56 protein-coding genes (3 of these 56 running past the window's edge) are annotated in these 56,339 nt (G+C 61.8%); 37 read left to right on the forward strand and 19 right to left on the reverse strand.

Annotated elements, in window-relative coordinates; all coding sequences use genetic code 11:
- Positions 1-8, reverse strand: the beginning of a protein-coding gene (locus ACWNZ3_RS18425) for a hypothetical protein (protein ID WP_496902162.1). The gene continues 349 nt to the left of window position 1, outside the view; 8 of the gene's 357 nt are visible here — the first part of the coding sequence; its start codon is at positions 6-8; its stop codon lies off the left edge, out of view.
- Positions 1-267 carry the 5' portion of a ribbon-helix-helix domain-containing protein gene (locus ACWNZ3_RS18430; RefSeq protein ID WP_496902163.1) on the reverse strand. It extends 9 nt beyond the left edge of the window, so only the first 267 of its 276 coding nucleotides appear in the window; the start codon lies at positions 265-267; the stop codon falls past the left edge of the window. Before ACWNZ3_RS18430 ends, ACWNZ3_RS18425 begins: the two co-directional genes overlap by 17 nt.
- A gap of 51 nt (positions 268-318) precedes the next feature.
- On the opposite strand from ACWNZ3_RS18430, the gene ugpA reads away from it, so the two are divergent.
- From ugpA to ACWNZ3_RS18465, 7 genes are all read left to right on the forward strand, one after another.
- Positions 319-1,200: a sn-glycerol-3-phosphate ABC transporter permease UgpA gene (ugpA, locus tag ACWNZ3_RS18435; protein ID WP_269360910.1), complete on the forward strand. Its 882-nt coding sequence runs from the start codon at positions 319-321 to the stop codon at positions 1,198-1,200.
- A gap of 8 nt (positions 1,201-1,208) precedes the next feature.
- Positions 1,209-2,045: a sn-glycerol-3-phosphate ABC transporter permease UgpE gene (ugpE, locus tag ACWNZ3_RS18440; RefSeq protein ID WP_114277507.1), complete on the forward strand. Its 837-nt coding sequence runs from the start codon at positions 1,209-1,211 to the stop codon at positions 2,043-2,045.
- 3 nt (positions 2,046-2,048) lie between these two features.
- Complete coding sequence (ugpC, locus tag ACWNZ3_RS18445) at positions 2,049-3,050, forward strand: sn-glycerol-3-phosphate ABC transporter ATP-binding protein UgpC (protein WP_274575795.1); 1,002 nt, start codon at positions 2,049-2,051, stop codon at positions 3,048-3,050.
- 110 nt (positions 3,051-3,160) lie between these two features.
- Positions 3,161-4,213, forward strand: a complete 1,053-nt coding sequence (locus ACWNZ3_RS18450) for an extracellular solute-binding protein (protein WP_496902164.1) — start codon at positions 3,161-3,163, stop codon at positions 4,211-4,213.
- Between the two features lie 65 nt (positions 4,214-4,278).
- Positions 4,279-5,373: an ABC transporter ATP-binding protein gene (locus tag ACWNZ3_RS18455; RefSeq protein WP_496902165.1), complete on the forward strand. Its 1,095-nt coding sequence runs from the start codon at positions 4,279-4,281 to the stop codon at positions 5,371-5,373.
- Entirely contained in the window at positions 5,366-6,229 is an 864-nt protein-coding gene (locus ACWNZ3_RS18460; RefSeq protein ID WP_443069504.1) for an ABC transporter permease, read from the forward strand. The genes ACWNZ3_RS18455 and ACWNZ3_RS18460 overlap by 8 nt, the downstream gene beginning before the upstream one ends.
- On the forward strand, positions 6,226-7,080 hold the full coding sequence (locus tag ACWNZ3_RS18465; protein WP_496902166.1) for an ABC transporter permease: 855 nt from the start codon (positions 6,226-6,228) through the stop codon (positions 7,078-7,080). The genes ACWNZ3_RS18460 and ACWNZ3_RS18465 overlap by 4 nt, the downstream gene beginning before the upstream one ends.
- Positions 7,081-7,111: 31 nt before the next feature.
- On the opposite strand, the gene hemE is transcribed toward ACWNZ3_RS18465, so the two are convergent.
- The gene (gene hemE, locus ACWNZ3_RS18470; protein ID WP_496902167.1) at positions 7,112-8,152 is read right to left on the reverse strand and encodes a uroporphyrinogen decarboxylase; all 1,041 of its coding nucleotides are present in this window, start codon (positions 8,150-8,152) and stop codon (positions 7,112-7,114) included.
- 96 nt (positions 8,153-8,248) lie between these two features.
- On the opposite strand from hemE, the gene hemC reads away from it, so the two are divergent.
- The 5 genes from hemC (at position 8,249) to adh (ending at position 14,478) form a co-directional block, all read left to right on the forward strand.
- Complete coding sequence (gene hemC, locus ACWNZ3_RS18475; protein WP_496902168.1) at positions 8,249-9,196, forward strand: hydroxymethylbilane synthase; 948 nt, start codon at positions 8,249-8,251, stop codon at positions 9,194-9,196.
- Between the two features lie 302 nt (positions 9,197-9,498).
- On the forward strand, positions 9,499-9,969 hold the full coding sequence (locus ACWNZ3_RS18480) for a hypothetical protein (RefSeq protein ID WP_496902169.1): 471 nt from the start codon (positions 9,499-9,501) through the stop codon (positions 9,967-9,969).
- A gap of 3 nt (positions 9,970-9,972) precedes the next feature.
- Positions 9,973-11,508, forward strand: coding sequence for a glycosyltransferase family 2 protein (locus tag ACWNZ3_RS18485; RefSeq protein WP_496902170.1), 1,536 nt, complete (start codon positions 9,973-9,975; stop codon positions 11,506-11,508).
- 360 nt (positions 11,509-11,868) lie between these two features.
- Complete coding sequence (locus ACWNZ3_RS18490; RefSeq protein ID WP_496902171.1) at positions 11,869-12,825, forward strand: GAF domain-containing protein; 957 nt, start codon at positions 11,869-11,871, stop codon at positions 12,823-12,825.
- Between the two features lie 129 nt (positions 12,826-12,954).
- Positions 12,955-14,478 carry an aldehyde dehydrogenase gene (gene adh, locus ACWNZ3_RS18495; RefSeq protein WP_496902172.1) on the forward strand — a complete coding sequence of 508 codons (1,524 nt, stop codon included), beginning with the start codon at positions 12,955-12,957 and terminating at the stop codon, positions 14,476-14,478.
- A gap of 259 nt (positions 14,479-14,737) precedes the next feature.
- Here adh and ACWNZ3_RS18500 read toward each other — a convergent pair whose 3' ends face one another.
- The 4 genes from ACWNZ3_RS18500 to ACWNZ3_RS18515 form a co-directional block, all read right to left on the reverse strand.
- Positions 14,738-15,064: a transposase gene (locus tag ACWNZ3_RS18500; RefSeq protein ID WP_496902308.1), complete on the reverse strand. Its 327-nt coding sequence runs from the start codon at positions 15,062-15,064 to the stop codon at positions 14,738-14,740.
- 316 nt (positions 15,065-15,380) lie between these two features.
- A complete protein-coding gene (gene cls / locus ACWNZ3_RS18505) occupies positions 15,381-16,814 on the reverse strand; it encodes a cardiolipin synthase (protein WP_496902173.1) in 1,434 nt (477 codons plus the stop codon).
- Complete coding sequence (locus ACWNZ3_RS18510; RefSeq protein WP_274575805.1) at positions 16,811-17,494, reverse strand: endonuclease/exonuclease/phosphatase family protein; 684 nt, start codon at positions 17,492-17,494, stop codon at positions 16,811-16,813. Before ACWNZ3_RS18510 ends, cls begins: the two co-directional genes overlap by 4 nt.
- Before the next feature lie 291 nt (positions 17,495-17,785).
- Positions 17,786-18,370 (reverse strand): TetR/AcrR family transcriptional regulator, encoded by a 585-nt coding sequence (locus tag ACWNZ3_RS18515; RefSeq protein ID WP_496902174.1) that lies wholly within the window; start codon positions 18,368-18,370, stop codon positions 17,786-17,788.
- Between the two features lie 76 nt (positions 18,371-18,446).
- Between ACWNZ3_RS18515 and bdcA the strand changes: the two genes are divergently transcribed.
- On the forward strand, positions 18,447-19,154 hold the full coding sequence (gene bdcA / locus ACWNZ3_RS18520) for an SDR family oxidoreductase (RefSeq protein WP_496902175.1): 708 nt from the start codon (positions 18,447-18,449) through the stop codon (positions 19,152-19,154).
- A 144-nt stretch (positions 19,155-19,298) separates the two neighbouring features.
- Here the strand turns inward: bdcA and ACWNZ3_RS18525 are convergent, their stop codons facing one another.
- Positions 19,299-19,856, reverse strand: a complete 558-nt coding sequence (locus ACWNZ3_RS18525; RefSeq protein ID WP_269360883.1) for a TetR/AcrR family transcriptional regulator — start codon at positions 19,854-19,856, stop codon at positions 19,299-19,301.
- Between the two features lie 101 nt (positions 19,857-19,957).
- Between ACWNZ3_RS18525 and ACWNZ3_RS18530 the strand changes: the two genes are divergently transcribed.
- Complete coding sequence (locus tag ACWNZ3_RS18530) at positions 19,958-20,623, forward strand: glutathione S-transferase (protein ID WP_496902309.1); 666 nt, start codon at positions 19,958-19,960, stop codon at positions 20,621-20,623.
- 8 nt (positions 20,624-20,631) lie between these two features.
- Here ACWNZ3_RS18530 and ACWNZ3_RS18535 read toward each other — a convergent pair whose 3' ends face one another.
- Positions 20,632-21,531 carry a LysR family transcriptional regulator gene (locus tag ACWNZ3_RS18535; protein WP_496902176.1) on the reverse strand — a complete coding sequence of 300 codons (900 nt, stop codon included), beginning with the start codon at positions 21,529-21,531 and terminating at the stop codon, positions 20,632-20,634.
- Positions 21,532-21,631: 100 nt separating this feature from the next.
- On the opposite strand from ACWNZ3_RS18535, the gene ACWNZ3_RS18540 reads away from it, so the two are divergent.
- From ACWNZ3_RS18540 to ACWNZ3_RS18560, 5 genes are all read left to right on the forward strand, one after another.
- Entirely contained in the window at positions 21,632-22,039 is a 408-nt protein-coding gene (locus ACWNZ3_RS18540; protein ID WP_496902177.1) for a RidA family protein, read from the forward strand.
- Between the two features lie 155 nt (positions 22,040-22,194).
- Positions 22,195-22,332, forward strand: a complete 138-nt coding sequence (locus ACWNZ3_RS18545) for an ATP-binding cassette domain-containing protein (protein WP_496902310.1) — start codon at positions 22,195-22,197, stop codon at positions 22,330-22,332.
- Positions 22,329-22,895 carry an ABC transporter ATP-binding protein gene (locus ACWNZ3_RS18550; protein WP_496902178.1) on the forward strand — a complete coding sequence of 189 codons (567 nt, stop codon included), beginning with the start codon at positions 22,329-22,331 and terminating at the stop codon, positions 22,893-22,895. The genes ACWNZ3_RS18545 and ACWNZ3_RS18550 overlap by 4 nt, the downstream gene beginning before the upstream one ends.
- Positions 22,896-22,898: 3 nt before the next feature.
- Positions 22,899-23,111, forward strand: coding sequence for a hypothetical protein (locus ACWNZ3_RS18555; protein ID WP_496902179.1), 213 nt, complete (start codon positions 22,899-22,901; stop codon positions 23,109-23,111).
- Positions 23,041-23,790: a metallophosphoesterase family protein gene (locus tag ACWNZ3_RS18560; RefSeq protein ID WP_496902180.1), complete on the forward strand. Its 750-nt coding sequence runs from the start codon at positions 23,041-23,043 to the stop codon at positions 23,788-23,790. Before ACWNZ3_RS18555 ends, ACWNZ3_RS18560 begins: the two co-directional genes overlap by 71 nt.
- Before the next feature lie 79 nt (positions 23,791-23,869).
- Here ACWNZ3_RS18560 and ACWNZ3_RS18565 read toward each other — a convergent pair whose 3' ends face one another.
- Complete coding sequence (locus ACWNZ3_RS18565) at positions 23,870-24,841, reverse strand: threonine ammonia-lyase (protein WP_496902181.1); 972 nt, start codon at positions 24,839-24,841, stop codon at positions 23,870-23,872.
- Positions 24,842-25,260: 419 nt separating this feature from the next.
- Between ACWNZ3_RS18565 and ACWNZ3_RS18570 the strand changes: the two genes are divergently transcribed.
- The 5 genes from ACWNZ3_RS18570 to ACWNZ3_RS18590 all read left to right on the forward strand — a co-directional run bounded on the left by ACWNZ3_RS18570 (position 25,261) and on the right by ACWNZ3_RS18590 (position 31,852).
- Entirely contained in the window at positions 25,261-26,217 is a 957-nt protein-coding gene (locus tag ACWNZ3_RS18570; RefSeq protein WP_496902182.1) for a TAXI family TRAP transporter solute-binding subunit, read from the forward strand.
- 82 nt (positions 26,218-26,299) lie between these two features.
- Entirely contained in the window at positions 26,300-28,372 is a 2,073-nt protein-coding gene (locus ACWNZ3_RS18575; RefSeq protein ID WP_496902183.1) for a TRAP transporter permease, read from the forward strand.
- The gene (locus tag ACWNZ3_RS18580; RefSeq protein ID WP_496902184.1) at positions 28,369-28,761 is read left to right on the forward strand and encodes a DUF1850 domain-containing protein; all 393 of its coding nucleotides are present in this window, start codon (positions 28,369-28,371) and stop codon (positions 28,759-28,761) included. Before ACWNZ3_RS18575 ends, ACWNZ3_RS18580 begins: the two co-directional genes overlap by 4 nt.
- Positions 28,762-28,766: 5 nt before the next feature.
- On the forward strand, positions 28,767-30,560 hold the full coding sequence (locus tag ACWNZ3_RS18585; protein ID WP_496902185.1) for a sensor histidine kinase: 1,794 nt from the start codon (positions 28,767-28,769) through the stop codon (positions 30,558-30,560).
- Positions 30,557-31,852, forward strand: coding sequence for a sigma-54-dependent transcriptional regulator (locus ACWNZ3_RS18590; protein ID WP_496902186.1), 1,296 nt, complete (start codon positions 30,557-30,559; stop codon positions 31,850-31,852). Before ACWNZ3_RS18585 ends, ACWNZ3_RS18590 begins: the two co-directional genes overlap by 4 nt.
- Before the next feature lie 27 nt (positions 31,853-31,879).
- On the opposite strand, the gene phnE (ACWNZ3_RS18595) is transcribed toward ACWNZ3_RS18590, so the two are convergent.
- From phnE (ACWNZ3_RS18595) to phnD, 4 genes are all read right to left on the reverse strand, one after another.
- The gene (gene phnE, locus ACWNZ3_RS18595; RefSeq protein WP_496902187.1) at positions 31,880-32,680 is read right to left on the reverse strand and encodes a phosphonate ABC transporter, permease protein PhnE; all 801 of its coding nucleotides are present in this window, start codon (positions 32,678-32,680) and stop codon (positions 31,880-31,882) included.
- The gene (gene phnE / locus ACWNZ3_RS18600; protein ID WP_496902188.1) at positions 32,677-33,471 is read right to left on the reverse strand and encodes a phosphonate ABC transporter, permease protein PhnE; all 795 of its coding nucleotides are present in this window, start codon (positions 33,469-33,471) and stop codon (positions 32,677-32,679) included. Before phnE (ACWNZ3_RS18600) ends, phnE (ACWNZ3_RS18595) begins: the two co-directional genes overlap by 4 nt.
- Entirely contained in the window at positions 33,468-34,241 is a 774-nt protein-coding gene (gene phnC / locus ACWNZ3_RS18605) for a phosphonate ABC transporter ATP-binding protein (protein ID WP_496902189.1), read from the reverse strand. Before phnC ends, phnE (ACWNZ3_RS18600) begins: the two co-directional genes overlap by 4 nt.
- An 80-nt stretch (positions 34,242-34,321) precedes the next feature.
- Complete coding sequence (phnD, locus tag ACWNZ3_RS18610; RefSeq protein WP_496902190.1) at positions 34,322-35,302, reverse strand: phosphate/phosphite/phosphonate ABC transporter substrate-binding protein; 981 nt, start codon at positions 35,300-35,302, stop codon at positions 34,322-34,324.
- A gap of 255 nt (positions 35,303-35,557) precedes the next feature.
- Between phnD and ACWNZ3_RS18615 the strand changes: the two genes are divergently transcribed.
- Positions 35,558-36,283, forward strand: a complete 726-nt coding sequence (locus ACWNZ3_RS18615; RefSeq protein WP_496902191.1) for a response regulator — start codon at positions 35,558-35,560, stop codon at positions 36,281-36,283.
- The gene (locus ACWNZ3_RS18620; RefSeq protein WP_496902192.1) at positions 36,280-38,763 is read left to right on the forward strand and encodes an ATP-binding protein; all 2,484 of its coding nucleotides are present in this window, start codon (positions 36,280-36,282) and stop codon (positions 38,761-38,763) included. Before ACWNZ3_RS18615 ends, ACWNZ3_RS18620 begins: the two co-directional genes overlap by 4 nt.
- A 21-nt stretch (positions 38,764-38,784) precedes the next feature.
- Here the strand turns inward: ACWNZ3_RS18620 and ACWNZ3_RS18625 are convergent, their stop codons facing one another.
- Positions 38,785-39,723: a nucleoside hydrolase gene (locus tag ACWNZ3_RS18625; RefSeq protein ID WP_496902193.1), complete on the reverse strand. Its 939-nt coding sequence runs from the start codon at positions 39,721-39,723 to the stop codon at positions 38,785-38,787.
- Positions 39,724-39,876: 153 nt separating this feature from the next.
- Here ACWNZ3_RS18625 and ACWNZ3_RS18630 point away from each other — a divergent pair, with 153 nt between their 5' ends.
- From ACWNZ3_RS18630 to ACWNZ3_RS18660, 7 genes are read left to right on the forward strand one after another with little or no spacing between them, the layout of a single operon-like run.
- Positions 39,877-40,851, forward strand: a complete 975-nt coding sequence (locus ACWNZ3_RS18630; protein ID WP_496902194.1) for an isopenicillin N synthase family dioxygenase — start codon at positions 39,877-39,879, stop codon at positions 40,849-40,851.
- A gap of 46 nt (positions 40,852-40,897) precedes the next feature.
- Entirely contained in the window at positions 40,898-41,944 is a 1,047-nt protein-coding gene (locus ACWNZ3_RS18635; RefSeq protein WP_496902195.1) for an extracellular solute-binding protein, read from the forward strand.
- A 58-nt stretch (positions 41,945-42,002) separates the two neighbouring features.
- A complete protein-coding gene (locus ACWNZ3_RS18640) occupies positions 42,003-43,079 on the forward strand; it encodes an ABC transporter ATP-binding protein (RefSeq protein ID WP_496902196.1) in 1,077 nt (358 codons plus the stop codon).
- On the forward strand, positions 43,076-43,915 hold the full coding sequence (locus ACWNZ3_RS18645) for an ABC transporter permease (RefSeq protein WP_496902197.1): 840 nt from the start codon (positions 43,076-43,078) through the stop codon (positions 43,913-43,915). Before ACWNZ3_RS18640 ends, ACWNZ3_RS18645 begins: the two co-directional genes overlap by 4 nt.
- Positions 43,916-43,918: 3 nt before the next feature.
- Positions 43,919-44,695, forward strand: coding sequence for an ABC transporter permease (locus ACWNZ3_RS18650; RefSeq protein ID WP_269360839.1), 777 nt, complete (start codon positions 43,919-43,921; stop codon positions 44,693-44,695).
- 5 nt (positions 44,696-44,700) lie between these two features.
- Entirely contained in the window at positions 44,701-45,393 is a 693-nt protein-coding gene (locus tag ACWNZ3_RS18655) for a GntR family transcriptional regulator (RefSeq protein WP_496902198.1), read from the forward strand.
- Positions 45,390-46,313, forward strand: a complete 924-nt coding sequence (locus ACWNZ3_RS18660) for an NAD(P)-dependent oxidoreductase (protein WP_274575829.1) — start codon at positions 45,390-45,392, stop codon at positions 46,311-46,313. The genes ACWNZ3_RS18655 and ACWNZ3_RS18660 overlap by 4 nt, the downstream gene beginning before the upstream one ends.
- Positions 46,314-46,377: 64 nt before the next feature.
- On the opposite strand, the gene ACWNZ3_RS18665 is transcribed toward ACWNZ3_RS18660, so the two are convergent.
- Together ACWNZ3_RS18665 and ACWNZ3_RS18670 are read right to left on the reverse strand one after the other, a co-directional pair.
- Positions 46,378-47,091, reverse strand: a complete 714-nt coding sequence (locus tag ACWNZ3_RS18665) for an SDR family NAD(P)-dependent oxidoreductase (RefSeq protein WP_496902199.1) — start codon at positions 47,089-47,091, stop codon at positions 46,378-46,380.
- A gap of 15 nt (positions 47,092-47,106) precedes the next feature.
- Complete coding sequence (locus ACWNZ3_RS18670; RefSeq protein ID WP_496902200.1) at positions 47,107-48,033, reverse strand: MBL fold metallo-hydrolase; 927 nt, start codon at positions 48,031-48,033, stop codon at positions 47,107-47,109.
- A 413-nt stretch (positions 48,034-48,446) separates the two neighbouring features.
- Here ACWNZ3_RS18670 and ACWNZ3_RS18675 point away from each other — a divergent pair, with 413 nt between their 5' ends.
- A complete protein-coding gene (locus ACWNZ3_RS18675; RefSeq protein ID WP_269360833.1) occupies positions 48,447-49,142 on the forward strand; it encodes a GntR family transcriptional regulator in 696 nt (231 codons plus the stop codon).
- Positions 49,143-49,179: 37 nt separating this feature from the next.
- Here the strand turns inward: ACWNZ3_RS18675 and ACWNZ3_RS18680 are convergent, their stop codons facing one another.
- Both ACWNZ3_RS18680 and ACWNZ3_RS18685 read right to left on the reverse strand, forming a co-directional pair.
- Entirely contained in the window at positions 49,180-50,424 is a 1,245-nt protein-coding gene (locus ACWNZ3_RS18680) for an iron-containing alcohol dehydrogenase (RefSeq protein WP_496902201.1), read from the reverse strand.
- Positions 50,424-51,908 (reverse strand): NAD-dependent succinate-semialdehyde dehydrogenase, encoded by a 1,485-nt coding sequence (locus ACWNZ3_RS18685; RefSeq protein WP_496902202.1) that lies wholly within the window; start codon positions 51,906-51,908, stop codon positions 50,424-50,426. Before ACWNZ3_RS18685 ends, ACWNZ3_RS18680 begins: the two co-directional genes overlap by 1 nt.
- A gap of 408 nt (positions 51,909-52,316) precedes the next feature.
- Between ACWNZ3_RS18685 and ACWNZ3_RS18690 the strand changes: the two genes are divergently transcribed.
- The 3 genes from ACWNZ3_RS18690 to ACWNZ3_RS18700 form a co-directional block, all read left to right on the forward strand.
- The gene (locus tag ACWNZ3_RS18690; protein ID WP_496902203.1) at positions 52,317-53,921 is read left to right on the forward strand and encodes a flavin-containing monooxygenase; all 1,605 of its coding nucleotides are present in this window, start codon (positions 52,317-52,319) and stop codon (positions 53,919-53,921) included.
- A 226-nt stretch (positions 53,922-54,147) separates the two neighbouring features.
- The gene (locus ACWNZ3_RS18695; protein ID WP_496902204.1) at positions 54,148-55,536 is read left to right on the forward strand and encodes an amidohydrolase family protein; all 1,389 of its coding nucleotides are present in this window, start codon (positions 54,148-54,150) and stop codon (positions 55,534-55,536) included.
- A 3-nt stretch (positions 55,537-55,539) separates the two neighbouring features.
- Positions 55,540-56,339 carry the 5' portion of a CobW family GTP-binding protein gene (locus tag ACWNZ3_RS18700; protein ID WP_496902205.1) on the forward strand. 196 nt of this gene lie beyond the right edge of the window, so the window shows 800 of its 996 coding nt (coding positions 1-800); it begins with the start codon at positions 55,540-55,542; its stop codon lies beyond the right edge, outside the window.

Genomic DNA, 56,339 nt, shown 5'->3' on the forward strand with positions numbered 1-56,339 from the left:
CAGGCCAAGACGCTGCCTTTCTTCCTTCAGCATCTCGTCGACCTTTTGGCGAAACTTGTCGAGCGGGATGTGCGGCTGCTTCGCTCTGGCATTCAGCATTTCGAAGAACCCGGCGCTCCAGGCCTCATATTCCTCGTCCTCCTTGCGCTTGGCCTCAAGCGCCTGCTGGATTACCGCGGAAGTCGATGAAAACCGGCCCTCGGCCACCTGTTTGCGGGCATATTCGGCCTGTTGATCCGAGATGGAGACGGAAATCTTGACGGTCATGGCTGAACTCCTTTCCGATAAAGTGCTACTCAGTCGCACTGGAGTCAAGTGATGGAAAAGCGCGTCACCTTTAGGGGCATCTGGCTGCCCCTTCTGCTGGTTCTGCCGCAGCTGATCGTCACGGCGGTCTTTTTCTTCTATCCGGCGGGGCAGGCGATCTGGCAATCGCTGTTCATTCCGGACCCTTTTGGCCTGTCGATGCAATACGTGGGGCTGGGCAATTTCGAATATCTGCTGGGCAATGCCTATTACCGGGCAAGTTTTGTCACCACTGCGATCTTTTCCATCGCGGTGACCGTAGTGTCGATGGGCGTGGCGCTCTACCTCGCGGTTCTGGCGGACCGGCTGATCAAGGGATCGGGCGTTTACCGCACGCTGCTGATCTGGCCCTATGCGGTGGCCCCTGCAGTGGCCGGTGTGCTGTGGCTGTTCATGTTCAACACGCGGGTCGGCGTGGTGACATGGTACCTGGGCATGCTGGGATATGACTGGAATCATGTCCTGAACGGGGAAGAGGCGATGGGCCTTGTCGTGGTCGCCTCCGCCTGGGGGCGGATCAGCTATAACTTCCTGTTCTTCCTGGCGGGTTTGCAGGCCATCCCGCGCAGCGTGATCGAGGCGGCGGCGATTGACGGTGCGCGGTTCTGGACCCGGTTCCGTACCATCGTCTGGCCGCTGCTGTCGCCAACAACCTTTTTCCTGCTGGTGGTCAACATCGTCTATGCCTTTTTCGAGACCTTCGGCGTGATCCACACCATCACCAGCGGCGGGCCGCAGCAATCGACGACGATCCTTGTCTACAAGGTCTACAAGGATGGCTTTGTGGGGCAGGACCTTGGCTCTTCCGCGGCGCAATCGGTGATCCTGCTGCTGATCGTGGGGGCGCTGACCATCGTGCAGTTCAAGTTCATCGAGCGCAGGGTGCATTACTGATGGCAGGCATGGTCGAAAAACGCGGTCTTGGGCACTGGATGACCCATCTGGGGCTGATCGTCGGGTTGCTGTTTGTCTTTTTCCCGATCTGGCTGGCCTTTGTTGCCTCGACCGTGTCGCAGCCGGAAATCGTCAAGCCGCCGATGCCGCTTCTGCCGGGCGACCAGTTCCTTGAAAACTACCGCAAGGCGCTGGTGTCGGGCATCAATGCGCCGGTGGCGCTGATGATGCTGAATTCACTGGTGATGGCGCTGGGGATCACCATCGGCAAGATCGTGATCTCGCTGCTGTCGGCCTTTGCCATCGTCTATTTCAGGTTTCCGGGGCGGCGGCTGTTCTTCTGGCTGATCTTCCTGACGCTGATGTTGCCGGTGGAGGTGCGCATCGTGCCGACCTATGAGGTTGTCGCGAATTTCGGGATGCTCAACAGCTATTCGGGCCTGATCTTTCCGCTGATCGCCAGTGCCACGGCGACCTTTCTGTTCCGCCAGTTCTTCATGACCGTGCCGGACGAACTGGCCGAGGCGGCGCGTGTGGACGGGGCAAGGCCGATGCGGTTCTTCTGGGACATCCTGTTGCCGATGAGCCGGACCAACATCGCGGCGCTTTTCGTGATCCTGTTCATCTATGGCTGGAACCAGTACCTCTGGCCGCTGCTGATCACGACCGACCCGTCGATGAACACCATCGTCATGGGCATCAAGCAGATGTTCCCCAGCGGCGACGATATCGCCGACTGGCCGGTGATCATGGCAACTTCCATCCTGGCGATGATCCCGCCGGTGATCGTGGTGATCAGCATGCAAAAGCTGTTCATCCGCGGTTTGGTAGACAGCGAGAAATAACACATGGCGACAGTCAGCCTGAAGGGCATCAAGAAGACATTCGGCAAGACCGAGGTGATCCACGGGATCGACATGGAGATCGAGGACGGCGAGTTCATCGTGATCGTCGGGCCATCCGGCTGTGGCAAGTCCACACTGCTGCGCATGGTGGCCGGGCTGGAAACCGTGACCGGTGGAGAGGTGCAGATCGGCGGCGCGCGCGTGAACGAACGTGAACCGATGGAGCGGGACATTGCAATGGTGTTCCAGAACTACGCGCTTTATCCGCATATGTCGGTCTTCGACAACATGGCTTACGGCCTGAAGATCGCAGGCACTCCCAGGGCCGAGATTGCCGAACGGGTGAACGAGGCGGCGGCGCTGCTGCAGCTTGGCGATTACCTTGAACGGCGGCCGCGCGAACTGTCGGGCGGGCAGCGCCAGCGTGTGGCCATGGGTCGGGCCATCGTGCGCAAGCCTTCGGTGTTTCTGTTTGACGAGCCGCTGTCCAACCTGGATGCAAAGCTGCGGGTGCAGATGCGGCTGGAGATCAAGCAGTTGCAGCGCCGTCTGGGGGTCACGTCGCTTTATGTGACGCATGACCAGGTGGAGGCGATGACCCTGGCCGACCGGATGATCGTGATGAACGCGGGCCGCGCCGACCAGATCGGCGCGCCGCTGGAGGTCTATGCCAACCCGGCGACCGAATTCGTCGCCGGTTTCATCGGCTCGCCGCCGATGAACTTCCTGCCTGCCGGTCTGGCGACGGACGCACCGGAAGGGGCAAAGACGCTGGGCATCCGGCCCGAGAACCTGGCGCTGGCCGGGCAGGGGACCCGGGCCACCGCGATCTATAACGAGGCATTGGGGGCGGAAACACTGGTGCATGTGGATCTGGCGGATGGCACCCGCGCCACCGTGCGGCAAGACGCTTCTGTTCCGATGCCTCCGGAAGGTGCCGCGGTGAACCTCGAATGGCAGGACGCGGATCGGATATTCTTTGACACGGGTGGCAGACGGTGCTGATCATGGCGCCATTGAGAACCCTTCGGGTGTCACACCGCTGTCATATGTGAACACTACGACCCAGGAAGCCCGGCGCGGCCTGACCGCACCGGCACAATTTGGAGAAAATCATGAAAACCATCCTGACAACCGTTGCCGTCCTGGCGCTCTGCTCTGCCGCGCAGGCGGACACGCTGCGCCTTTTGACCTGGGGCGGCTATGCGCCCGAGAACGTGATCGAGATGTTCGAGGCCGAGACCGGCCATACCGTCGAAGTGACCAAGTCGAACAACGAGGAAATGATCGCCAAACTGCGCGCGACCAATGGTGGCGGTTTTGACCTTGCCCAGCCCAGCCAGGACCGCATCGCGGGCCCGCAGGCCGAATTCGGCATCTACAAGCCGCTGGACATGTCGAAGATCGACGCCAGCCTGTTCATCCCTTCGATGCTGGAAGCGACCAAGGGAAACACCACGGTGGATGGTGAGATCTATGCCGTGCCGCATGTCTGGGGCACTTCGGGCCTTGTGGTGAACACCGCGATGGCGGCTGACGTGAAGGACTATACCGACCTCTGCAACGCCGATGTCGCCGGGAAAGTATCTTACCGTCTGAAGCGTCCGACATTGATCGGCTTCGCCTATGCGATGGGTCTCGACCCCTTTGCGGCCTATGGCGATGAAGCGGCCTACAAGGCGATCCTTGATCAGGTCGAAGCCAAGCTGGTGGAGTGCAAACCCAACGTCAAAACCTATTGGGATGGCGGCGACGAGCTGAAGAACCTGCTGCGTTCGGGCGAAGTCGTGGCGTCGATGGCATGGGACACCGGCGGCTGGCAGCTGAACGACGATAACAAGGACATCACCTTTGTTGCCCCCACATCGGGGGCGCTGGGGTGGATCGACACCTTTGCTCTGCCGGCACGGGGCCGTGCCGACGATGCGGCCTATGCCTGGATCAATTTCGTGATGAAACCGGAAATCGCGGCGATGATCACCGCGTCAGCCGGAAACTTCACCGCTTCGCAGGGCGGCGATGAGGGCGTGGACGACGCGCTGAAGGCCAAGTATCAGGCCAGCTTCCCGCAGGAAGCCATCGACAACATCAAGTGGTATCCGACGGTTCCGGCTGGCCTTGAGGCGCTGGAAGGTGCAGCGCTCGACCGGATCAACGCGGCCAACTGATCGGCCATGAAATGACGCAGGGGGAGCGCGGCAACCGCGCTTCCCACTTTTATTGAAGGCCTCCCATGTCCGAAACCCCAGACCTTGAATGCCGCGACATCTGCAAGAGCTTTGATGATTTCAGGGCGGTGGACAACGTCAGTTTCTCCGTCCCGCAGGGCAAGTTTTTCTCCATCCTCGGGCCGTCGGGCTGTGGCAAGACAACGCTGCTGCGAATGATCGCGGGGTTTCAGAAACCCACCAGCGGTGACCTGCTGATCAAGGGGCGGTCGGTTGTGGATGTGCCACCGAACAAGCGGCCCGTGTCGATGGTGTTTCAGCACCTTGCCCTGTTCCCGATGATGAACATCGGCGCCAACGTGGGCTTTGGGTTGCGCCAGCGCGGGGTGAACAAGACGGATGCCAAGAAACAGGTGGAGCGGGTGCTGGAGCGTGTCGGGCTGGCCGGTGTTGCGGACCGGGCTGTCAGTTCGCTGTCCGGCGGGCAGAAACAGCGTGTCGCCATCGCCCGCTGCATGGTGCTGGAGCCGGACGTGCTGCTGCTGGATGAACCGCTGGGCGCGCTGGATCTGAAGCTGCGCGAACACATGAAGATCGAGCTCAAGCAGTTGCAGTCGGAATTCAACACCACCTTTGTCTACATCACCCATGACCAGTCAGAGGCGCTGGTGATGTCCGACCAGATCGCGGTGATGAACCACGGTGTCTTTGAACAGGTCGGCACGGCGAAAGAGCTCTATTATGAACCGCAGACCGCCTTTGTCGCCGGGTTCGTGGGTGAGGCGAACAAGTTTGCCGCCACGGTCGAGGAAATGGGCGGCGGGCTGCTGACCCTGCGCAGCGAGGCGGGCAGGGTGATCACGGGCGTCGCGGCGGGGCAGGGGTTGGCCAAGGGCGACAGGGTGCGTGTCTTTGTCCGGCCCGAGGCGGTGCGGCTGTCGCGCGCACCGCAAGACACCATCGGAAACGGGGGCGAGGGGACGGTGCAAAGCGTGCTGTTCAACGGGGCCAATTCGCAGGTGCTGCTGCGCGATGCGCAAAGCGGCGCAGAGATCAGCGTGGCCCTGCCGCAGACCGGCGAATACCGCGACCTGCAACAGGGCGATACCGTTCATTTCCGCTGGGACGCGGAGCAGACGCGGGTCTATGCTGATGGCTGACCGATCGAAACTGACGTTCTATCTGCTGCTGGCCCCGCTGCTGCTGTGGCTGGTGACGCTGATCATCCTGCCCCATGTGGGCATGTTCATCGTGTCCCTGCGCGAGAAGGTGGGCGTGCGCGAATACGAGACCAGCTTTGCCAATTATGCCGTGTTCTTCAACGAACCGCTCTACTGGAACACCTTCGCGCGCACGGCCTATATGTCGATCGCCTCTACGGTGCTGACGCTGCTGATCGGCTTTCCGATCGCCTATTACATTGCCAAGCTGACGCGCGGGCGCAGCAAGACCACGCTGTTCCTGATGTGCCTGATCCCGTTCTGGGTCAGCGAACTGGTGCGCACCTTTGGCTGGATGATCCTGCTGCGCGAGACCGGGATATTCTCCAACCTGCTGCAATATGTCGGGCTGGCCGATGCGCCGGTGGAGATGCTGTACAACGATGCCGCTATCATGGTGGGGCTGGTCTATACCTCCATGCTGTTCATGGTGGTGCCGCTGGTCACGACGCTGGACAGTCTGGACGACAGCCTGATCGAGGCGGGCTATGACCTGGGGGCCAGCGGCATCGCCATCCTGCGCGAGATCGTGATCCCCCATGCCATGCCCGGTATCGTGTCGGGCTGCATCGTGGTCTTCATGCTGAGCCTTGGCAATTACCTGACGCCGATCCTGCTGGGCGGCAAGGACAGCCTGTGGTTTACCGGGCTGATCTACAGCCAGTTCATCACCCGCTTCAACTGGGAGCTGGGCTCGGCATTTGGCTTTCTGTTGCTGGGGCTGTCGTCGCTGATCGTCTTTGTTGGCCTGAAACTGACCCGGCAATCGCTGGGAAAGACGATGGCCCAGACATGATTACCGGCATCCCCCAAAGCGGCGCATTCAAATGGACCTACCGGGCCTATGTCGCCCTGTTCTTCGTTTTCCTGGCACTGCCGCTGGTCACTGTCTGTGTCTTTGCCTTCAACGATTCCGTGTTTCCCTCGCTGCCCTGGGAGGGGTTCACCTGGGCCTGGTTCTTTGGCGATGAGGCACCCTATATCGGTGTCTTTCACGAGCGACCGATCCTGCGGTCCATCGTGACATCGGGCATCGTGGCCTTCTGGGTGGCGCTGCTGTCGGTGGCGGTGGGCACCTGCAACGCCTTTTTGTTCGTGCGGCACGATTTTCCGGGCAAGGGCGTGCTTTATATCCTGATGCTGCTGCCGCTTATCATTCCCGGCATCATCCTGGGGATTTCGATTCTGGTGTTTTCATCCTCGGTCGCCAACACGTTGGAGGACGCGACGGGCCTGTGGTTCGACGGGCTGCGGCCCGGTCTGATCCTGGTGGTGCTGGGGCAATTTTCCTTCATCACGACATTTGCCACGCTGGTGATTTCTGCCCGGCTGCAAAAGTTCGATCCGGCGCTTGAGGAAGCGGCGCTGAACCTGGGCGCGACCCGCTGGGGGGCCGTGCGGGCGATCACGCTACCGTTCCTCTACCCCGCGATGGGGGCCGCCGGGGTCGTGGCGGTGTTGATGAGTTTCGAGAATTTCAACACCACCCTGATGCTGGTCGGATCAGACGCCCCGCTGACGATCACCATGTTCGACCGGCTCAAGCTGGGTTCGACCCCGGTGCTGAACGCGGTGTCCCTGCTGCTGATCGTGGTGTCAGCCCTGTTGGGGCTCGCCTCCCTCTTGTTGGAGAAGCGACAGGATTGACGGCCGGGGCCGGCAACGCCCCTGACAGGGGTCAGCCCCGGCCTTCGCGGACCGTATCGATCATCAGCTGCACATTCTCGGGGTCGGCGTCAGGTGTGATGCCATGGCCAAGGTTGAAGATATGTGGGCCGCCCGACAATGCCTTGACGATGCGGCGGGTTTCGCTGACCAGCGCGTCGCCACCCGTGACCATGTGAGAGGATTTCAGGTTGCCCTGCACGCAGCCTGCGGTCTGGACGTGGCTGGCCGCCCATTCGGCACTGACGCCGTCGTCAATGGCGATGCATTCCGCGCCGATGGCCTTGTGCGCCCCTTCATAGCGCGCATCGGCTCCGCGCGGGAAGGCGATGACCGGCACACCGGGATGCATCTCGTGCAGGGCGCTGGTGATGCGCTGCATGGGCTTCAGGGAATAGGTGTCAAAGTCCGCCCCCTGCAGCGACCCGGCCCAGCTGTCAAAGATCTTGACCACCTCTGCGCCCGCCTTGATCTGTTCGGAGAGATAAAGCACCGTCGCGTCGGTGATCTTGTCCATCAGCGTCTCGAATACGGCGCGGTTCTCGGATTTCAGCGCATGGGCCGGCCCCTGGTCGGGCGTGCCACGACCGGCAATCATATAGGTGGCCACGGTCCAGGGCGCGCCGGCGAACCCGATCAGCGTGGTTTCCTCCGGCAGGCCCTTGGACAGAATACCAACCGTCTCGTAGATCGGGCTCAGCCTGTCATGGATGGCCTCGGCGGGTTTCAGGGCCTCCACTTCGGCCTGGGTGGTGATGGTGGACAGGCGCGGCCCCTCGCCGGTGACGAACCACAGGTCGGCCCCCAGCGCCTGCGGCACCAACAGGATGTCGGCAAAAAGGATCGCCGCGTCAAAGCCATAGCGGCGGATTGGCTGGAAGGTGACCTCGGCGGCCAGTTCGGGATTGTAGCAAAGAGACAGGAAATCCCCCGCCTGGGCACGCGTCGCCTTGTATTCCGGCAGATAGCGGCCCGCTTGCCGCATCATCCATATGGGCGGGACCGGAAGGGTTTCGCCCGCCAGCGCGCGCAGGATGGTTTTTGTCTTGCTCATGGGGGTACTCTTGATGGAAGTGTTTCATCTATCATGCTTTTTCAGCGGGGGAGAGACAAGAGTTGTCAGCCCGTTAATGCAAATGTACGAAAGGCCATGACCTTTGATTTGCCCAACCCGCAGAACCCCCTGAACATCGGCACCCGAGGGTCCCCGCTGGCGCTTGCGCAAGCGCATGAGACGCGCGACAGGCTGGCGCAGGCTTTTGATCTGCCGTTGGAGGCTTTCACCATCGTCGTGATCAAGACGACGGGGGACAAGATCATTGACCGCCCGCTGAAGGAAATCGGCGGCAAGGGCCTGTTCACGCGTGAGATCGAGGATGATCTGCTGGCAGGCAGGATCGACATCGCGGTGCATTCGATGAAGGACATGCCGACGCTTCAACCGCAGGGGCTACTGCTGGATACCTACCTGCCGCGCGAGGATGTGCGGGATGCGTTCATTTCGCCCCGCGCAAAGGGGCTGGCCGATCTGCCCGCAGGCACGGTGGTGGGGACCTCCAGTTTGCGCCGGCGGGCGCAGCTGAAACTGCGGCGGCCCGATCTGGAGGTTGTGGAGTTTCGCGGTAACCTGCAGACCCGGCTGATGAAGCTGGATCAGGGTGTGGCAGAGGCGACGTTTCTGGCCATGGCCGGATTGAACCGGTTGAAGATGGATCAGGTGCCTGCGACCGCGATTGAAGTGGACATGATGCTGCCCGCCGTGGCGCAGGGCGCCATCGGGATCGAGCGTCGGAGCGATGACACCCGCATGGCGGAATTGCTGGAAGCGATCCATGACCGGACCACCGGCCAGCGGCTCACGGCCGAACGGGCGTTTCTGCAGGAACTCGACGGCTCCTGCGAGACCCCCATCGCCGGGCTGGCTGTGCTGGAGGGGGGCACGCTGCAGCTGCGCGGCGAGGTGCTGCGCCCGGATGGGTCCGAAGCGCTGAGCGACGCGATCACCTGCCCGGTGGAGGATGGCGCCAGGGCGGGGCAGGACATGGCCCGCAGGCTGCTTGCACAGGCCGGTCCGGGGTTCTTTGACTGGCGGGCGTGAGATCCGGCAGGGTGCCAGGCGCGCCGCACCCCGGAGCGGCGGCTGAACCGACCGTCGACAACCGGGCTGCAATAACACAGATGCTGTGACTTTCGCGGCAATTGCCTTATGTGAAGCTATGGTAACAGCATCGCTTGCAGTCAGACCCCGAAGAATGAATGCAAGGCCTGACGGCGGTGTTGCGATGGCCGCTGTTGGCCATTGCATTTCCTGCCGTTTTGAAGCATCGCCGGTATCCCAAGGGCAGCCCTGTCACTGTGGTGAGTAAAGTAATGGCATCAAAGTTCGATCGGTATCGGGTTTTGGAACGGAATCCTGCCTATCGGCCGGTGGTGGCCGAGGACAAGGCCGGTGGCTATTCTGCGGAAGACGTGAACCGGTTGTTGCTGGATGCAGAGCAGATCTTTGACGCTCAGCTGCGCAAGGTGGAGGAGCGGGCGCGGTCCTTGCGCGTCACACTGGCGACGCGCGAACGTGAACTTGCGGACCTTGCCAATCTGGCCGATCAGCGCAGCAATGCGGCAGAGGCGGAACTGACCGCCCGTGCCAGTCAGTTGGAAGCGCAAGCGAGCGCGCTTGCAAAGCTGGAGGCGGAGTTGAAAGCCGGTGCAGCAGCGCTGGCCCGGCAGAAAGACGAAAGCGCCCTTGAGCATCAGCAGCAGGCCGGGGTTATCGCAGACCTCGAACAATCGCTTTGCGATATGCGTGCCAGCAGATCCTGGCGTCTGACCCGGCCACTGCGCTGGCTGGCACGCGGCCGGGGGCGGGGCTAGGCAATGCCCCAGGACCCGATCAAGGTCATCGAAGACAGCGCGTTGTTCGATGCTGGATGGTATCGCCGGACCTACCCGGATGTCACCTTGTATGACCGGTCGGCGGCACATCACTATGCGGTCTACGGCGCGAAGATCGGCCGTGACCCGGGCCCGGATTTCAGTTCCACGGGCTATCTTGCCCGCAATCCTGAGGTTGCCGAGGTCGGGCACAACCCGCTGTGGCACTATGAGCTTTTTGGCAAGCACGAGGGCAGGGAGGCATCGCCCAGCCTGCTGGCTGACAGCGCCCCGTTCGATCCGGTGATGCAATCCCTGATCGATCGCAGCGTGGCAGAACCCTTGCCTGCTGCCGCGCAGGAAACCCTGCAAAAGACATTTGCCGCCAGGCTGCATCAGCGGCCCCATCGGCTGATGACAACATTCGACCATGCGGCGGCCAGACGCTTCGTGAATGCGCTGAGCGCGCAGCATGATGCGGATCTGGTGGCGCGGAACACATTCGTCAGCGTGATCATGGCGACCTACAATCGGGGGGCGACCCTGACCGCTGCGGTGCGCTCCGTGCTGGCCCAGTCGCACCACAACCTTGAGCTGATCGTGGTGGACGACGGCAGCACCGATTTCACAATTGACGTCCTGAAGGGCCTTTCAGCCGATCCGCGGTTGATCTGTTGTCACACCGAACATGCCGGGGTGTCCGCCGCCCGTAACGCGGGGCTGGCCCGGGCATCGGGCGAGGTGATTTTCTACCTCGACAGCGACAACCTCTGGACCGCCGATTTCCTGCGTCTGATGCTGATCGCGCTGGAGACCTCCGGCGCGCGATGCGGCTATGCCGCGAGCCTGTTGCTCAACCGCGATGGCGCGGTGGCAGGCTACCGGGGCGAGCCTTTTGACTGGGCGCATTGCGTCGACGGCAACTACGTCGACCTGAACGTGTTCTGCCATCGGGCTGACATGACTGGCGAATTCGGCACCTTCGATGGCCAGTTGCGGCGGATGGTTGATTGGGATCTCATCCTGCGCTACACACAGGCGGAACGGCCTGTCTATTGCCCTTTCATCGGGTGCCTCTATTCCGACGACGCGCAGGACAAGTCGCGGATTTCCACTTCAAAGCCCTATATTTTCGAGCGGGTCGTTTCCTACAAGAACGCGCGCGGCTTTGCCACGATAGCAGAAACGCTGGCCGATCTGCGGTTTTCCATTGCGATCAAACAATCCGCTGCGCCACAGGGTGACACGACAAAGCGCCTTGTGACCGAACTTGAGAAACGCGGCCACCGCCTGCAGGTGGACGGACCGGATACATGGGCGGCGCGCCATCCACATATGAATGAAGTGGTGCTGATCCTGCCAGAGGCGTCGGATTACCCGCCGCATCCCGAACAGTTCAATCTGGCTTTGGGTGTGGCTGCCGATGATCGGGAGGTTGTCCAGGGGGTTGTCGACGCGCTGGATCGCGACGCGGAAAGCATCGCTGACGAGATCGAAGCGCGGATCAGCGCGTACCTGCAGTTTCGCCACCCGGCATAACATGTGCCTCCCTGATAATATCGAGCGTGTCTAACCGTCCCGCAACGACGGGGGCGACCACAGGCACTGCCGCTTGATCCACTTCAACCGGCACAAATCCCATGCACATCGAATTGGGAAACACCAGCTTGCCCTGCCGCGCCATGCGACGCCGATCCGTCACCCTGCTCGGAAACAGATCATAGCGCTGAGCCACCCCTTCGACTGTTTCACCCTCAATCAACGTCTCCGTCACAACCTTGGCACATTGATGCCGTCGGGGGTGGTCACATCATCAAGGCCCCCCAGACCCAAGACTGTTGCGCGATCAAGGGAATCGCCTGTAGGCTGCTGCACACCCGCAACCGCCAGAGGTCAGCCGTGCCCCGCGCCCCGTCCCACGCCGACAAGGTCCTGCAAGCGACACAGTCGTCTTCTGCTGCTGCCCGGTCGCAGATCGCGGCCAGCTGGCACCGGTCGGTGCAAAAACACGGGCTTACCCCCGACGAACACCGCGCGCCCGAGCGGCTGGAGCAAAGCGCCCTGAACCAGCGCCGCGCCGAGCTGGAACAATTCCTGAGCGTGGCCGCCCCGCGTCTGGACGCGCTTTATGCGCTGGTGGGCCTGTCCGGCTTTGCCGTTCTGCTGACCGACAGCGACGGTGTGGTGCTGGACCAGCGCATCTCCGACGCTGACACCGCGGCCTTTGAACGCTGGGGCCTGTGCGCCGGGGCGAACTGGAGCGAGGAACGCGAGGGCACCAACGGCATCGGCACCTGCCTGACCGAACGTCGCCGCGTCATCATCCACCAGGGCGACCATTTCCTGTCCCGCAACACCGACATGAGCTGTATCGACGCGCCGATCTACGGGGCCGATGGCGCGATCATCGGCGCGCTGGACGTGTCATCCGCCCGCGCCGACCAGACCGAGGCGTTCAACCGGCTGATCAGCGCGCAGGTCGCCCAGACCGCCCGCGCCATCGAAGAGGCCAACTTTCGCTCCACCTATACCCCCGCGCGGATCATCGCCGCAGGCAATGACAGCGACGCCGCTACGCTGCTGGCGGTGGACGGCAACGATCTGGTGGTCGGGGCCACCCGCGCCGCGCGGGCGCTGTTCGGCATGGCAGGCACTGGCCCGCTGACCGCCCGCCCCGCCGCCGACCTGCTGGGGCGCGACGACGAGGTAACCGGCTTTGAACGGGCCGAACGCGCCGCCGTGCTGCGCGCGCTGGCCCGTGCCGGTGGCAACGTCTCGCAGGCCGCGCGACAGCTTGGCGTGGGCCGCGCCACCCTGTACCGGCGCATGAAGCGGCTGGGCCTCGACGAAACCTAGGCCCGCCTGTCTCACTTCCGAGACAGTTTTCCCGAACTTTCACTTTCCCCCTGATGACGGCTGCCCCGCGCCCCGTCACCTTGTGCGCAATCCGGGAGGGAGACCCGGTATTCTCAGGAGGAACCACACATGAAAGATCTCGCACATACCGAATCCGGCACCTACACATCGCCGTTCAAGACCCGCTATGACAACTTCATCGGCGGCACATTCGTCGCCCCGGTGAACGGGCGCTATTTCGAAAACGTCACGCCGATCACCGGCGAAAAGATCAACGACTGCGCCCGCTCGGACGCCGCCGACGTGGAACTGGCGCTGGACGCCGCCCATGCCGCCAAGGGTGCATGGGGCAAGACCTCGGCCACCGAACGCGCCAACCTGCTGCTGAAAATCGCAGATGCCATCGACGCCAACCTTGAGCTGCTGGCGCAGGCCGAAACATGGGACAACGGCAAGCCGATCCGCGAAACCATGGCCGCCGACATTCCGCTGTCGGCCGACCACTTCCGCTATTTCTCAAGCGTGCTGCGCGGGCAGGAAGGCTCGATGAGCGAGATCGACGCCGACACCGTCGCCTATCACTACCACGAACCGCTGGGCGTGGTCGGCCAGATCATCCCGTGGAACTTCTCGATCCTGATGGCGGCGTGGAAACTGGCACCCGCATTGGCGGCTGGCAACTGCATCGTGATGAAACCCGCCGAACAGACCCCCGCCGCGATCATGGTGCTGGCCGAGATCATCGCGGACATCCTGCCCGCCGGTGTGCTGAACATCGTCAACGGCTACGGGGCCGAGGTCGGCGCGGCGCTGGCCACGTCCAAACGCATCGCCAAGATCGCCTTTACCGGCTCGACCGCGACGGGCCGCACGATCATGAAGGCCGCCACCGAAAACCTGATCCCCGTGACGCTGGAACTGGGCGGCAAAAGCCCCAACCTGTTCTTCGCCGACATCATGCGCGAGGATGACGCGTTCCTGGACAAGGCGGTCGAAGGGTTCGTCCTGTTCGCCTTCAACCAGGGCGAGGTCTGCACCTGCCCGTCGCGTGCGCTGGTCCAGGAGGACATCTACGACGCCTTCATGGAGCGCGTCATCGCACGGGTCAAAGCGATCAAACACGGCGACCCGCGCAACCCCGAAACCATGGTGGGCGCGCAGGCCAGCAAGGCGCAGCAGGACAAGATCCTGTCCTATTTCACCATCGGCCGCGAAGAGGGCGCCGAAGTGCTGATCGGCGGTGCGGCGGCAGAGTTCACCGGCGAATTGTCGGGCGGCAACTACATCCAGCCGACGATCCTGAAGGGCCACAACAAGATGCGCGTGTTCCAGGAGGAAATCTTTGGCCCCGTGGTCTCTGTCACCACCTTCAAGGACGAGGCCGAAGCCCTCGCGATTGCCAATGACACCATGTACGGGCTGGGCGCCGGCGTGTGGTCGCGCGACATGAACACCTGCTACCGCGTCGGCCGCGCGATCGAAGCGGGCCGGGTCTGGGTGAACAACTACCACGCCTACCCCGCCCACGCGGCCTTTGGCGGCTACAAACAGTCGGGCATCGGACGTGAAAACCACAAGATGATGCTGGACCATTATCAGCAAACCAAGAACCTGCTGGTCAGCTACAACCCCAACAAACTGGGCTTTTTCTAAGATCCTGTGCAGCGGCCCCCCGATCCGGGGGGCCGTTTTCGGTTCAATCCGGACGACTTGGGGCCACATCTGCGCCGCAGCACACACAACATTTTCCCGGCCAATTCGGTTTCAACTTGGACGACGATAGCTGCTGTCACATCAACTTGCCTTGTCTGCGAGAGAGTTGGCACCGTAAATCTGAACAGTCGGGACAGGTGGCGTTTCCGCGCTACAGCAGCATGATGCGGTTCCGTCGCAAAGTTCGCACTGACACGAGTTACGGGCAGCCCCCACCGGGTTGTCCTTTCCGGATCATGTGCGCTGTTTCGATCCCCTGCGCTTCAGTAGGATGTGCAATCGCCCCTTTCGGGACATTGCCGCGCGATGCTCTGTCGGGCAGTGAATAGCCAAACCGCCGCCGCTTGGCGGCTCGGTCTTTCATCCTAGTCCGCAGTTCCGCATCGGCAAGGCGCTTCGAAGGCCATTTGTAATAAGTTGCATCGCTGACGCCGTGCTTTCGGCTCAACTCTTTAGCACCGAGCCCAGCCTGATGCTCTTTCAATATCCCAGTGATCTGTTCTTCGCTGAAACGGCTTCTCTTTATCGTCTGACTCCTCAGTTGGAGAACAGGCAAACCTCAAATCGAGGGCCTTTCAGGGGAGCAGGTCAGCTGACTTGGAAAATCGCTCCACTACCGGCAAATTGCTGCTCCGACCCGCCGGCGAATTGTGATGGCGTATTAACAAGACCGAAATGAACCAGTCGGTGGCGCGGCGGCGCCACCTGCTTCTATGTGGTGGCCCGGTATTGTCGCCGGTTGTGTCGCAAATGTCCCGACTTCTGGACAGAGTTATGCTGCGCGTTCAGCGAATGGCCGGAATGCTGAGGTCCCGGCTCCTCGTCAAGCGAACCTGCGCCGGTCAAAGTACGGGGCCGATCGTGGCAATCACGTTATTCCAGATGCGCCTGTGCCGTGGCCATGCAGCCACCAGATCAAGGGTCACGGGAGCGGAACGCGCGATATAATCCGCCTGGCGCTCGCGCACGGCCTGGGTCACGTCCTGATCCTGCAGCAGAATGTTGTTCTCGTAATTGAGGTCAAAGCTGCGAAGATCGAGGTTCGACGAGCCCACAAGCGTCACCTTGCCATCCAGCGTCAGCGTCTTGGCATGCAGCAGGCCGCCCTCGAATTCATGGATCTCGCATCCGGCAGAGAGCAACCTGCGATAATAACTCCGGCTTGCCGCGGCGACGATCCAGCTGTCATTTACCCTGGGAAAGATCAGCGTCACCCTGACGCCGCGATGAGCGGCGGAACACAAGGCTTCCAGAACGGTCGCATCCGGCACGAAATACGGGGTCGAGAGTGTCAGGCTGTCCTGCGCACAAGTGATGAGGTTTGAGAAAAGCTGCGGCGTGGCGCCCCGACGCTCGGTCGGGCCATCGCCCATCACTTGCGCCGGGAACCCCTCATCGGTCGGGCTTGCTGTCAGCGTGAAGCCGTCGGGCGTGTTTCCGGTGGCCTGCATCCAGTCACTGAGGAACAACAGTTCATTCTGCGCGACAATGGCGCCTTCGAACCGCAGCATGATGTCGACCCAGGGGGCATATTTTGCCTTGACGAGAAATTCCGGATCGGCCGAGTTCCGGCTGCCGCAATAGGTGATCCTGCTGTCGATGACCGTGATCTTGCGGTGATTGCGCAGGTCTATGCGACTGGTCAGCAGCGTGCGGATCAGGTTCCCGAAAGGCAGGGCCACGGCCATCTGCACGCCCGCATCCTTCATCTGCTGCCAGAGCGGCGACTTGATCAGGGCCCGCGACCCCAAACCATCGGCCATGGCCCGGCAGGTGACACCCCGCTGTGCCGCGCGGATCAGGGCCTGCGCGACCTCTGTGCCGGTCCGGTCATCGAGCCAGATGTAATAAAGCACGTGGACATGGCTTTGCGCGGCGTCGATATCTGCGATGAGATGCGCATTCGTGGCAGCGGCGTCGGCCATCACCTCGGCCCGGTTCCCGGCAACCGCGTGGAATCCGTTGATCGACGCCGCATATCGAAAGGCCGACCTGTAAAGCGGGTCGATCAGCCGCTCCGTATCATCCGGGTTCCCCATGAGGTGGGGTGCTCTGGCACGGATCTGGTCGAAAACCTCCTTGTGGCGCTGGTTCGCATGGTTCCCGACGTCGATTTCGCCAAACAGGAAATAGATCACGGTTCCGACATAGGGCAGCACCGTAAGGATGATGAACCATGCCAGACGTGCCTGTGGCGAAAGATCATCGCGCAGCAGGATACGGAGCGTAAACCCGATCACGACCAAAATATGAGCCGTGAGCAAAACTGTCGTCATGTCATGGTCTCCGTGAAGGCAATGTCGATGACGACGGGCAGGTGATCCGACGCGCGTTTCGCCAAAGTGGAATGATGCACATGTGCTGACACTGCGCGTAACCCCTTGCCGAGGACAAATCTGTCAAGCGCGGCGGTCGGACGGGTTGCGTGGAAGCTCGGTCCCGGAGAGACAACATCTGCCGGCGCATCGAAGGGCAACCGGCCGACATTCCACTCGTTGAAATCGCCTGCCAGCAGAACAGGATGATCGCGATCTTTCATCACCTCTTGCAAGGTCGACATCTGTTTGCGCCGCATACCCGGCGTAAGCCCGAGGTGGACGCCGATCACCTCAAGCTGCGGTTGCTCCAGCCGCACCGAAACCGCCCCGCGCGGCTCCAGTGTCGGTAGCTCGATCCTCTCCGGGACATGATCGGCAAAGCGTGATCGCACCAGTATCGCGTTCCCGTGCCAGCCATGGCTGAGCGGATGCAGGGAAACATCGGTCATGATGTAATCAAACTCGGTTTCCAGGCGATCCAGAGGCAGCACACCTGCCCGGGTGCCGACCCGCCGGTCCGCTTCCTGAAGAACGATGATATCCGCATTGATTTCAGCCAGGACATCAACAATCCGATCCGGGTCGCGCCGCCAATCAAGGCCAACGGCTTTGCGGATGTTGTAACTCGCGACCCGCATATATTCCTTTCCTGCGATATCTTTGCGGCCCCACTACCGCAGATCACCGATCGCGCTGTCAAGCTGGTTGTCCGCGCCATAGGCCCGCGTAGGGAACTTCATTTCTCACGCTCGATCTTTCCCGAAAGATGAAAGTGTTGCGCTTACCCGTTGAAACCGCCGGGCCCTATCGAACTTCACCACGCGTGCCGTGTCGGATGCGGCACTGGACAGAACGGCGAGAAATTTCAACCTCATAGGGTCCCGTGTGCAGGTATCAGGCCAGACCTGCATGGCGACGGCACTACATGGTCATTCCGTCGTGAGCGCCTGTCCCGCCAGACGCGCCGTTGCCAGCAGCCTGTCCGCATCATGCCCTTCCCGCGCCATGGCAGAGAGGCCAGCCATGAGTGTGCCGACAAAATCGGTCACCCGGTCCGCTTCTTCCGGGGCGCGCGCGGCGACATAGGCGTGAATCTGATCCAGGGCCGCGCGATGGAAGACCCCTGCCGCAGCGCGTGCCTGCGCGTCATGGCAGCGGGTCCCTTCCAGTACCAGACATCCCGGCGCTTCGGGATCTGCGCCGTAACGGCGCGCCGCTTCTTCCAGCAGCGCCTTCAGGCCCTCGGCCACCGGCTGATTGTCGTGCAGGATCTCGGAAAACGGAATGGCACCGGTTTCAGCGTATCGATCCAATACACGGGTGTAGAGCCCGTTCTTGTTGCCAAAGGCGGCGTAAAAGCTGGGTGGCTTGATCTGCAGGGCATCGGTCAATTCTGCCAGGCTCACCCTGTCATAGCCTTTCGCATGAAACAGCCCCTGGGCCATCGCGACTGCCTGATCCGGATCGAAACCCCTCGGCCGACCGGCAGTACGCCTAGTTTTTGTAGTATTCACTATAAAACTCCTTGACCGGATCGGTAAAGTTAATATGTATTGAGCACTACAGAATTTCAACAAGGAATATCCAACCATGTCAGACGTAAGAACCGTATTGGTCCTGGGCGGCAGCCGGGGCATTGGCGCGGCGATCGTGCGACGCTTTGCCGGGGCGGGCGACAAGGTGACCTTCACCTATGCCGGTTCGCATGAGGCGGCAGAGCAGCTTGCCAGTGAGACCGACAGCACCGCCGTCCGCGCCGACAGTGCCGACCGCGATGCGGTCATCGCCTCTGTGCGCGAAAGCGGGCCGCTTGACGTGCTGGTCGTGAATTCCGGGATAGGTGTTTTCGGCGATGCGCTGGATCAGGACCCGGACGCGATTGACCGGCTTTTCCAGATCAATATCCACGCGCCCTACCATGCAGCGGTCGAAGCCGCCCGGCACATGCCCGAAGGCGGCAGGATCATCGTCATGGGGTCTGTCAACGGCGACCGGATGCCGGTTCCCGGTATGGCCTCCTATGCGGTGAGCAAGTCGGCGATGCAGGGGTTGGCGCGGGGGCTTGCCCGGGATTTCGGGCCGCGCGGTATCACGGTCAACGTGGTGCAGCCGGGGCCGATTGATACGGATGCCAATCCGGCAGACGGACCGATGAAGGATCTGATGCACAGCTTTATGGCCTTCAAGCGCCACGGTCAGCCCGACGAGGTTGCGGGCATGGTCGCCTGGCTCGCCGGACCGGAAGCCGGTTTCGTGACAGGCGCCATGCACACGATTGACGGGGCCTTCGGCGCCTGAGCGCTGTCCTGCCCGGGCCTCGCGTGCGCGGGCAGGGCAGGGCCCTCCGCAGGGCTGGACCAGATGATGCAACGAGCGGAATTATCGGCGCGCGCCGCCAGGTCGCATTTGGTCCCAATACACTGTTACTGCGACAGGTTCGGGTCACGCACCCAGCAGGCCGCTCTCTCTGAATGTCGCAATGAGGTCGTCATAACGGCGCAAACCGCCTGACCCGCGCGCCGTCAGTTGCGCCCCGGCCACCGCTGCATAGATCGCATCGGCGCGGCGCATGGCGATGTCTTTGGATACAAGCGTGGAAAGATGCCCGGCAAGCCATGTCACGTTGATATCAATAAACGCCCGGATCGCTTCGCGTATTTCCTCGGGAACATCATCGCTTTGGGCGGACAGGAAACTTGCCAGACAGATGCGCGTGTCGCCCTCCAGCGCCTTGCGGAATATGCCCGGATACGCCAGCAGGCAGGCGCGCGGTGAAGCGTGAGCTTGCGAAACCGCATCAAGGGCAGCCTGAACATCGTCACAATAGCGCCAGGCCACGGCAGCACCGAGGGCCGCCTTGCTGGGGAAGTGATGATAGAGGCTGGGTGCCCTGATACCAAGCATTGCCGCAAGATCCCGAAAATTCAGGCCGTCGTAGCCATGCGCCTGTACGCGCATTCTGGCGATGGCGAGCAGTTTCTCTTTGGTGTTTTCGGACATGGGCGTTGGCTTCCAAAATCTCGGTATTGCGGGAGATTGACTCTGTGTCGTTTCATGTCAATGTGCCTACCAACTGATAGGTAGCGGAGCAACCACCAATGATGATTGTTCATGATTTCAACCACGGGCCTTATCCGGCGCGCGTCCGCATTGCGCTGGCAGAGTTGGATCTGCAAGACAAGGTACGCTTTGTCGAAGTGGATCTGAGAACGGGTGCCCATAAAAGGCCGGAGTTTCTGGAGAAGAATTATTCCGGCACCCTGCCGGTTCTCGAACTTGCGGATGGGACATTCCTGGCCGAATGCACCGCTATCACGGAGTATCTGGATCATCTTGGCGACCAGCCCCGGCTGACCGGCGTCTCGGCACGCGAACGGGGTATGATCCACATGATGAACAAACGCGCCGAGATCGAGTTTCTGGACCCGATCAGCGTCTATTTCCATCACGCCACACCTGGACTGGGGCCAGAAGTCGAACTCTACCAGAACGCGGGATGGGGCGAGAAGATGCGCGAAAAGGCGTTGCGTGGTGCGTGCTATTTCGACGAGGTCCTTTCGACGCGGCCCCATATCGCCGACGAGACGTTTTCGATGGCGGACATAACCGTTGTCGCCGCTTTCATCTTTGCGGATCTCGTCAAGCTGGAGATCCCGCCCCACCTCGGCCATTTGCATGAATGGCACAGCCGGATGTTGGCCCGACCAAGCGTCCAGGGGTGGCGGGGAATGGGGCGCGCCACCGAAAGCAGTAAACATAGAGCCTAATGCAGGACTTAATGCCCGGGCATGTTGGCCGCCAGCATGTCAATAAACCGCCGAACGCGGGGTTCCAGGAACCTCTTGTGCGGATAGAGCGCGACGATGGGAACCTCGCCAGTCGCAACGTCTGGCAGAATGCGTACCAGCGCACCCGCTGCAAGGTCATCCTTGACCAATATGCTTGGCAACAAGGCGATCCCCATTCCCGCCAATGCGGCCTCGCGCAGAGCCTCGGCATTGTCCAGCCGCAAGGTGACCTGTCCCGGCGCATTGCTCCAGAACTCGGTGGCGTCCTGCAAGACCCAGACCTGGCGCTGTCCGACGCTTGAGAACTGAAGCAGGTCATGTGTGCTCAGATGATCTATTCTGCTGGGTGTTTCGCGGCCGTCCAGATAGGATGGGGATGCGCACAGCACGGGTCTGTCGGTCATCAGGGTGCGCGAGATCAGCGAGGTATCCGGCAAGGTCACCCCGATCCGAACCGCAAGGTCGAAGCCCTCCTTGATGATGTGACGCAGGGTGTCGGAAAAACTGATCTCGAAACGAACCTCTGGCCAGTCTTGTTGAAATTGCCGCACAACAGGCATCAAGAGCCGCCGCCCAAGCGCGTCAGGTGCGGCGATGCGAAGGGTGCCCCTGGGAATGCCCTCGCCACCGGCCATGCTCAAATCGGCATCTGCAATCGCCGCCTGGATCGCCAGCCCCTGTTTGTACAGTCTTTGCCCTTCCTCGGTCATGCTGATGGCGCGGGTTGTGCGGTTCAGCAGACGCAGGCCGTATCTGTCTTCAAGGCGCGAAACCGCTTTTCCTGCCGTTGACCGGGAAAGACCAAAAGCCCGTCCCGCAGAAGCGAAACTTCCCGTCTCTACGACGGATAGAAAGACCAGAATGTCATTTACCTTTGATTCAGCCATTTGCCCTCAATTGAAGAACTCAGTTCGCCTCAGTCACGAATTCTGTTCGCCTATGGTTTGGCTTACCTAGCGAGCATCAAGCAAAGCAAGGAGAATTGATGTGTCAAATGCAATCGTGCGAATGAATCCGGATACGCTGCCCGATGCTGGTAAGGTGGGCTATTCGCAAATATCCATCGCCAACCCCGGCAGATTGGCTTTTATCTCGGGACAAGTCGCCTGGAGCGCCGACGGATCTGCCGTACCGGAAACGCTTGAGGGGCAAACCAGTCAGGTCATATCAAATCTTGCGGAAGCCTTGCGCGCCATCGGTGCGACACCGCGTGATATTGTCCAGATGCGCGTCTACATGACGGAGCTGAACGATGCGACGATGGTCATCGTGATGACCCAGATAACGGCGTTCCTTGGCGGAGAACAACCAAGTCTGACTGGTATCGGTGTCGCATCACTGGCCAATGAGGATCTGAAAATCGAGGTTGAAATGGTGGTTCAGATGCCCGCGTAGATTGCTGTGCTGGCCGTTGAGATTGATGATACTCGTCCGGCCAGCACCCTCAAATAGGTCGCAGATACGGGATCCCGAAACTCCTCGTCACCCCCTGAGCGGGTTCCTTGATAGACGTCAGCAAGTGTTACGGGGATGTTGAGGTCCTCAAGGGGGTGGGACGAAAGATTGCCGATGGCACCTTCTTTACACTTCTGAGCCCAAGCGGTTGCGGCAAGACCACACTGCTGAGGATTGTAGCCGGTTTCGTCGCCCCGACATCAGGGCGGGTGACGTTTGGAAAGACGATATGACCTTCGGGCCGCCGCATCGGCGTGGCGTTGGCACGGTTTTTCAGGATTACGCCCTTTTCCCGGACAAGACCGTCTTTGACAACGTGGCCTACGGTCTGAGGGCGCGCCATGTTGCGGCCAAAACCATTCGGAGCAAGGTGCCCGAATACCTCGAAAGGGTGGGGCTGGACGGGTTTGCCGACCGGCTGCCCAGCGAGATGAGCGGCGGCCAACGCCAACGGGTGGCCCTTGCGCGCGCCTTGGTGATCGAGCCGCGCGTGTTGCTGATGGATGAGCCGCTCTCCAACCTGGATGCGTCGCTGCGCGTGCAGATGCGTGATGTGATCCGCACGCTGCAGCAAGAGACGCGCACCACCACGATCTTTGTCACCCATGACCAGGAAGAGGCGCTGGCCATGTCCGACGAGATCGCGGTGATGAAAAACGGGCGTATCGACCAATGCGGCGCGCCGGAGGAGGTCTATCGCAGCCCCGAGACAGCCTATGTTTCGAGTTTTGTCGGCGCCGCCAACCTGCTGTCGGCCGAACATCTTGGCGAAAGCGGTGACGGCTTGCAACGGTGACGGGTGCTGGGCACGCAGGTGTCCGGCCGGATCATGCGCCTTGGGGAGGATGGTCGCTATCCGATGGTGGCGCGGCCCGAGAACCTCGGGTTGCGGCCCGCTGCGCGCCCGGAGGGCAGCGCAGTGGAAGGAGAGCTGACGGGGCGTGTCCTTTCGCTTCAGTTTCAGGGGTATCGCACCAGCTATCACGTTGTTCTGCCGGAGGCCGACACTTGAACCGTTTTTCCCCTGGGGTCTTCTTACCTGTCTTGCGCTGGCGTTCCTGCTCATTTTCGTCGGTGAAAGCGACGGCATTTCGTTCGACGGAATTGCGACTTTCCTGACCAGGGACCGCGCAATCGCGCAGCGGATCGTTGCCGCCAGCGCCGACGCGGACGTGCTCGTGCGTGCCGGAGATTTCGCGATGCGGGGGATCGGGCTATCGGATACACTGGATATCCTTAAGGGGGTGAGGGTTCCCTTGATTGTGGTTTCAGGCAACCACGACAATTCAAAAGAGCTGCGCCAGGCATGTGAGGCCGCCTCGATGCTACGCTATCTCGACGGGGACGGGGCGACCTTTGGCGGTGTGATATTTTTCGGGATCGGACGAGAGATCCCCTTTCAAAAGAACGCGCCTTGGAGCGAAAGCTACTCCGAGCAGCAGGCAGATGAAGCGCTGCAGGCCTTTCCCGAGGGTGCCGTCCTGGTCTCCCATGCGCCTCCGTTCGGAATTGTTGACCATCAGACTGATGGCCGTCACGACGGCAGCCACGCACTCTTGGACACTCTAACACAGAAAAAACCGAGGCTGCACCTGTGCGGTCATATCCACCATTGCGCCGGGCGGAACGCGGTTCTGGATCAAACCAGGATATTCAACCTGGGACCGTCGCTTACGTTTGTCGAAATCTAGTCTTGGAAGGCGTTCCAGACGTCGTTTGCACCTGACTTAGTCTCAGGACACCGTTACTCCTTATCGTCGGCAAGCTGTCTTATTGTCTCAATATTCTGTCGTAACGTTCGAGAGAAATGTTCGAGCCGCAGGCGATGATTGCCACTTTTTGCCCTGCGCAGATTTCCTTTAGCGGGCCGCAAACGGCGGCGAGTGCCGCAGCGCAGGCGGGCTCGGCAATCAAGCGCAGAGCGTCGAAGTAAAGCCGCATGGCGGATCGAATATCGTCGTCGGTAACGCGCGCAATGGCGCTGACATTTTGTCGGGAAATCTCAAAACTGTAGGGCAGCGCATAGGGTGAACCAAGGCTGTCGGCAATTGTGTCGACTTTTGCAATCGTCACAGGTTTGCCCTCTTCGAGGCTTCGGAACATCGTGTCCGCACCCACCGGCTCCACGCCAAAGATCTTTGCGTCGGGGCGCGCTTGGCGTACCACTGCAGAGATACCACTGATGAGCCCGCCGCCACCAACCGGGATGACAAAAATATCGGAATCAGCGGCATCCTCAAGCAATTCGATGCCGCAGCTTCCGGCACCGAGTGTCATGTGTCTGGCTTCAAAAGGGTGCATGATGGTGCGCCCTTCGCTTCGTTCCGTCTCCGACATCATGTCGAAGGCCTTGGCAATATCGGAGACAAGCGTGACTTTTGCGCCCAGCTTGCGGCACGCATCGATCCTTAACCGATCGGCCGTCTCTGGCATGAAAATCGAGGCGTTCACGCCGACAGCCCTTGCGGCCCATGAAACGGCGATGGCGTGATTGCCGCCACTTGCGGCGACGACTCCCGCGGAACGTTGTTCCGGGGTCAGCTGTCTTATTCCTAAAATCGCGCCCCTGGCTTTGAATGAGCCGGCATGCTGAAACAGTTCAAGCTTTGCACGCACTTGAACATCAGCCGGAAAACGCTCCCGGAAGGGCGCATGCGCTAAAGTCAGCGTAGGTGTGCGGATGACCTGGTTGCGCAATGCAGCATGCGCGGTCTGGAACTCTTCGACAGATGGCGCTTGCATGCAATACCTCCTGTTTAGGACAAGGCTCGATGGTCGGCGAAAACCAATCTCCAAGAAACGCTTATATCGGAGACGTTTACGCAATGATGTTTATCCACAGACCACACCTTTGGAAATCCTTGATAGATTCTCCCTGCCTGTATCCGCCAAAAACTTCGGCCAAAGTTTGCAGCGCAATCCGATGATAGGTTTTGTTTCAAACCGATCATGCCCGATCATGCCCGATCTGGGCGGAGCGCGGGATGCTGGCGGAAAAGCCACCAGGCCTGTGCCCTGGCTGTTTCTGGCCAGAACCGTGGTCATTTCTTGCCAGGTATTATGGGTCCTCCGGTGGCATTTGCTTGTCTCTGCCGCCTGTCGCAACCGACTGTAGCCAGCGTCGGGCCCTCGGGCCTTCGATCATTTCTGGGAGGAAAACCATGATCAATTTCAAATCCGCTCTGCGCGGTTGTGCACTGGCGACGTCACTGGCGGCAGCTCCGTTTGCCGTACAGGCGCAGGAGTTCATCAACGTGCTGACCGGTGGCACATCCGGCGTCTACTATCCGCTGGGCGCGGGGCTGGCCAATATCTATGGCGAGAAGATCGACGGCGTGCGCACGCAGGTGCAATCGACCAAGGCCAGCGTCGAGAACCTGAACCTGTTGCAGGATGGACGTGGCGAGCTGGGCTTTGCGCTGGGTGACTCCGTCGCGATGGCCTGGGAAGGGAACGCGGATGCGGGCTTTGCGCAGAAACTGGACAAGTTGCGGGGCATCGCGGCGATCTATCCGAACTACATCCAGATTGTTGCCAGCACCGACAGCGGCATCACCGAGTTCGGCGATCTGGCAGGCAAGAGCCTGTCGGTGGGCGCACCGGCATCGGGCACCGAGCTGAACGCACGGGCCATTTTTGGCGCGATGGACATGTCCTATGAGGATCTGGGCAAGATCGAGTATCTGCCCTTTGCTGAATCGGTTGAGCTGATCAAGAACCGCCAGCTGGACGGTACATTGCAATCTGCGGGGCTTGGCGTTGCCTCGATCCGCGATCTGGCGTCTTCGGTGCCGATTACCGTTGTAGCGATCCCCGGCGATGTAGCTGAAAAGCTGGGCGCGCCCTATGTTGCGGCCACCATCCCCGCAGGCACCTATGACGGTCAGGAGGCTGACGTGTCGACCGTTGCCGTGTCAAACTTCCTGGTCAGCCACGAGGGCGTCAGCGACGAGATCGCCTATCAGATGACCAAGCAGCTGTTCGAGAACCTGGATACGCTGGTCGCGGCCCATCAGGCGGCGGCGCAGATCGACATGGCGAAAGCGCTGGAGGGCATGCCGATTCCGCTGCATCCCGGCGCAGAGCGGTATTACCGCGAGATGGGCATCCTCAAGTAAGCACGCCCGTGTTTCGCATATGGTTGGGGTGCGCCGTGTGGCGCATCCCATCCGGTCTCTCTGATCTGTCCAAGGTGTTCTCATGTCCAATCCCGTTTCACCCCCCGACCCGCAAGAGGGACACGAGGTGTCGTTCGGCGCTGGTCCCGTTGGCCGTCTGCTGTTCTGGATCGCGGTTGTGTTTTCGGTCTTTCAGATCGTCACCGCCGCGCATCTTGTCGATCTGTCCAGCCAGATCACACGCGCTGTGCATGTCGGCTTTCTCACGTTGCTGGCCTTTCCCCTGATCGCCTATGGCCGCCGCATGTCGGTGTCGCTGAAGGCTCTGGCCTGGGGTTTTGCCCTGGCGGGCGTTGCGGTGGCGCTCTACCAGTGGTGGCAGTACCAGCCGCTGATCCTGCGTGCCGGGCGTCCGCTGACGCAGGATATTGTCGTTGGCGTGGTGGCGCTGGTTGTGGTTTTTGCAGCCGCCTGGACGATGATGGGCTTTGCCCTGCCGCTGATCGCGGGGTTGTTTCTGGCCTATTGCCTGTTTGGTGAATATCTTCCCGCGCCGCTGAATCACCGTGGTTACGATTTCTCTCAGGTGATCGACCACATGGCCTATGGGACCGAGGGGATTTATGGCATCCCGACCTATGTATCCTCGACCTATATCTTTCTTTTCATTCTGTTCGGCTCGTTCCTTGAACGGGCCGGGATGATCCGCCTGTTTACCGATGTGGCGCTGGGTCTGTTCGGTCAGCGGCAGGGCGGAGCGGCCAAGGTTGCGGTGGTGTCCTCGGGGCTGATGGGGACGATTTCGGGCTCGGGCGTTGCCAACGTGGTGACCACAGGTCAGTTCACGATCCCCCTGATGAAGAAATTCGGCTACCGGCCCGCCTTTGCCGGGGGAGTCGAAGCGACGGCCTCGATGGGCGGGCAGATCATGCCGCCGGTGATGGGGGCTGTTGCCTTCATCATGGCCGAGACGCTGGACGTGGCTTATGTCGAAGTTGTCAAAGCCGCGCTGATCCCCGCGATGCTCTATTTTTCCTCGGCCTTCTGGATGGTTCACCTTGAAGCCGGGCGTCACGGGTTGCGCGGGCTGAGCAAGGAAGATCTGCCCTCTGCCCGCAAGGCAATCCGGGAAAACTGGATGCTGCTCGTGCCTTTGGGTGTGCTGGTTTACCTGTTGTTCGGTGGCTACACGCCGCTGTTTGCGGGCACCATCGGTCTGGGGCTGACCGTGCTCTTGATCCTGGGCGGGTCCGCCGTGCTGAACCTCCCTGCGGGGGCCATGCGTACCGTATTCTGGCTGTGTCTGGGTCTTGTCGCCGCCGGGTTCCTGCAATTTGGCATCGACGTGCTGATCGCGGCACTGGCAGTGCTTCTTGTCTGGTGTGCCCTGTCACGCGGCGGGCGTGAAACCCTGATCCTGTGCCGGGATTCCCTGGCCGAGGGGGCCAAGACCGCGCTGCCGGTTGGGGTTGCCTGTGCGCTGGTCGGCATCATCATCGGGACGATGACCCTGACCGGGGCGGCCAATACATTTGGTCAGTTCATTGTGGCAGTGGGGCAGAGCAGTCTGTTGCTGAGCCTGATCCTGACGATGTTCACCTGCATCCTGCTGGGCATGGGGATCCCCACGATCCCCAATTACATCATCACCTCGTCGATTGCGGGGCCTGCCCTGCTTGAGCTTGGTGTGCCGCTGATTGTCAGCCACATGTTCGTCTTCTACTTCGGCATCCTTGCGGATCTGACACCACCCGTGGCGCTGGCCTGTTTTGCGGCGGCACCCATTGCCAAGGAAAGCGGGCTCAAGATCAGCCTGGAGGCGATCAAGGTGGCGGCCGCCGGCTTCGTCATTCCCTTCATGGCGGTCTATACGCCTGCGCTGATGTTGCAGGCGGGCGGACCTTTGGCTGAGACGATCGGGTATTGGCCGGCCGTCGCCTATATCGTGTTCAAGACGGTCCTGTGCATCGGGATGTGGGGCGCTGCGGTGATCGGCTGGCTGGGCCGTCCGCTGGGCTGGCCCCTGCGCATCCTGGGCATCGTCGCGGCGGTCACGCTGATTGCGGCCTTGCCTGCCACCGATGAAATCGGCTTTGCCCTGGCGGCGCTCTTTGTCGGCGGGGTCGTCATCATGCGGCGCAGGGCGGTTGCGTGACCGGGTGTCTGAGCGTGGGGGCCGCAGTACTGCATCTGGCGCTGGGGTCCTTCACGCTGCAATGGATCCATTCGGTCGAACATGTCGCCTGGCAGGAAGACTGGCGCGTCGATGGTGACGTGCTGACGCTGGAAGGCTCGCGCCTCAAGGGCTCTGGCGCGGGGATGGAGCCGGGGCCGGATGCGGTTCTGAAGGATGGCTGGTGGGTCTCTGCCGGCCATCTTCAGGTTCCGGCGCTGATGCTGGCGGCCTCCGGTGCGACGGGCGCAGGCTGGACGCTCTGCGCGGACGGGCGCTGTCAGGTCATCGGCGCTGATCGTGCCGCGCCGATCATGGTCGCGCCTTGTAAAACGGAGGCTGTAAAACGTACCGAACCCGTGCCAGACTGAGGGCCATGATCCGTACCGGCCATATACGCACTTTCCTGTTCATGCTGTGCCTTGCGCTGCTGGTTGCGGGCATGGGCGGGGTGGTGGCCTATCGGGTGGAGATTCTGCGCCTTGCCGAGACGCTGGACCAATCGCTGACCCTGACGCGGCGGTCCATCGAGACGGAGATCGACCGGTTCCGGTATCTGCCGGAAGTGGCGGAACAGGACGTGCGGATCAGCCGGGCGGTCACGGCACCGCAGGATGCCGGGGCGGTTGCTGCCGCAAACCGGTATCTTGAGACGATTGCCGCCGTATCGGGTGCCAACCAGCTGTATCTGCTGGATCAATCGGGCATCGCCATCGCGGCCAGCAACTGGAACACGCCGGATAGTTTCGTGGGGATCGACTACAGCTTCCGACCCTATTTCCGTGATGCGATGGATACGGGTGCCGGGCGTTTCTATGGGATCGGGGTCACCACGGGCCGACCGGGGTATTTCCTGTCGTCACGTCTGGATCTGGGGGGCGGGGATCTTGCCGTGCTGGTGGTCAAGATTGACCTGACGCCCCTGCAGGCAACCTGGCGGCTGGCCGCCGTCGACACGGCGATTGCCGATGCGGACGGGATTATCTTTCTGTCGGGTCAGCCTGACTGGCTTTACCGGCCGCTGTTTGCCCTCGGGGCGCAGGCACGCGACCATATTGCGGTGACAAGGCGCTATGAGGGGGTCAATTTCGACACGGCCGAGGCACTTTTGGCGGCGGCGCCGTCGTCGCTGGCCGATGTGCAACCTGTGGACCTGTCGGGGCGGTCGCTGCTGCTGCGCCGTCTGGCGATGGAACAGGAGGACTGGCAGGTGATCCAGGCCAGCCCGGTTGCCACCGCACGGCTGACCGCGCTGGCAACGGCGGCGATCCTCGGGCTGACAACGCTGGCGGCGGCGCTGCTGGTGCAGACCCTGCTGCAGCGCCGGCGGATGATCCGCATGCGGTTGCAGCAAAGCCGGTTGCTGGAGCAGCAGGTGGAGCGGCGGACCCGCGAGCTGGCCGCCGAGATCGAAACGCGCATCGCGGCGGAATCGGAGCTGAACCGTGCCCAGGACGCGCTGATCCATTCCGAGAAGATGGCCGCACTGGGCCGGATGTCCGCCGCCATCGTCCATGAAATCAGCCAGCCGCTTGCCGCGATGGAGGCGACCCTGGCCGCCGCTGCCATTGGCGGGACGCGGGATGCCGGCGGCACGGCGAAACGGATCGAAACCACACGCGGCCATATCCGGCGGATGCTGCGGACCATCAAGCACCTCAAGAGTTTCAGCCGCAAGGATACCGGGACATTGACCCCGGTGAACATGGACCGGGTGATCGACAACGCCATCGAACTTGTCCGCCACCGCGCCGATGACATCGGGGCCAGGCTGACCTGTGATTGCCCCGGTGATGCGCCGCCGGTGATGGGTGGCATGGTGCGGCTGGAGCAGGTGTTGGTGAACCTGCTGCTGAACGCACTGGACGCGGTGGTTGCCACTGCGGCGGGGCAGGTCGTGGTCACGCGGAGGGTGACCCCCGAGGCGGTGATCGTGACGGTGAAGGACAATGGTGTGGGCCTGGACGCCGAGGCGATTGCCAAGATCGGAGAGCCTTTCTTCAGCCGCAAGCAGGAAGGCGAGGGGCTGGGGCTGGGCGTTGCGATCAGCCAGTCCATCGTGCAGGATTTCCACGGAACACTGCATTACGACGCCGCTCCGGGGGAGGGCACCTGTGCGACCGTGACGCTGCCCCGCGCTGAGCAACGCAACCGAAAGACCGCCGCATGAGCCGGGCCGAAATCTGGGTGGTCGATGACGATGACGATCATCGCGAGGGTCTGTGTGATCTGATCTCGGCGGCGGGGCATCATCCGGTCGGCCTGTCGGGGGGCATTGCCGCGCGCGATGCGCTGGAAGGGCCGCTGCCTGACCTTGTCCTGACGGACCTGCGGATGCCCGGCCTTGACGGCATCGGGGTATTGGATGCGGTCCGGGAAGTGGCGGCCGATCTGCCGGTGGTTCTGCTGACCGGACACGGCGATGTTGCGCATGCCGTACGTGCGATGCAGCGCGGGGCACAGGATTTTCTGGAAAAGCCCTATGATGCCGATCATCTTTTGACGGTGGTCGAGCGCAGCCTTGCTGCCGGGCGTCTGCACGCAGAGATCCGGATGCTGCGCGAGCGTCTGAAGGTCGAGGGCGTGCATCTGATCGGGGAGACCACCGCCATCGCCGCCGTGCGTGCGCGGCTGACGGAAATTGCGGGCCTGCCCGTCGATGTCATCCTGCAGGGCGAAACCGGGACCGGCAAGGAACTGGCGGCGCGCAGTCTGCACGACCAGTCGGGGCGCAGCGGCCCGTTTATCACGATCAATTGCGCGGCCTTGCCGAACAGCGGCTTCGGGGTGGACCTGTTCGGGCGCATTGATGCCACGGGCACCTTGCAGCCGGGGCGCGTGGGTCTTGCCGAGGGGGGGACATTGTTCCTCGACCAGATTGATGTGATGCCGCTTGAGTTGCAGCCGCTCTTGTTGCGCCTGCTGCAATCGCGGCAGATCGAACCGGTGGGCGGGCAGGCCCCGATTGATGTCGACCTGCGGGTTGTGGCCTCGGCCAGCGAGGACCTGAAAGAGCTGATTGCAAAGGGGGCTTTTCGGCAGGACCTGTATTATCGGCTGGCAGGGGTCGAAATTCAACTGCCGCCGCTGCGCCAGATCGCGCCGGATATTCCGGTGCTGTTTGTGCATTTCATGACCCAGGCGGCCGTGCGCCACGGTGTGCCGGTGCCCGAGATCACCTTTGCGGAGCGAAAGGCGCTGCAGAGCCATGACTGGCCCGGCAATGCCCATCAGTTGCGGCAGGCGGCGCAGCGGCGGATACTGGGGCTGGACGGGGTTGCCGACACCCGGGATCTGGCGGTGAAAGGCACCTTGAAGGACCGCGTGGCACGTTTCGAGGCATTGGAGATCATGCGTGTCCTCGATCAATGCCGGGGCAACACCGCGCGGGCCGCCGCACAACTGGGCATTCCGCGGCGGACCCTGAACGCCAAGATGAACCGGCAGGGGATCAAACCCTGAGGCGATGCACGGCTTGCCCCTGCAAGGTCACAGGATGCGTTTGCGCAGGTACATCGACACCACTTCACCCAGGATGACGAAGGCAAGGATCGCCAGCAGTATGGTCGAGACTTCGGGCCAGTTGAAGGTGTCGATGGCGCCCTGAAGGATGATCCCGATGCCACCCGCGCCGACCAGCCCAAGCACGGTGGATTCGCGCAGGTTGATGTCCCAGCGCAGGATCGAGATTGCAAAGAATGTGGGCATGACCTGCGGCACGATGGCATAAAGCACCACCTTGAAGCGCGTGGCACCGCTGGCTTGCAGGGCCTCGACGGGACGCGTGTCGATCTCCTCGATGGCTTCGCCCAGCAGTTTGCCCATGAAGCCGATGGACCGGAACATGATCGCAACGATCCCCGCGATGATGCCGGGGCCGAAGATGGCCACGAAGAGCAGCGCCCAGATGATCGTGTTGACCGACCGTGACGAGACAAGGATGAACCGGCCAATCCACAGGGTCACGACATTGGGCGTGGTGTTGCGCGCGGCGATATAGGCGACGGGCAAGGACAGTATCACGGCGAAGAGCGTGGCAATCGTGGCGATGTTCACGGTTTCCCACATGGCCTGCATGATCGTTGGCAGGTTCTGCGGGTCAGGCGGCACCATGCGGCTGAACAGGTCGGCCATCTGTGCGGGTGAATCCCAGACCCATTCCCAGATCACGTCGATGCTTTGCAGCGCCCAGGCGACCACCAGCAGGGTGGCCAGCAGCACGGCGTAGCGTTTGATTCGCTGTTTCGGGGTGAAGCGGGACCAATGGTCCAATGCGGCGGGGTTGTTCATGCCAGTTTCTCCCGAATGATGCCGCTGACGGCTTCGGACACCAGGATAACCCCGACGATCACCATGGTGATGGCCAGCGCAAAGTCGTAATCATAACGGCCAAAGGCATTGGCCAGCGTTGCCCCGATGCCGCCCGCGCCCACCAGACCAACCACCGCGGAGGCGCGCAGGTTGCTGTCGAGCTGATAGATCGACAGGCCGACCTGACGGGCCAGAATCTGCGGCGCGATGGCGTAGATCAGCGTGCTGAAAAACGGTGCCCCGGCAGAGCGCATCGCCTCGACCTGACCAAAGTCGATCTCTTCGATGCGTTCGGCCAGCAGTTTGGCGACAAAGCCGATGGAATAGACCGTCAGCGTCAGCACACCGGCAAAGGGGCCAAAGCCCACGGCTTTGACAAAGATGATGGCGACGATGACGGGGTGAAAGCTGCGCGCGATGATGATGGTGGCGCGGCCCAGATAATAGACGGGCCGGGGTGCGATGTTGCGCGCGGCGCAAAAGGCGATGGGGATCGACAGGGCCACACCGGCGACGGTGGCCAGCAGTGCGATCTTCAGGCTTTCCATGAAGCCGTCGATCAACAGGTCGGCGCGGGCAAAGCTGGGCGGAAAGGCCCCGCTGAAGATCCGCGCGGCGCGGCCCATGCCTGCCGAAACGCGTTCCCAGTCGATTGGCAGGGTGGCCATGGTGAACACCACATAGGCCAGAATGGCAATCCACAGCCCGCGCCGCAGCAGCGTGTTGCGGATGAACGGCGGCTTGCGCCATGTGTCGGGAAAATCGCTCATGCCGCTGCCCCTTGGGCCGCGCGGTCCTCGGCGGGCACACCGGCATAGATTTCGTCCATCGCAGCGGCGTCCAGTGCATCCGGCACATCGTCAAAGATGATCCGGCCATAGCGCATGCCGACAATGCGGTCGGTGTATTGCTTGGCCTCGGTGACGTTGTGGATGTTGATGATGACGGGCAATTCCAGTTCGTTCGCCAGATCGCGCAGCAGCGCCATGATCTGTTCCGATGTCTTCGGATCGAGCGAGGCCGTGGGCTCATCCGCCAGCAGAATTTCGGGCTGCTGCATCAGCGCGCGCACCACGCCGACCCGCTGGCGTTCGCCACCCGACAACTCGTCGGCGCGTTTGTTGGCGTAATGGGCGATGCCCACGCGTTCCATCAGCTCATAGGCGCGGCGGATGTCCTCTTTGGGATAGCGGCGCGTCAGCGCGGCCCAGGTCGAGATATAGCCCAGACGCCCCGACTGGACGTTTTCCATGACTGTCAGGCGGTCAACCAGATTGAAACTTTGAAACACCATGCCGATGCGGCGACGGGCCAGGCGCAGTTCCGATTTCTTCAGCTGGGTCAGATCGGTGCCGTTCAGTGTGATCGTGCCCGATGTGGGTTCGACCAGACGGTTGATGCAGCGCAACAGCGTGCTTTTGCCAGCACCGGATGATCCGATGATCGAGACGACCTCTTGGCCGCCGACCTCTAGGTCGAGGTCTTTCAACACGGGATCGCCGCCGTTGTAGCGTTTGACCAGTTTTTCGATTTTCAGCATGGTGACCTCTTACGGACAGATGGGCGCGCGCAAAGGGGCACGGGGCAACCGCGATGGTCGTCCCGTGCCATGTTTGACGCTTAGTTGGCAGCGAGGCCTTGCGGTGTATATTCCACGCCGTTGCTGGCCTGGATTTCGCGGATCACCGCCCATTGGTCCTTGTAGGTGATCGGGATGAACTTGCTCACGCCCTGGAATTCTTCACCCAGCTTGGTGCCTTCGAACTGGAAGCTGAAGAAGGCTTGCTTGATCTTTTCAGCCAGCTCCGGGTCCAGATCATGGGCCACGGTGAAGGAGGTCGTCGGGAATGGCGCGCTTTCCCAGATCAGGCGCACGTCGGCGGGGTCGTAAAGACCACGTTCGGCCATGCGCTCGACCACTTCCGAGGCCACCGGGGCGGCATCATAATCGCCTGCAACCACGCCCAGCATGGATTGGTCATGGGAACCGGAATAGGTGACCTCGTAATCGGTGTCGGGTGTCACACCCAGACCGGGGAACAACGCGCGCGGTGCCTGGTTGCCCGAGTTCGAGGTAGGCGAGGTATGGGCGACGCGCTTGCCCTTGAGGTCGGCCATTTCCTTGATGTCGGAATCGGCCTGGGTGAAGACTTGGAGCTTGTAACCGAACTGCCCGTCATCCGCGCCCATGATCGCAAAGGGCACCGCACCGGCAAGGTTCACCGCGAAAGGTGTGGGGCCGGTCGAAAAGCCCGCGATGTGCAGACGGCCCGAGCGCATGGCCTCGACCTCGGCCGAGTTGGACTGAACGGCAAAGAACTGCACGTCGCGGCCTGTGGCCTCTTCCAGATGCGCGATGAACGGCTCCCAGATGTCGGCGTAGACGGCGGGGTCTTCGACCGGGGTATAGGCGAAGACCAGCGTTGACGGGTCGTTCAGCTTGGCCGGGTCGGTGGGGGTGTCGGCAACCAGATCGCCGTTGGCGTCGCAATAGATGACGTCCAGCACACCACGTTCGGCGCAGTCGTCCTGGGCAAAGGCGGCCGTGCTGCCAAGGGTTGCGGCAATGGCGGTACCAAGCAGGGTTTTGGTGATATTCATTTTGTTCCTCCCGTAAATACATGTGTCGACCGGCAGTCAGGGGCGCCCATTCCTCCGCAGCCCCTGGGTGGTCGATCCGGGCCGATGCTAGTCGGCAATGACCTGCGCGAGCCACTGCACAAGTGACTAACAGAGTTACCGGGGCGCGGCGCAATGTTAACAGAGTTACAATACGGGGGCGTTTGGTTGGTTTTTCACCACGTCACCCTTTCAGGACGCTTGGCGGCTGTGCCCGTGCCGTGACATAGCTTGGTCATGACACGTACCGCCCCACAGCCCCGGATTGCCATTGTCGATGACGATGCCCAGGTCCGGCAGACGCTGTCCGCCTTGCTTGAGCAAAGCGGCTACCGGGCGATTGCCTGCGCCGACAGTGCTGCATTTCATGCGCTGGGTGATCCGCCCGCGATTGAGCTTGCGCTGATCGACCTGCGGCTTCGGGGCGAAAGCGGGTTGATGCTGGCGATCCACATCCGCGAGAAATACAACCTGCCGATTGTCATGCTGACCGGCGTCGGGGATGAGATCGACAAGATCATCGGGCTGGAAACCGGCGCGGATGATTACCTGATCAAACCCTTCAACCCGCGCGAACTGGTGGCGCGCATTCGTGCGGTGCTGCGCCGCTATGGTCATGGCGCGGTAACGCCGCCCGCGACGGGTCACGAGATCGGCTTTGGCGACAAGCGGGTGGATTTGCAGAAACGCGAGTTGCAGGACGCGGCGGGCAACGAGATTCCGCTGACCAATGCGGAATACCGGCTGCTGGATTACTTTGTGCGCAATCCGGGCCGGATCATCCCGCGCCCGGAACTGCTGGAGGAACTGGGCAGCGACACCGAACGCTATCTGGACCGTACCATCGACGTGCTGATCCTGCGCCTGCGCCGCAAGATCGAGCCGATCCCCTCCAAGCCGGTGCATCTGCAAACGCGTCGTGCGCAGGGCTATATCTTTGTGCTGGACGGGGGCAGGGCATGACAGGCGCGGGCCTGTCGCGGCTGAGCATCCGCACGCGGCTGCTGGGGGCCATCGGGCTGTTGTCGGTGGTGGCGGCGGCGATCGGGATCATCGCCTTTTACACATTGGAGCGGGCCGACCGGCAGATCGAATTGCTGCACAGCGTGACCCTGAGCGAAGTGTCGCGGGCGCAGGAATTGTCACAGAATGCCGCGACCCTGTCGAAGTCCGCGCCCTTTCTGTTGTCGCTGAATCCACCCTTCGGGATCGCCACCGAAACCGATGAAATCTATGCGGCGATCACCCGGCTGGAAGCCATGGCCGAGGGCGATGCGGAATTGTCGCTGTCGGTGACACGGATGCGGGCGGCGGTGGATGATCTGGTCGAGATCATTCCGCAGCGCAACCAGATCCGTCAGGATATTGCCGGGATAGATGCGGCGCTTGAGGTGCTGCTGCGCCGCTATCGGCAGTGGATCACCACGCGCGAGGCCACGACCTATCAGCGGCAGGCCTGGGCCGCGTTGCAACAGCTTGCGATAGAGGCGGTAGGGACCGCACGCGCCAATACGCTGACCTCGATCTGGGAATTCCGACTGGGGTACAGGAACATCCGTGCCGACATTCTGGCGGTCGCCACGCCGCAGATAGCCGACAATGTGCAGGAGATCGACCGTACCATCAGCCGCGATGATACGCTGTTCAATCTGGTCTATCGCAGTCTGGCGATTTCGCTGGACGCGGAAAACGCCCTGTTCCGGATTCGGACCGAGGCGGAGCGGATCAACCTGTTGGCCGCGCAAAAGGTGACCGCTGCGCGTGAACGGCTTGAGTTGTCACAGGCCGACACCCGCGCCCGTCTGGCGCTGGCGCAATGGGTGATGCTGGTGCTGATGGCGGTCAGCGTGGGGGTGGCGGTGGTCTCGGCCGTGTTTGTCTCGCGCTATGTGGTGATGAACCTGCACCGGATCGCTCAGGCCATGCGCAGGCTGGCGGCCGGGGATCGTGCGACGCGGCTGGAACGCAGGCTGGAAAGCGAGGACGAAATCGGGCAGCTGTTCTCGGCTTTTCGCATCTTTCGTGCCAATGCGCTGCGGCTGGACCGCAATTCACGGCTGATCCGGCGGCAGAACACGCTGTTTTCGCGGGTGTTCGAGAACATCACCGACGGGGTGGTGATCACGGCTGCTTCGGGGCGCATCCTGGCGCAGAACCAGCGCATTCGCGCGCTATTGCGTCTGCCCGAGGGGGCGGGGGCAGTGGAAACGGTGGAGGATCTGCTGGCGCAATCGCCTTTTGAGTTGCGCGAGACGGCGGTCACGGCGGCGGGTTATCAGGAATATGAAAGTGCGGCGGGTCACGTGATGGAACTGCGCCGCTCGCCCTTTCCCGAAGGCGGCGCGGTCTGGTTGTTTTCAGAAGTCACCGAACGGCGGCTGGTCGATGCGCGGCTGGCGGAAATCCAGCGGGTCGAGACCCTGGGCAAGGTGACGGGCGAGGTGGCCCATGACTTTGGCAACATCCTCTCCACGATCTCGGGCAATCTGCATCTGCTGGAAAGCGCCGAAGGTGATGCGGCCAGGCGCCTGCGGGCGCGGATAGAGGATGCAGTGGATCTGGGCGTGACCCTGACCGAACGGTTGCTGGCCTTTGCCCGCAAACAGCATCTGGAGCCGCAGCGCACCGATATTGTTGATTTGCTTCATGCAATGCATGATCTGCTGGAGATTGCCCTGCCCGAGACGGTTACGCTCACGGTCACTGCGCCGGACGGGCCGATCTGGGCGACAATCGACCCCGGCCAGCTGGAAAGCGCGATCCTGAACCTTTGTGTCAACGCGGGTCAGGCGATCAGCAGCAGCGGGCATATCGAGATTTCGGTCACTGAGCGGGAGGATGGCCATATCGCGCTGGTAGTAGCGGATGATGGTCACGGCATGAGTGCCGAGGCCTTGCGCTATGCGACCGAGCCGTTCTTTACCGCGCGCCGCGATGGCAGCGGCACCGGGCTGGGCCTGTCGATGGTGGATGGATTTGTGCACCAATCGGGCGGCAGTCTGCACATCGCCTCGGTGCCGGAGGAGGGGACGCGTGTCGCCCTGCTGTTCCCGCCGGCGGCTGAAGAAACCGCCGTGATGCAGCATCGGGGGCGTGCGCTGGTGATTGATGACGATCCCCGCGCGTTGGCAGCTGCCGCCACGGCACTGGAAACGCTGGGCTTCGAGGTGAGCACCGCCGCCGATTTCGCGGGCGGCCATGCGGCGCTGGAAAGGGCGCCCCGGCCCGATCTGGTGCTGAGCGACCTGAAGCTGGATGCGCAGCACAGCGGCTGGGATCTGATCCGCAAGGCGCTGGATGGTCACCCGCAGACCCGCGCCATTGCCATGTCGACTCAGTTGCCCGTCGCCGACCGGATCGGGGAGGCCGACCGGGGCCGCTTTGCCCGTGTGGACAAGCCGGTGTCCGTCGACACCTTGGCGCAGGCTTTGGCAGGGATCTGACCCTGCCCCATCCGACAGGGTTCAGAGCTTTGCGAGCGCTTTTTCCATCCTTGCGTATACTTCTGCCGGATCGTGGCAGGCATTGAGCCAGAGGCAATTGTCGGTCTTGCCGGTCTGGCGCAACCAGTCCACGACGGTCATGCCTGTTGTCAGCTCTCCGGCGCATTCGATATCGACAGGGCATAACCTGCCGTCAAAGAGCTCGGGCCAAAGGAGCGCGGATACGGCGATTGCGTCATGCAACGGGCGGGTTGCAGTGCCGTATTTGGCGTTGCCGTAGCGTTCGAAGAATTCCATCATGCCGGCGCAGGCGCGCATGACAGGGGTGCCGTGATCGGCCAGGGTCTGTGACCAGCCAAGCGGGGCAGGTGCCTTGTGGGTGCAATCCAGCGGTACGGCAGTGATCGGAACCCCGGACCCCAGCACGATGCGCGCGGCTTCGGGGTCGACGAGGATATTGTACTCTGCCGCGGGCGTCATGTTGCCGCCTTCGAAAAACCCACCCCCCATGAATACGATCCGGTCGATTTGCGTGGCAATCTCGGGCGCGCGGCGCAGTGCCAGCGCGATGTTGGTCTGCGGGCCAAGCGCGATCAGCGTCACGGGGTCCGGATGGTTGCTGATGGTGTTGATGATGAAATCCACCGCATGACCCGGTGCAGGGGGATGCGCGGCCGGGGCCCAGTCCCAGCCGTCGATCCCGGTGTCGCCGTGGATCTCCGGCACCGGGCGGGGCGCGCGCAACAGCGGACGCGGCGCGCCCGCGTGAACCGGTGTGTCGCCCCGCCCGGCCAGTTCGACGATGCGACGGGCATTATCGGTTGTCTGCGCCAGCCCCATGTTCCCGGCGACCGTGGTCAAGCCGAGCACGTCAAGTTCAGGGGCGGCAAGTGCCAGCAGAATCGCAAAGGCGTCATCCTGTCCGGGGTCGGTGTCGATGATGACGGGTTTGGGCGTCATGGCGGAAGTCCTTTTGATTGAGAGCGGAGGAGAAGATCGAATTTTAGGCGTTGCGGGGTTTTTGCCCTTGAAGGGCCGGATTTGGGAATGGAAAGGGTTGCCCTGTCCTCATTTATGTACATTGTATACAGAATTGGCATAAGGAGAGAGTCCATGAAAGGCGATTTCGACAATATCCCGATCGTCAGCCTTGCCGGTCTGGCTGATGATGCAAATTCAGGCGACAGGTCCAAAACCGTTGCGGCCCTGAAAGAGGCGCTTGAGGTTTCCGGCTTTGCCTATCTGTCGGATCACGGCGTGTCCGAGGATCTGGTGGAGCGGATGCGGCAGCAGAATGTGGCCTTTCACGATCAGCCGATGGAAGAAAAGCTCAAGCTGAAGATCAATGCGTTTCACCGTGGGTACATGCCCATGTCCACCTCGACGATTGTGACCTCGTCCGTCGCCAAGGTGACCAAGCCGAACCGGTCTGAAAGCCTGATGTTCATGCATGAGGTTCCCGAAGACGCACCTTATGCGGGCGAACCCTTGCAGGGGCCGAACCAGTTTCCGGAAAACCTGCCGGAGGTGCGCAGCACCGCGCTGGAGTACATGACCCAGATGACCGCGCTTGGCGCACGGCTGGCCGGTGGCATTGCCGAGGCGCTGGGGCTGCCGCGCGACTGGTTCAAAGAGCATTTCGACAATCCCACGTTGTTCCTGCGCCTGCTGCATTATCCTGAACAGCCCGACGAGGAGGAATTGTTCGGATCGGCGCCGCATACCGATTACGGCTTTGTCACGCTGCTCAAGCAGGATGATGTCGGCGGCCTTGAAGTGCGCAACAAACGCAACGAATGGATCCCGGCACCGCCGATCAAGGGTACATTCGTGATGAATGTCGGCGACATTCTGGCGAAATGGTCGAACGGGCGGCTTGTCTCCACCCCGCACCGCGTGCGCAACCTCAGCCGCCGCGACAGGTATTCGCAGCCCTTCTTCTATGACCCGTCGATGAGCGCATTGGTCGCCTGCCCGGAGGAGATGCTGGACAGGGGAGAGACTGCGAAAATGGAGCCGGTACTTTATGGCGATTACCTGCTTGAGCGGCTCAACAAGAACTACGACTACCGCAAAAAAGCCTCGTGAAGGGCGCGGGTTGCATCATGCATCATAAAACCACAGGGAAACTGAAATGACACAGATGAACCGACGTACAATGTTGACGGCATTGCTTGCGCTTGGCGGCGCAAGCGTGCTGCAGGTGCCGGGCGTGCGCGCTCAGGCAGAGAAGCTGGTGATCACCACCTATGGCGGGTCCTGGGAGAAATTCTGGCGCGATACGCTGATCCCCGGCTTTGCCTCGGAGACGGGCATCGACCCGCAGCTGGATATCGGGCTGGGGCGCGTCTATACCACCAACCTGCGCGCCGCCGGGAAGGACAACCCGCCCTACAGTTGTCTGATGACGAACGAGATCTATTCCACCGTCCTGCGGGACGAGGGGTATTTCGAGAAGCTGGACCTGTCGATGCTGCCAAATTATGCCGATCTCTACCCGGTGGCGACCAAGGCATCTGATGGCTATGCGGCGGTCGGGCTGATCTCGCCCATCGGGATCGGCTATCGCACCGACCTGATCCAGACGCCGCCGACATCGTGGAAAGAGCTTTGGGAGAACCCGGAGGTTGCCGGGCAACTGGGGCTTTACAATATCCAGAACTCGGCCGGGAAAATGTTCCTGATGCTGACCTCGATGATCTATGGATCGGGGATTGATGACCTTGAGACAGGCTTTGCCAAGCTGGCGGAACTGGGGCAGGTGTATCAGACCGATTTCAACATGAGCACCGCGCTGGCCACCGGCGAAGTGGCGATTGCCCCCTTCGATTTCGGCGAGATCGCGCGCCTGCGGGCGCAGGGCCTGCCGGTGGATTGCATCATTCCCGAAGAAGGGTTGATGATGTGGGACCAGACCTTCAACATCTGCGTGAACGGTGCCGCGCGCGAAGATGCCTATAAGTACCTCAACTTTGTTCTGGGCCCGGTGGGGCAGGATCTATTGATGCGTGAATTCTTTGTGTCACCGGTCAACCGTAACGTCGAGGTGCCTGCAGATCTTCAGCGCGACGTGCCGGTCCATGGCGAGGCGATGGCGCAGTTCATCGACTGGGACTGGAAGCTGATGAACGCCAACGCCGAGGAAATCGCGCGCCGCTGGAACGAGATTTTCGGCGCGTGAAAAACAACAAATGCCTGCCCCACAGGGGGCAGGCGATGCCGGAAAGAGGGCTCCCTGCATGACCGAAGTTTCGCTGCTGTCGCTTGTCAAATCCTATGGCAAGTCGACCGCGCTCAAGGGGATATCGCTTGACGTGGGCCATGGCGAGTTTGTGTCGCTACTTGGGCCGTCGGGATGCGGCAAGTCGACGACGCTGAAATGCATCGCCGGTTTCGAGGATGTGACCGATGGCAAGATCCTGTTCGACAGCAAGGACATCTCGCGCAAATTGCCCGAGGATCGTGATATCGGGATGGTGTTCCAGTCCTATGCGCTGTTCCCGCATATGACGGTAGAGCGCAACCTGGCCTTCGGGCTGGAAATGCGCCGCATGGCGCGGTCTGAAATCGCCGAACGTGTGGCCCGCGCGATGGATATGGTACAGCTGACGCCCTATGCAGACCGCTATCCCAAGGCCTTGTCGGGCGGGCAGCAGCAACGTGTCGCTCTGGCCCGCGCGCTGGTGATCGAACCGGCGATCCTGCTGCTGGACGAACCACTGGCCAACCTGGATGCCAAGTTGCGCGACGAGATGCGCGGGTTTATCCGCGATCTGCAAAAGCGGGTCGGGATCACCACGATCTATGTCACCCATGACCAGAACGAGGCGATGACCATGTCGGACCGGGTCGTTGTCATGTTCGACGGCAAGATCGCACAGGCGGCACCGCCCGAGGATGTCTATGACCGGCCTGCATCGGAACGGGTTGCACGGTTCGTGGGCAATGCGAATATCCTCGACCTCGCCGTGGCGGGCCAGATGCATGGGCGCACCTCGCTGAGCGTGCCGGGCGGCGGCAGGCTGGCCGTAACTGGCGGCGGCGATACGCCTGCGACCCGGCTGCGGGTGATGGCGCGGCCCGAACAGATCGCGCTGACCGGGCCCGGTGAGGGGCATCTCGACGGGCGGATCACCAAGCGGTATTTCAGCGGCGGCCATGTGGAGTACCACGTGGAAACCGAATGCGGGACACTGAACGTTCTGTCCCCGACGACACAGAACATGGCCGAAGGGGCCAATGTCGGCCTGACTTTCGATACCCAACGCCTGTGGCCACTGCCCGATTCTGCCCGCGCGGCGGAGCCTGCCGCATGAAGCGCGCGCGCATCCTGATGCTGATCGCCCCGGTTGCGGTGCTGATCTTTCTGTTCATCGTGCTGCCCTATGTCACCGTGCTGCTGATGAGCTTTCGCGCCCCCGCCGACGGCCAACCCTATGGCGCGGGGTTCAGCGTGGAGGGGTATCGCCAGTTCTTCAGCCAGAGCTACTACGCGCTGTCCTTGCCGCAAACGATGGGGCTGGGCATCGTGACCTCGCTGGTGTGCCTGCTGCTGGGCTATCCCGTGGCCCTGCATATCGCCACGGCACCGAAACGCTGGCGCGGGCTGCTATATGGCATCGTGTTGTCGCCGCTGCTGGTGGGGATCGTGGTGCGCAGCTATGGCTGGACCATCCTGCTGGGCAATGCCGGCGTGATCAACACGACGCTGCGCAATCTCGGGCTGATCGAGCGGCCGCTGCCGCTGATGTATAATGAATTCGGCGTTGTGCTGGCGCTGGCGCATGTCTTTCTGCCCTTCATGGTGCTGCCGCTTCTGGCGTCGTTGCAGACGGCGGATCCGGCGGTGCGGCAGGCGGCGCGGTCGCTTGGAGCCGGGCGGTTCACGGTGTTTCGCCGGGTGACCCTGCCGATGTCGATGCCGGGCATACAGTCAGGCTGCATCCTGGTCTTCGTGCTCGCGATTTCGTCCTATGTGACGCCCGCACTGGTGGGCGGCATGCGGGTCAAGACCACGACATTGCTGGTGGTGGATGCGCTGATCGACCAGTTCCAGTGGCCCTTCGGGTCGGCAATGGCATTGACGCTGGCCATCAGCGCGGGGGTCGTGGTGCTGATCTTTGCCCGCCTGACCCGCATCAGGTGGAGCTGAGCCATGGGTCTTGTCACACCGCTGCTGTCGCTGCTGCGCGCGCTTGTCTATGTCTTTCTGCTGGCCCCGATCGTCGTGGTCGTGCTGGCTTCGCTGAACGCGGGCAATTTCCTCACCTTTCCGCCGCAGGGCCTGAGCTTGCGTTGGTTCTGGACCTTCCTTAACAACGATGTCTTCATCGACGCCATTGTCTATTCACTGATCCTTGCGGCGCTGGCCACGGCGGTATCGCTGGTGCTGGGCACGATGGCCGCGCTCTACTTTGTTCGTCATGCCCGCCGCGAGGCCGAAGTGGTGCGCATCGGAGTGCTGCTGCCGCTGATCCTGCCCGAGATCCTGACCGCCATCGCCTTGCTGTTCTTTTTCTACGAGATCGGCATCGGTACGCAGTACAAGATTGCGCTGTTCACCGGCCACGTGCTGATGACATTGCCGTTTGTATTTCTCAACGTGACCACCTCCCTGCAAGGGCGCGACGATGCGGTCGAACTGGCTGCGCGCACCCTTGGCGCTTCGCGGATGACGGCGTTCCGGCGCATCACCCTGCCGCTGATCGCGCCGGGCATGGCGACCGGTGGCGTGTTTGCATTCATTATCAGCTTTGATACCTTCGGAGTTTCCTTCATCCTGAAGGGAACCGGATCAGCACCGCTGCCGATCCAGCTTTATGACTATCTGCGTTTCAATTTCACACCCGAGGCTGCTGCCGTGTCCACTGTTTCCATCCTGCTGACCCTCGTCCTTGTCACCCTCTCCAACATGTTGTTCGGGCGCGATTGACCGGAATGGACGACACTGTGGATACATCACTGGGGCTGCGGCCCATCGGGGTCGAGGTCGCGGACCGTCTGGAAGCCGCCATCGTGCGGGAGACGTTCGCACCGGGCGAAAAGCTGCGCGAAGTGGACATTTGCACACGGTTCGGCGTGTCGCGGTCGCCCCTGCGCGAGGCATTCCAGATCCTCGAAGCGCGTGGTCTGGTAGAGCGGCGGCCGCGGCTGGGCACGCGCGTGACCGAGATGACCGTCGAGGTGCTGGACGAGATCACAACCTGCCGTCTGGCGCTGGAATGCACCTGCAGCCGGTTGCTGGCAGAACGCGAGGATCACGCCGAGATCGCCGACGCGCTGGATCAGGTCCTGGCCGAGATGCGCAAGGCCAGGGCGCAGCGCGACTTCAGATCGGGGTTCGAGGCCAACGTGCGCCTGACAGCGCTGATGCACAAGCAATGCGGCAATTCGGTGCTGATGCGTCTGCTGGATCAGCTCGACACATCCGCCCTGCGCTATCGGTTCCGGGCCTATCTGAGCACGGCGGGGATGCTGGATGACATGATCGAGGGCAACAGGGCGCTGATCGCCGAAATCCGCAATGGCCAGGGCCAGCGGGCCGCCGAGATGACCGACCGGCTGATCCGCTCCGCATGGCAGACCACCCGAGATCTTTTTCTGAGCACTTCCGAAAGTACAAAGACATGAACAGACCCGACGTCGCCTTCCTGGGGTTCAAGATGGATACCGTGGTCACGCAGGTCGCTGCATTCGCCACCCCCGTGCTGGCGGATGATATTGCCGCGCTGTCGCCGGAACGGCGTGCCGCGATCACCTGTGCGGTCACATCGGCGGTCAACGGTGCATCGGGCGAGCTGCTGGATCTGTTGCCCAACCTCTCTCACATCGTATCCGCCGGTGCCGGGCTGGACCGGTTCGATTTTGACGACCTGCGGGCGCGGGGGATCACGCTGAACGATACCGGGCATCTGGTCAGTTCGGACACCGCGGAAATGGCGGTGATGTTGCTTTTGGCGATGGCGCGGGATGTTGTCCGGGCGGATGATCATGTGCGCAGTGGCCGCTGGGCCGACGGGCATTTCGGCTATCGCATCCGGGTGGCGGGCAAGACGGCGGGGATTGTTGGCCTGGGCCGGATCGGGCGGCTGATCGCCGAGCGGCTGACCGGACTTGGCCTTGACGTTGCCTATCACACCCGCGCGCCCAGGCCGGATGCACCCTGGCCCCATGTGGGCGACCTGGAAGAACTTGCAGCGCGGTCCGATTTCCTGGTGGCGGCTGTGCCCGGTGGCGCGGCCACGCGGAACATGTTCGATGCGGGCGTTCTGCGCGCTCTGGGGCCGCGTGGCTATTTCGTCAACATCTCGCGCGGGACGGTTGTTGACGAGGAGGCGCTGATTTCGGCCCTGACGGAGGGCACGATTGCCGGTGCCGCACTGGACGTATTCGAAAACGAGCCGCGTCCCGACCCACGGTTCGCTAAACTGTCGAACGTCACCCTGACGCCCCATGTCGCCGCGATCACCGAGGATTACGCCGCCGAACTGGCCGCCGATATCGCACGGCAGGTGGCGGCGCATCTGGAAATCGGTCTGCCACAGGCCTGAGGGTCGTCCTGCCTGGAAACCCGTCAAAGCCCGAGCGCTGCCAGCGCTTCATCCGCCGTGCAGGTCAGCCGACGGTCACACCGCCACAGACAAAGAGCGTCTGCCCGGTGACAAAACCGGCGCGATCATCGCAGAAAAAGCTCACGGCATTGGCGACATCTTCGGCTGTGCCCATGCGGCCCAGAGGCACGGCATCCACGATCGCCTTGGTCTTTGGGGCGTCTGGCGGGTTGTTTTCCCAGAACGCGGTTGTTGCGATGGGGCCGGGGGCCACGCAATTGACGGTGATGGAGTCTTTGCCCAGTTCAAGCGCCCAGGTGCGTGCCATGGATTGCGCGGCACCCTTGGTGGCGCTGTATAGCGTCCGGTCCAGTTTGCCCTTTGTCACGCGGCTGGTGTTGAAGACGATCCGCCCGCCACCGTGTCCGCGCATCTCCGGCACGACAAGCTGGGCGCAGATGATGGATGTCCGCAGATTGAGATGCATGAGCCTGTCAAAATCCTCAAGCTGCACGGCCTCCAATGGGGCAGGGGCGACCAGCCCGACATTATTGACCAGGCAGGTGACCTTGTGGCTGGCAAGAATGCCGCGCAGCGCCTGCCGGGTGGCTTCCGCATCGGTCAGGTCGACCATGACGGCATCCGCCTGCAGGCTTTCGGCCTCCGGCTTTGCGACATCAAGCGCGAAGACGCGGTAACCGTCCTGTTGCAGACGCAGCGAAATGGCCTGGCCGATGTTGCGCCCACCGCCGGTGACGATTGCTGATTTCTGGGTCATGATCTTGCCCGATGCCTAACCGGTGACCGGGGAGTAGCCGAGCCGCGGCGTCACCGCCTCGCCGTGAAAGCGGTAGGTGCCATCCTCGGCCCTTTCCAGGTCACCGAGACCGGGGTAGGGGAAATGATAGCCGTGATAGCGGATGTTGTTGTCCACGACATGGGCAAATATCACCGATTTTGCATCCGCCCCCATCTGCGGATCGCTGTCGTAATCCATGTGAAAGAACCATTCCGGGTGGATCGGGTCAAAGATGTGGTGATGCGCGACGTCGCCGGTGAACACGACCTTCTCGCCCTGGCTTTCAAAGATGAAGGCGCATTGCCCCATGCTGTGCCCGGCAACAGAGAGCGTCGTGATACCGGGCAGGATATCATCGCCCAGTTTGAAAAGCCTGACCCGCTCGCGGTAGGGCGCGACAGCGGCCAGCGTCCCCTCGGTCCAGGGTTTTCGGAAATCGGTGCGGGACAGGCTTGCCTCGTCTGTCCATTCCTCCCAATCGGTATCGGAGACATAGAGATCGGCATTCTTGTAGACCGGCGTTCCGTCCGGGTGGATCAGCCCGTAGGAATGATCGGGGTGCAGGTGGGTCATCAGAATGACGTCGATATCGTCGGGGTTGATACCGCTCGCCTTCATGTTGTCGAGGGTATGGCCCATCGTGTCGCCGAAAAGCTGAGAGGTCCGGCCCATGCCCGCGTCGATCAGGATCAGCTTTTCGCCGGTGTTCACGACCACCGGGATCAGATCCATGGGAAAGAATTCGCCCTGGGGCAGGCGGTAGGCTTCTTTCAGCCGCGCAAGCTCGGCAGGATCGGCGTTGGGGAACAGGCCTTCGTACCCGTGATGAATATATCCATCCCATATCGCCGTGCATTCCAGGGCGCCGACGTTGAAACGATACCATCCGGCGTTCTGCGTCTTGAGCTGTTTTGCTGTCATGATTGTAATCCCCCCTTGAAATGTCCTCTGAGCGGCGCGGTTGCGGGCCAGATTCCGTATCCTGTCCTACCGTAATACGGTAATAGCGCAAACGCGTCCACCCGCTATTTCAATCCAAACGGGGCAGATGGCGCAAGCCTGCCGAAACTGATCTGACCGGGGGTGTCTGACGCGGCCAATTGGCCTGAAAACTGGCGAAAATTCAACCAACTGCGCGTATCGGCCACTTTACGAGTGTTTTTGGCGTCTTTAGTGTATTCTCGCCTCAGTAGTGCGGGCGAAGCACGTTGACTGTAATACTGTAATATCGTAGGATGGTCTTGCTGTGCACTCGCCCCTTACCGACTGAGTGTTGTTGCCGGTCCGCCTGTTGCAGGGATGCCGGTCTATTGTGAAGTAAAACGGAGAAATGCATGGCGAAGTCGACCGTGATTGCAAGAACTGCGGCCCCTCTTCGGCAGCAAGTCGTCCGACTGGTCCGAGAGGACATCCTTGAGGGTAAACTTGTTCCCGGGCAACGTCTGGTCGAAAGCACGCTTTGCGATGCTTACGGGGTGTCCCGCACCGTGATCCGAGAGGCGCTGCGCCAGCTTGAATCGGAACATCTGATCGAAGTGGTTCCGAACCTCGGGCCGATTGTGGCTGTCCTGACGGAAAAGGAAATCAGGTCGATCTATGTGGTGCGGGCGGCCCTTGAGGGGTTGGCCGGCAAGCTCTTTGCCGAGAATGCAGATGCCACCCAGGCGAAAAACCTGGTGAAACTGCGGGACCGGCTGGATCGCGAATACCGCAAGGGCGACATTGAAAGCCGCGAGCTGATCAAGGCCGATTTCTATCGGCAGCTGACCGAAGGTGGCGGGAACGAGATTCTGGCGGAAAGCCTGAGGAGCATGCATGCCCGGATCGCGATGTTCAGGCGGTTTGCATTTGTGGACGAGGCCCGGATCGAGCCATCCATCGCCGAGCTGGAGACGATCATTGATGCCGCCGCAATTGCCCGGAATGGCGAGGCCGCATGGGCGGCCTGCGAACATCACATTCTTCTCGCGGGCGAGCTGGCGATTGAGGAATATGTAAAGCGGAACAAGGACATCCTGCCTGACGGCTGAGAAGGCGGGCGGCGCGCAACACGCCGCCAGGTCAATGTCAGGGTTTTTCCCACCAGCTTCGGTCACCGGCGACACCGCGGGCCAGAAGCGCCTTGATGGCCTGCTCCGTCATCGGGGCCGGGTTGTTGAGAACAAGCCGCGTCGCCTTGACCGAGGATGCGGCGATCTGGTCGAAATGTGTCTCTTCGACGCCGAGTGAGGCCAGTTCCATCGGGGTGCCGGTCTTTTCCAGCAGTTCCTCTATCCGGGTGATCGCGGCGCGGCCCTGATCGCGCTCCGACTGGCCGGGCCGGGCCACCCCGAGAGTTTGACCGATCTGGGCAAATTCGGAGGTGCAATAGGGCAGGTTGAACCGCATGACATAGGGCAGCAGCGCCCCCACCCCGAAGCCATGCGGCGTGTGACCGATGGCGGCCATCGGGCTTTGGATCGCATGGGCGGCCGCCGTGCCGGTCGTGTTGATCGCCATACCCGCGCAATAGGCGGCAAACATGACATCAGAACGCGCCGCGAGATCGGAAGGATCGTCCACGACTGCGCCAAGCGACTTGTTCATCAACGTCAGGCCCTGGGTGCAGAACATGTCGGTGATGCGGTTCTTGCCCACGTAGATCTGCGTGGCGATCTGCTGCGGTGTCGGGTTCTTGGGCCTGGCTGTATAGGCTTCGACCAGGTGGGACAGCGCGTCTGCCGCCGTGGCCGCCGTCAGGCCCGGCGGGCAGCTCAGCGTCAGTTCCGGGTCGATGATCGCGATGGCCGGGGCGATATGGGCGTCGGCGATGGCCATCTTCATCTGGTTCTCGTCGTCATAGACAATGGCAAGGCTGGTGACCTCGGCACCGGTGCCGCCGGTGGTCGGGATCGTGATGATGGGAATGCCCGGGCCGGGGACCGCAAATTCGCCGAAATAGTCCCTGACATCGCCGCCATGGGCAAGGATCACGGAAACCGCCTTGGCCAGATCCATGCAGGAGCCGCCGCCGATGCCCACAATCACGTCGATACTGCCCCTGGCGAATGGCGCGGTGGCGTCGATGACGTTCTGGCGGGGCAGGTCGGGCAGCGCCTGATCGTAGATCGAAATCTTCATGCCCGCCACCGAAAGATCGTCATGCATCGCCTTGAATTCGGGCGTGGTTGCCATGCGTTCGTCGGTCACCATCAGGACCCGCGTGCCAAAGCCGCGCGCATAAAGGCCAAGTTGCCTGCGTTGTCCGGGGCCGAAAAGGACGGTCTTGGGTTGACGGACAAGACCAAGGCCGAGCGTGTTTTCCATCGACATCAGGCAAAGGCCTCATTCACCGTGACGGCCATGTATTTCTGTTCCGTGAATTCGTAGATGCCATCGTTGCCCGCCTCGCGGCCGATGCCGGATGTCTTGGTGCCGCCAAAGGGGGCCTTTGGATCTGCCATGATACCTCTGTTGATGCCAACCATCCCGAATTCCAGCCGCTCACCGAAGTTGATCGCGCGGGACAGGTCCCTGGTGAACACATAGGAGGCTAACCCGAAGTCGCTGTCATTTGCAAAGGACAGCGCTTCTTCCGGGCCCTCAACAGAAAAGATCGTGGCGATGGGCGCGAAAAGCTCGTTGGAACACATCACGTCATTGCGCCCGACATAGCGCAGCACGGTCGGCTCGAAAAAGAAACCGTCACCGGCAATCGGCTTGCCGCCGGCAAGCAGCGTGCCGCCCGCCTGGGTGAGCTGCGCAACGGTATCGGATAGACGGTCTCGCTGCCTGGCCGAGATCATCGGCCCTACATCGACCGGGTTCATGCCGTCACCGACCGTCAGGGCCTTGACCTTGGCCACGAATTTCTCGGTGAATTCCGCTTCGACGCGGGCATCCACGATGATGCGGTTTGCCGCCACACAGGCCTGACCCGCGTTGCGGAACTTGCAAATGATCGCCTGATCGACGGCAAGGTCGATGTCGGCGTCATCAAGGACGATGAAAGGCCCGTCGCCACCCAGCTCCATCGATGCGTTCATGATGTTGCGGGCACCCTGTTCCATCAGCAGGCCGCCGACCCCGGTGGACCCTGTGAAAGACACCTTGCGCAGGCGCTTGTCCTGCATCAGCGGTTTCGACACGCCGGAGGAATTGGTTGTATGCAGCAGGTTCGCTACGCCCGGCGGGAAGCCCGCGTCATGCAGCACCTGCATGAAAAGCGCGCCGGTCATCGGCGTTTCCTGCGCGGTCTTGGTGATTGTCGTGCAGCCGGCCGCCAGCGCTGCGCCCCCCTTGCGCACGATCATCAGAAGCGGAAAATTCCACGGTGTGATCAGCAGGCAGGGACCGACGGGCTGGTGCGTCACCATCACCCGGAAGCCGCCGTTCGAACTCTCGGAATAGGTGCCATGCAGATGCGCGGTCTGTTCCGCGAACCACAGCAGGAAGTCTGCCGAGAGAAGGAATTCGGCGCGGGATTCGGTCAGCGGCTTGCCGCTTTCCAATGTCATCGTATGTACGAAGGCCTGTTCGCGCTCCAGCATCAGGGCATGGGCACGGTGCATGAGGTTGGCACGAGCACGCGGGGCCACGCGCGCCCAGGCGGCCTGCGCGGCATGCGCACTGTCAAGCGCCCGCAGCGCGTCTTCACTGCCCGCGTCAGAGACTTCGGCAATGGTTTTTCCGGTGGCCGGATTGATCACGTCAAACTGAGTCGCGGCATCTGTCCAGGCCCCGTCAATGTAAAGCCGCGTGTCGGGCAGAAGGCCGCCTTCCGGCTTTGATACGAGGTCCTTGGGGTGATTTGTCATGGTATTTTCCTTGTGGACTTGGCGGCTGTTCCGCGCTGATGGCGTGAATAGATATTGCGTAATACTGTATTATCGGATTATGTTCCTGACAAGCGCATTTTGCTGGCGGGGCGCTGTCCGGCCAGAATTTCCAAAGCAGAATTCAGCTTGTTGACGGTATTACGGTATTACAGTAAGCATGAGGCAAGAGAGTTGATTTCCGGCTTTGGAAGAAGCGGGTTTCGGCTTCTGCGCCGATAGCTGTCGGCGGAGAATCAAGGGAGGATTTCAGTCAATTGCAGGGGGTTCAGGCGCCCATCGGGCGCGCAGCCCTCAGGGGGCAACGCCCACCCGGCACGGCGTGGCCCTTGGCTGACAGAAGATTGAGCGCGGCACTGCCGCAGGTGAGATGAAAAAGGGAGAACTGGCATGAACGAGACGACATTGAATGGCCTTGAGCTTGACGTGGCGGTCATCGGGACGGGGGTGGGCGGCCTGTACGCACTGCACCGGACACGCAACGAAATGGGCATGAACGTTCAGGCGTTCGATGACGCCGGGGGCGTTGGCGGCACCTGGTACTGGAACCGCTATCCGGGCTGCCGGGTCGATACGGAATCCACCGTTTACACCTATTCTTTCGACCTCGACATGTTCCAGAACTGGGAATGGTCGGAACGCTACGCAAAACAGCCCGAAGTTCTGGGCTATCTCAATGCGGTGGCTGACAAGCATGACCTCAAGCGGTCCATCAACTTCAACACCCGGATCACCAGGATGGTGTGGAACGAAGATGAGGGCCGCTGGACCCTGACCACGGCCAAAGGCGATGTGGTCAAGGCAAAATATGTCATCGAGGCGGTTGGCCTGCTGTCGTCTTCCTATGCGCCGCAGTTCCCCGGGCAGGACAAGTTCAAGGGTGACGTATTGGTCGCCTCGCGCTGGCCGGAGCAGGAGCCGGACCTGAAAAACAAACGTGTCGCAGTGCTGGGTACGGGGTCGACCGGCATCCAGATCGTCACGGCGCTGGCCGACAAGGTGGGCCACCTCCATGTTCTGCAACGGACCGCGCAATGGGTGGTGCCCCTGGGCGTCGGCCCGTTCCCGCAGGAAACCCGCGAAAAGATCAAGGCCGATCCCCGGGGGTTCCGCGACTGGGCGCTCAGCACTGGTGCGGTATTCGGTTTCGACGAGGCGACAACATCGGCGCTTGAGGTGTCCGAGGCTGAACGCCAGAAGGTTTATCAGACCGCCTGGGAAAAAGGGAACGGCTTTGCCTTCATGCTTGAGACATTCTCCGACATCCCGGTGACGGCAGCAGCCAACAAGACCGCGACCGATTTCATCAAGGGCAAGATCGACGCAATCGTGACAGACCCGGAGGTGGCCGCAAAGCTGACGCCCAGCGACTATTACGCGCGGCGCCCGCTGGCAGCGGATGGCTATTACGAGGTCTACAACCGCGACAACGTCACCCTGCACGACGTCAAGGCGCACCCCATCGAAAGCTTCAGCGAAAACGGGTTGATCATCGACGGCGAGGAGCTGGCGCTGGATGTGGTCATCATGGCGACGGGGTTCGACGCCATGACCGGCAATTACCTCAAGATCGAAACCATCGGGCGCGATGGCACAAAGCTGCAGGACGCCTGGAGCGATGGCCCCCATGCCTATGCCGGGATGTCGATTGCCGATTTCCCCAACCTGCTGATGGTCTTTGGCCCGTTCAGCCCCTTTACCAGCCAGCCGCTTGTCCATGAATGGCAGGTCAACTTCCTGACCGACATGATCAAACATGCCGAAGAGGGCAGCGGCGTGATCGAAACCACCAGGCAGGCGCAGGACAGTTGGGTCAGGGTCTGTCAGGAAGGCATGGCAGGCACGCTGTTCGAGGTGACGGACAGCTGGATCAACGGTGCAAACATCCCCGGCAAGCCGCGCACCTCGATGTGGTATATGGGCGGCATGGGGAACTATGTGACAGAGATGAACGCCATCCGCGACGACAATTATCGCGGTTTCGAGATCCGGTAAATCACGCTTTGACGAGCGGTCGGCCTGCCCGTATCGGGTGGGCCCATCGCGTTCATTTTCACTGCCCTGTGGGACCTGCGGGGCAGAGTTTTCATTTCGGTAATTTTTCCAACCTTCCGTTCCGGGTATGCAGGGCATCAATGGTGGCGGGAGGGCCAGCGGCCGGAATGCGTCTGTGGACGATACCGCTCGTGGCCGGGAATTCAGGCTGTGGAGGAGCACAGAAATGGCACGCAAACTCATTCGCAATGCGCATATCATCTCGATCGATCCCGAGGTGGGGGTCATCCCGCGCGGCGACATCCTGATTGAAGGCAGCAAGATCGCGGCAATCGGCACAGACCTTTCCGTTTCTGATGCAGAGATCATCGACGGCGAGGGCCGCATTGCCATCCCGGGATTCATCGACACCCATCGCCACACCTGGCAGGCGCTGCTGCGCGCCAGCGGGGCCGACTGGACGCTGGCGCAATATTTTGCGGGCGTGCGGGGTGTCATGGGCACGCTCTACACCCCCGATGACATGAAGATCGGCAACCATCTGGGCGCGATTGCCGCCCTCGATGCCGGGATCACCACGCTGTACGACTGGTCCCACAACAACAATTCGCCCGACCATTCCTCGGCTGCGGTCGAAGGGCTGATGGCCGCCGGGATGCGGGCTGTCTTCGGCTATGGCAACTCGGATGCGGAATGGGTCCCGGTCAGCGACGCGCCATCCGATTTCGAGGACGTGGCGCGGGTGAAGCGCGAATATTTCTCCTCCGACGATCAGCTTGTCACGATGGGTTTCGCCGCGCGCGGCAACCAGTTCGCCACGATGCGCGTCACAAAAGAAGACTTCGTCAAGGCCCGTGACCTTGGCTTGCGGATCAGCGTTCACATGGGTGACGGGCTATGGGGCATGAACAAGCCGGTGGTCGATCTGCATGCCGAAGGGCTGACAGGGCCGGACGTGACCTATGTCCACTGCAATTCACTGCAGTCAGAGGATTTCCAGATCATCGGTGACACCGGCGGCACCGCCTCTATTGCGCCGGAGCTTGAGCTGCACATGGGGCATGGTTTTCCGCCCACGCTGTCGCTGATGAAGGTCGGGGTGCGCCCGTCGATCTCCATCGACGTGGTGACCACGGTGCCCGATGACATGTTCTCGGCCATGCGTGCGCTGCTGTCAGGCACGCGGGCGGTGGTGAACAATCAGGCGCTGCTCGACAAGGTGATTGTCGACCCTCTGCCGCTGATGGCAACAGATGTTCTGGAATTCGCCACGCTGCAGGGCGCGATTGCCTGCGGGTTGGGTGACAAGACCGGATCGCTAACCGTCGGCAAGGAAGCGGACATCGTGCTGGTGAACTGCAATTCGCTGAACACGATGCCGATGAACAACGCCTATGGGATCGTTGTCGAGGCGGCCCATGCGGGCAATGTCGAAACGGTGATTGTCGCCGGTAACATACGCAAGCGCGATTTCAAGCTGGTCGACTTCGATCATGCCTCCTTCAAGACAAGGGTCGAAGCCGCGCGGGACGGACTTTTTGAAAAGGCCGGTGTGCCCTCGGACGGCTCATGGTTGCCGCGCCCCTTCGAGGCCGCCACCGACAGCGAGTTCTGAGCGATGACCGGGGTCCACCAGCGGCCTGCGCTTTCCGTTGTGGGCGGCGGGTTGGGCGCGGGAAAAACCTCTCTGATCGCGCGGTTGCTTGAGCAGCCAGGCATGGGGCGGACCGGGGTCGTGGTGAATGAATTCGGTGAATTCGGCGTCGATGACCTGATGCTGGGGTCATCCGCCCCGGATGCGCAGCTGGCGCTTCTGCGCAATGGTTGCATCTGCTGCCGTCCGGGCAATGACCTGTCCGAAGCCGTGCGCAAGATGATCGCGGCGGCACCCGAACCCTTGGTGCGGATCCTGGTGGAAACCTCCGGCGTTGCGGAATTGTCTGCGGTGCTGGCCAAGATCGGCGCGGATCACGTGCTGCGCGGGATGGTGCGTCTGGATGCTGCCATCGCCGTTGTAGATGCCACCGCCCCGGATGAGACGCGGGCCGAGCATATCGCCTGCGCCGACCGGATCGTGGTGACGAAGACCGACCTGGTGGTGCCAATCGCTGCCGCGGCAATACGGCGGCGTATTGCCGCGATGAACCCGACGGTGCCCATCCTTGACGGGCAGGCGCAGCCCGACCCGGACGTCCTGTTCAATGCCGGCCTGATCGACGGGCGCAGCGGCGAAGTGCAGGCAGATGCATGGCTGCGCGCGCAGGGCAGCGTTCATGTCCACCATCATGGCGAGGATGCCGACAGCATCCGTTCGTGGCTGATCGAGACCGGGCCTCAGAACTGGACGCAATTGTCACAACATATCGCCCGGATGAGCCGCGCGGCCGGTCCGGCCCTGTTGCGGCTCAAGGGCATTGT

It is taken from the genome of Sulfitobacter sp. IGS-18 (genome assembly GCF_059628195.1).

Bases quoted from the DNA above. Each gene is read 5' to 3' on its own strand.
- ugpA (WP_269360910.1), top strand. From the start codon at position 319: ATGGAAAAGCGCGTCACCTTTAGGGGCATCTGGCTGCCCCTTCTGCTG.
- ugpE (WP_114277507.1), top strand. From the start codon at position 1,209: ATGGTCGAAAAACGCGGTCTTGGGCACTGGATGACCCATCTGGGGCTG.
- ugpC (WP_274575795.1), top strand. From the start codon at position 2,049: ATGGCGACAGTCAGCCTGAAGGGCATCAAGAAGACATTCGGCAAGACC.
- ACWNZ3_RS18450 (WP_496902164.1), top strand. From the start codon at position 3,161: ATGAAAACCATCCTGACAACCGTTGCCGTCCTGGCGCTCTGCTCTGCC.
- ACWNZ3_RS18455 (WP_496902165.1), top strand. From the start codon at position 4,279: ATGTCCGAAACCCCAGACCTTGAATGCCGCGACATCTGCAAGAGCTTT.
- ACWNZ3_RS18460 (WP_443069504.1), top strand. From the start codon at position 5,366: ATGGCTGACCGATCGAAACTGACGTTCTATCTGCTGCTGGCCCCGCTG.
- ACWNZ3_RS18465 (WP_496902166.1), top strand. From the start codon at position 6,226: ATGATTACCGGCATCCCCCAAAGCGGCGCATTCAAATGGACCTACCGG.
- hemE (WP_496902167.1), bottom strand. From the start codon at position 8,152: ATGAGCAAGACAAAAACCATCCTGCGCGCGCTGGCGGGCGAAACCCTT.
- hemC (WP_496902168.1), top strand. From the start codon at position 8,249: ATGACCTTTGATTTGCCCAACCCGCAGAACCCCCTGAACATCGGCACC.
- ACWNZ3_RS18485 (WP_496902170.1), top strand. From the start codon at position 9,973: ATGCCCCAGGACCCGATCAAGGTCATCGAAGACAGCGCGTTGTTCGAT.
- adh (WP_496902172.1), top strand. From the start codon at position 12,955: ATGAAAGATCTCGCACATACCGAATCCGGCACCTACACATCGCCGTTC.
- cls (WP_496902173.1), bottom strand. From the start codon at position 16,814: ATGACGACAGTTTTGCTCACGGCTCATATTTTGGTCGTGATCGGGTTT.
- ACWNZ3_RS18510 (WP_274575805.1), bottom strand. From the start codon at position 17,494: ATGCGGGTCGCGAGTTACAACATCCGCAAAGCCGTTGGCCTTGATTGG.
- bdcA (WP_496902175.1), top strand. From the start codon at position 18,447: ATGTCAGACGTAAGAACCGTATTGGTCCTGGGCGGCAGCCGGGGCATT.
- ACWNZ3_RS18525 (WP_269360883.1), bottom strand. From the start codon at position 19,856: ATGTCCGAAAACACCAAAGAGAAACTGCTCGCCATCGCCAGAATGCGC.
- ACWNZ3_RS18530 (WP_496902309.1), top strand. From the start codon at position 19,958: ATGATTGTTCATGATTTCAACCACGGGCCTTATCCGGCGCGCGTCCGC.
- ACWNZ3_RS18535 (WP_496902176.1), bottom strand. From the start codon at position 21,531: ATGGCTGAATCAAAGGTAAATGACATTCTGGTCTTTCTATCCGTCGTA.
- ACWNZ3_RS18550 (WP_496902178.1), top strand. From the start codon at position 22,329: ATGACCTTCGGGCCGCCGCATCGGCGTGGCGTTGGCACGGTTTTTCAG.
- ACWNZ3_RS18565 (WP_496902181.1), bottom strand. From the start codon at position 24,841: ATGCAAGCGCCATCTGTCGAAGAGTTCCAGACCGCGCATGCTGCATTG.
- ACWNZ3_RS18570 (WP_496902182.1), top strand. From the start codon at position 25,261: ATGATCAATTTCAAATCCGCTCTGCGCGGTTGTGCACTGGCGACGTCA.
- ACWNZ3_RS18575 (WP_496902183.1), top strand. From the start codon at position 26,300: ATGTCCAATCCCGTTTCACCCCCCGACCCGCAAGAGGGACACGAGGTG.
- ACWNZ3_RS18585 (WP_496902185.1), top strand. From the start codon at position 28,767: ATGATCCGTACCGGCCATATACGCACTTTCCTGTTCATGCTGTGCCTT.
- ACWNZ3_RS18590 (WP_496902186.1), top strand. From the start codon at position 30,557: ATGAGCCGGGCCGAAATCTGGGTGGTCGATGACGATGACGATCATCGC.
- phnE (WP_496902187.1), bottom strand. From the start codon at position 32,680: ATGAACAACCCCGCCGCATTGGACCATTGGTCCCGCTTCACCCCGAAA.
- phnE (WP_496902188.1), bottom strand. From the start codon at position 33,471: ATGAGCGATTTTCCCGACACATGGCGCAAGCCGCCGTTCATCCGCAAC.
- phnC (WP_496902189.1), bottom strand. From the start codon at position 34,241: ATGCTGAAAATCGAAAAACTGGTCAAACGCTACAACGGCGGCGATCCC.
- phnD (WP_496902190.1), bottom strand. From the start codon at position 35,302: ATGAATATCACCAAAACCCTGCTTGGTACCGCCATTGCCGCAACCCTT.
- ACWNZ3_RS18615 (WP_496902191.1), top strand. From the start codon at position 35,558: ATGACACGTACCGCCCCACAGCCCCGGATTGCCATTGTCGATGACGAT.
- ACWNZ3_RS18620 (WP_496902192.1), top strand. From the start codon at position 36,280: ATGACAGGCGCGGGCCTGTCGCGGCTGAGCATCCGCACGCGGCTGCTG.
- ACWNZ3_RS18625 (WP_496902193.1), bottom strand. From the start codon at position 39,723: ATGACGCCCAAACCCGTCATCATCGACACCGACCCCGGACAGGATGAC.
- ACWNZ3_RS18630 (WP_496902194.1), top strand. From the start codon at position 39,877: ATGAAAGGCGATTTCGACAATATCCCGATCGTCAGCCTTGCCGGTCTG.
- ACWNZ3_RS18635 (WP_496902195.1), top strand. From the start codon at position 40,898: ATGACACAGATGAACCGACGTACAATGTTGACGGCATTGCTTGCGCTT.
- ACWNZ3_RS18640 (WP_496902196.1), top strand. From the start codon at position 42,003: ATGACCGAAGTTTCGCTGCTGTCGCTTGTCAAATCCTATGGCAAGTCG.
- ACWNZ3_RS18645 (WP_496902197.1), top strand. From the start codon at position 43,076: ATGAAGCGCGCGCGCATCCTGATGCTGATCGCCCCGGTTGCGGTGCTG.
- ACWNZ3_RS18650 (WP_269360839.1), top strand. From the start codon at position 43,919: ATGGGTCTTGTCACACCGCTGCTGTCGCTGCTGCGCGCGCTTGTCTAT.
- ACWNZ3_RS18655 (WP_496902198.1), top strand. From the start codon at position 44,701: ATGGACGACACTGTGGATACATCACTGGGGCTGCGGCCCATCGGGGTC.
- ACWNZ3_RS18660 (WP_274575829.1), top strand. From the start codon at position 45,390: ATGAACAGACCCGACGTCGCCTTCCTGGGGTTCAAGATGGATACCGTG.
- ACWNZ3_RS18665 (WP_496902199.1), bottom strand. From the start codon at position 47,091: ATGACCCAGAAATCAGCAATCGTCACCGGCGGTGGGCGCAACATCGGC.
- ACWNZ3_RS18670 (WP_496902200.1), bottom strand. From the start codon at position 48,033: ATGACAGCAAAACAGCTCAAGACGCAGAACGCCGGATGGTATCGTTTC.
- ACWNZ3_RS18675 (WP_269360833.1), top strand. From the start codon at position 48,447: ATGGCGAAGTCGACCGTGATTGCAAGAACTGCGGCCCCTCTTCGGCAG.
- ACWNZ3_RS18680 (WP_496902201.1), bottom strand. From the start codon at position 50,424: ATGTCGATGGAAAACACGCTCGGCCTTGGTCTTGTCCGTCAACCCAAG.
- ACWNZ3_RS18685 (WP_496902202.1), bottom strand. From the start codon at position 51,908: ATGACAAATCACCCCAAGGACCTCGTATCAAAGCCGGAAGGCGGCCTT.
- ACWNZ3_RS18690 (WP_496902203.1), top strand. From the start codon at position 52,317: ATGAACGAGACGACATTGAATGGCCTTGAGCTTGACGTGGCGGTCATC.
- ACWNZ3_RS18695 (WP_496902204.1), top strand. From the start codon at position 54,148: ATGGCACGCAAACTCATTCGCAATGCGCATATCATCTCGATCGATCCC.